Origin of the sequence: Undibacterium sp. JH2W (genome assembly GCF_049340425.1) — a bacterium.
GTDB lineage: Bacteria > Pseudomonadota > Gammaproteobacteria > Burkholderiales > Burkholderiaceae_D > Undibacterium.
Genome location: NZ_JBMPOT010000026.1, coordinates 1 through 57,671, shown reverse-complemented (window position 1 = coordinate 57,671; position 57,671 = coordinate 1). Strand labels below are relative to the sequence as shown.

The 57,671-nt window shown below is 51.3% G+C and carries 52 protein-coding genes and 1 riboswitch (1 of these 53 running past the window's edge); of the genes, 27 read left to right on the top strand and 25 right to left on the bottom strand.

Annotated elements, in window-relative coordinates; genetic code table 11:
• From ACO0LC_RS26715 to ACO0LC_RS26680, 8 genes are all read right to left on the bottom strand, one after another.
• A protein-coding gene (locus ACO0LC_RS26715) for an enoyl-CoA hydratase/isomerase family protein (RefSeq protein WP_423008917.1) crosses the window boundary here: on the bottom strand, positions 1-730 show its 5' portion. It extends 365 nt beyond the left edge of the window; the window shows 730 of its 1,095 coding nt (coding positions 1-730); its start codon is at positions 728-730; its stop codon lies beyond the left edge, outside the window.
• A gap of 645 nt (positions 731-1,375) precedes the next feature.
• Positions 1,376-1,723 (bottom strand): ribosome hibernation-promoting factor, HPF/YfiA family, encoded by a 348-nt coding sequence (gene hpf / locus ACO0LC_RS26710; RefSeq protein WP_422948895.1) that lies wholly within the window; start codon positions 1,721-1,723, stop codon positions 1,376-1,378.
• Positions 1,724-1,830: 107 nt separating this feature from the next.
• Positions 1,831-3,321: an RNA polymerase factor sigma-54 gene (locus ACO0LC_RS26705; RefSeq protein ID WP_423008905.1), complete on the bottom strand. Its 1,491-nt coding sequence runs from the start codon at positions 3,319-3,321 to the stop codon at positions 1,831-1,833.
• 11 nt (positions 3,322-3,332) lie between these two features.
• The gene (gene lptB / locus ACO0LC_RS26700; protein ID WP_423008903.1) at positions 3,333-4,088 is read right to left on the bottom strand and encodes an LPS export ABC transporter ATP-binding protein; all 756 of its coding nucleotides are present in this window, start codon (positions 4,086-4,088) and stop codon (positions 3,333-3,335) included.
• A gap of 1 nt (position 4,089) precedes the next feature.
• Positions 4,090-4,653, bottom strand: coding sequence for a lipopolysaccharide transport periplasmic protein LptA (gene lptA / locus ACO0LC_RS26695; protein ID WP_423008901.1), 564 nt, complete (start codon positions 4,651-4,653; stop codon positions 4,090-4,092).
• Positions 4,654-4,673: 20 nt separating this feature from the next.
• The gene (gene lptC / locus ACO0LC_RS26690; RefSeq protein ID WP_423008899.1) at positions 4,674-5,318 is read right to left on the bottom strand and encodes an LPS export ABC transporter periplasmic protein LptC; all 645 of its coding nucleotides are present in this window, start codon (positions 5,316-5,318) and stop codon (positions 4,674-4,676) included.
• Positions 5,315-5,845, bottom strand: a complete 531-nt coding sequence (locus ACO0LC_RS26685; protein ID WP_423008897.1) for a KdsC family phosphatase — start codon at positions 5,843-5,845, stop codon at positions 5,315-5,317. The genes lptC and ACO0LC_RS26685 overlap by 4 nt, the downstream gene beginning before the upstream one ends.
• Positions 5,845-6,885: a KpsF/GutQ family sugar-phosphate isomerase gene (locus tag ACO0LC_RS26680; protein ID WP_423008895.1), complete on the bottom strand. Its 1,041-nt coding sequence runs from the start codon at positions 6,883-6,885 to the stop codon at positions 5,845-5,847. The genes ACO0LC_RS26685 and ACO0LC_RS26680 overlap by 1 nt, the downstream gene beginning before the upstream one ends.
• 113 nt (positions 6,886-6,998) lie before the next feature.
• On the opposite strand from ACO0LC_RS26680, the gene ACO0LC_RS26675 reads away from it, so the two are divergent.
• The 7 genes from ACO0LC_RS26675 to ACO0LC_RS26645 all read left to right on the top strand — a co-directional run bounded on the left by ACO0LC_RS26675 (position 6,999) and on the right by ACO0LC_RS26645 (position 13,451).
• Complete coding sequence (locus ACO0LC_RS26675) at positions 6,999-8,981, top strand: monovalent cation:proton antiporter-2 (CPA2) family protein (protein ID WP_423008893.1); 1,983 nt, start codon at positions 6,999-7,001, stop codon at positions 8,979-8,981.
• A 33-nt stretch (positions 8,982-9,014) separates the two neighbouring features.
• Complete coding sequence (locus ACO0LC_RS26670) at positions 9,015-9,557, top strand: adenine phosphoribosyltransferase (protein ID WP_423008891.1); 543 nt, start codon at positions 9,015-9,017, stop codon at positions 9,555-9,557.
• A 23-nt stretch (positions 9,558-9,580) separates the two neighbouring features.
• Complete coding sequence (locus ACO0LC_RS26665) at positions 9,581-10,051, top strand: GNAT family N-acetyltransferase (RefSeq protein WP_423008889.1); 471 nt, start codon at positions 9,581-9,583, stop codon at positions 10,049-10,051.
• Positions 10,052-10,134: 83 nt separating this feature from the next.
• Positions 10,135-10,209, top strand: a riboswitch (S-adenosyl-L-homocysteine riboswitch).
• Positions 10,210-10,234: 25 nt separating this feature from the next.
• Positions 10,235-11,659 carry an adenosylhomocysteinase gene (gene ahcY / locus ACO0LC_RS26660; RefSeq protein ID WP_423008887.1) on the top strand — a complete coding sequence of 475 codons (1,425 nt, stop codon included), beginning with the start codon at positions 10,235-10,237 and terminating at the stop codon, positions 11,657-11,659.
• Between the two features lie 112 nt (positions 11,660-11,771).
• Positions 11,772-12,131, top strand: coding sequence for a phage holin family protein (locus tag ACO0LC_RS26655; RefSeq protein ID WP_423008885.1), 360 nt, complete (start codon positions 11,772-11,774; stop codon positions 12,129-12,131).
• Positions 12,118-12,945: a methylenetetrahydrofolate reductase [NAD(P)H] gene (gene metF / locus ACO0LC_RS26650; protein ID WP_423008883.1), complete on the top strand. Its 828-nt coding sequence runs from the start codon at positions 12,118-12,120 to the stop codon at positions 12,943-12,945. Before ACO0LC_RS26655 ends, metF begins: the two co-directional genes overlap by 14 nt.
• A gap of 47 nt (positions 12,946-12,992) precedes the next feature.
• Positions 12,993-13,451, top strand: a complete 459-nt coding sequence (locus ACO0LC_RS26645) for a DUF3592 domain-containing protein (RefSeq protein WP_423008881.1) — start codon at positions 12,993-12,995, stop codon at positions 13,449-13,451.
• Positions 13,452-13,457: 6 nt separating this feature from the next.
• Here the strand turns inward: ACO0LC_RS26645 and ACO0LC_RS26640 are convergent, their stop codons facing one another.
• Positions 13,458-14,360: an AEC family transporter gene (locus tag ACO0LC_RS26640; RefSeq protein ID WP_423008915.1), complete on the bottom strand. Its 903-nt coding sequence runs from the start codon at positions 14,358-14,360 to the stop codon at positions 13,458-13,460.
• A gap of 213 nt (positions 14,361-14,573) precedes the next feature.
• Between ACO0LC_RS26640 and ACO0LC_RS26635 the strand changes: the two genes are divergently transcribed.
• The gene (locus tag ACO0LC_RS26635) at positions 14,574-15,356 is read left to right on the top strand and encodes an MBL fold metallo-hydrolase (protein WP_423008879.1); all 783 of its coding nucleotides are present in this window, start codon (positions 14,574-14,576) and stop codon (positions 15,354-15,356) included.
• A gap of 97 nt (positions 15,357-15,453) precedes the next feature.
• Here ACO0LC_RS26635 and ACO0LC_RS26630 read toward each other — a convergent pair whose 3' ends face one another.
• Entirely contained in the window at positions 15,454-15,933 is a 480-nt protein-coding gene (locus ACO0LC_RS26630) for an Lrp/AsnC family transcriptional regulator (RefSeq protein ID WP_423008877.1), read from the bottom strand.
• A gap of 176 nt (positions 15,934-16,109) precedes the next feature.
• Between ACO0LC_RS26630 and metC the strand changes: the two genes are divergently transcribed.
• A complete protein-coding gene (gene metC / locus ACO0LC_RS26625) occupies positions 16,110-17,336 on the top strand; it encodes a cystathionine beta-lyase (protein ID WP_423008875.1) in 1,227 nt (408 codons plus the stop codon).
• A 26-nt stretch (positions 17,337-17,362) separates the two neighbouring features.
• Here metC and ACO0LC_RS26620 read toward each other — a convergent pair whose 3' ends face one another.
• The 4 genes from ACO0LC_RS26620 to ACO0LC_RS26605 form a co-directional block, all read right to left on the bottom strand.
• Positions 17,363-17,866, bottom strand: a complete 504-nt coding sequence (locus ACO0LC_RS26620) for a GIY-YIG nuclease family protein (RefSeq protein ID WP_423008873.1) — start codon at positions 17,864-17,866, stop codon at positions 17,363-17,365.
• 382 nt (positions 17,867-18,248) lie between these two features.
• Positions 18,249-20,534, bottom strand: coding sequence for a penicillin-binding protein 1A (locus ACO0LC_RS26615; protein ID WP_423008871.1), 2,286 nt, complete (start codon positions 20,532-20,534; stop codon positions 18,249-18,251).
• 8 nt (positions 20,535-20,542) lie between these two features.
• On the bottom strand, positions 20,543-22,351 hold the full coding sequence (locus ACO0LC_RS26610) for an ABC transporter ATP-binding protein (RefSeq protein WP_423008913.1): 1,809 nt from the start codon (positions 22,349-22,351) through the stop codon (positions 20,543-20,545).
• Entirely contained in the window at positions 22,299-24,050 is a 1,752-nt protein-coding gene (locus ACO0LC_RS26605; RefSeq protein ID WP_423008869.1) for an ABC transporter ATP-binding protein, read from the bottom strand. Before ACO0LC_RS26605 ends, ACO0LC_RS26610 begins: the two co-directional genes overlap by 53 nt.
• A gap of 209 nt (positions 24,051-24,259) precedes the next feature.
• On the opposite strand from ACO0LC_RS26605, the gene ACO0LC_RS26600 reads away from it, so the two are divergent.
• The 3 genes from ACO0LC_RS26600 (at position 24,260) to ACO0LC_RS26590 (ending at position 26,354) form a co-directional block, all read left to right on the top strand.
• The gene (locus ACO0LC_RS26600) at positions 24,260-24,721 is read left to right on the top strand and encodes an ATP-binding protein (protein WP_423008867.1); all 462 of its coding nucleotides are present in this window, start codon (positions 24,260-24,262) and stop codon (positions 24,719-24,721) included.
• A 34-nt stretch (positions 24,722-24,755) separates the two neighbouring features.
• Entirely contained in the window at positions 24,756-25,124 is a 369-nt protein-coding gene (locus ACO0LC_RS26595) for an STAS domain-containing protein (RefSeq protein WP_423008865.1), read from the top strand.
• Positions 25,125-25,466: 342 nt separating this feature from the next.
• Positions 25,467-26,354, top strand: a complete 888-nt coding sequence (locus tag ACO0LC_RS26590) for an amino acid ABC transporter substrate-binding protein (RefSeq protein ID WP_423008863.1) — start codon at positions 25,467-25,469, stop codon at positions 26,352-26,354.
• A gap of 101 nt (positions 26,355-26,455) precedes the next feature.
• Here ACO0LC_RS26590 and ACO0LC_RS26585 read toward each other — a convergent pair whose 3' ends face one another.
• From ACO0LC_RS26585 to ACO0LC_RS26575, 3 genes are all read right to left on the bottom strand, one after another.
• The gene (locus ACO0LC_RS26585; RefSeq protein ID WP_423008861.1) at positions 26,456-28,573 is read right to left on the bottom strand and encodes a prolyl oligopeptidase family serine peptidase; all 2,118 of its coding nucleotides are present in this window, start codon (positions 28,571-28,573) and stop codon (positions 26,456-26,458) included.
• Between the two features lie 262 nt (positions 28,574-28,835).
• On the bottom strand, positions 28,836-29,600 hold the full coding sequence (locus ACO0LC_RS26580; RefSeq protein WP_423008859.1) for an anti-sigma factor family protein: 765 nt from the start codon (positions 29,598-29,600) through the stop codon (positions 28,836-28,838).
• Positions 29,590-30,183, bottom strand: coding sequence for a sigma-70 family RNA polymerase sigma factor (locus tag ACO0LC_RS26575; RefSeq protein ID WP_423008858.1), 594 nt, complete (start codon positions 30,181-30,183; stop codon positions 29,590-29,592). Before ACO0LC_RS26575 ends, ACO0LC_RS26580 begins: the two co-directional genes overlap by 11 nt.
• Positions 30,184-30,369: 186 nt before the next feature.
• Here ACO0LC_RS26575 and ACO0LC_RS26570 point away from each other — a divergent pair, with 186 nt between their 5' ends.
• The 3 genes from ACO0LC_RS26570 to ACO0LC_RS26560 are packed head-to-tail and all read left to right on the top strand — an operon-like array spanning position 30,370 to position 32,024.
• On the top strand, positions 30,370-30,711 hold the full coding sequence (locus ACO0LC_RS26570; RefSeq protein WP_423008856.1) for a c-type cytochrome: 342 nt from the start codon (positions 30,370-30,372) through the stop codon (positions 30,709-30,711).
• 54 nt (positions 30,712-30,765) lie between these two features.
• Positions 30,766-31,638 (top strand): metallophosphoesterase family protein, encoded by an 873-nt coding sequence (locus ACO0LC_RS26565; RefSeq protein WP_423008854.1) that lies wholly within the window; start codon positions 30,766-30,768, stop codon positions 31,636-31,638.
• Between the two features lie 2 nt (positions 31,639-31,640).
• Positions 31,641-32,024: a cupredoxin domain-containing protein gene (locus tag ACO0LC_RS26560; protein ID WP_423008852.1), complete on the top strand. Its 384-nt coding sequence runs from the start codon at positions 31,641-31,643 to the stop codon at positions 32,022-32,024.
• 8 nt (positions 32,025-32,032) lie between these two features.
• On the opposite strand, the gene ACO0LC_RS26555 is transcribed toward ACO0LC_RS26560, so the two are convergent.
• A complete protein-coding gene (locus tag ACO0LC_RS26555) occupies positions 32,033-34,102 on the bottom strand; it encodes a sensor histidine kinase (protein ID WP_423008850.1) in 2,070 nt (689 codons plus the stop codon).
• A 1-nt stretch (position 34,103) separates the two neighbouring features.
• Positions 34,104-34,841, bottom strand: a complete 738-nt coding sequence (locus ACO0LC_RS26550) for a response regulator transcription factor (protein ID WP_423008911.1) — start codon at positions 34,839-34,841, stop codon at positions 34,104-34,106.
• Positions 34,842-35,101: 260 nt separating this feature from the next.
• Between ACO0LC_RS26550 and ACO0LC_RS26545 the strand changes: the two genes are divergently transcribed.
• From ACO0LC_RS26545 to ACO0LC_RS26510, 8 genes are all read left to right on the top strand, one after another.
• Positions 35,102-36,406 carry an SPFH domain-containing protein gene (locus ACO0LC_RS26545; protein WP_423008848.1) on the top strand — a complete coding sequence of 435 codons (1,305 nt, stop codon included), beginning with the start codon at positions 35,102-35,104 and terminating at the stop codon, positions 36,404-36,406.
• A gap of 2 nt (positions 36,407-36,408) precedes the next feature.
• Positions 36,409-37,821, top strand: a complete 1,413-nt coding sequence (locus tag ACO0LC_RS26540; protein ID WP_423008846.1) for a hypothetical protein — start codon at positions 36,409-36,411, stop codon at positions 37,819-37,821.
• 144 nt (positions 37,822-37,965) lie between these two features.
• Positions 37,966-38,460, top strand: a complete 495-nt coding sequence (locus tag ACO0LC_RS26535) for a hypothetical protein (RefSeq protein WP_423008844.1) — start codon at positions 37,966-37,968, stop codon at positions 38,458-38,460.
• Positions 38,461-38,818: 358 nt separating this feature from the next.
• The gene (locus ACO0LC_RS26530) at positions 38,819-40,123 is read left to right on the top strand and encodes an HlyD family secretion protein (protein WP_423008842.1); all 1,305 of its coding nucleotides are present in this window, start codon (positions 38,819-38,821) and stop codon (positions 40,121-40,123) included.
• Between the two features lie 171 nt (positions 40,124-40,294).
• A complete protein-coding gene (locus tag ACO0LC_RS26525) occupies positions 40,295-40,465 on the top strand; it encodes a hypothetical protein (protein WP_423008840.1) in 171 nt (56 codons plus the stop codon).
• 80 nt (positions 40,466-40,545) lie between these two features.
• Positions 40,546-41,907 (top strand): M16 family metallopeptidase, encoded by a 1,362-nt coding sequence (locus ACO0LC_RS26520; protein ID WP_423008838.1) that lies wholly within the window; start codon positions 40,546-40,548, stop codon positions 41,905-41,907.
• A 290-nt stretch (positions 41,908-42,197) separates the two neighbouring features.
• Positions 42,198-44,315: a peptidase domain-containing ABC transporter gene (locus ACO0LC_RS26515; protein WP_423008836.1), complete on the top strand. Its 2,118-nt coding sequence runs from the start codon at positions 42,198-42,200 to the stop codon at positions 44,313-44,315.
• Between the two features lie 89 nt (positions 44,316-44,404).
• On the top strand, positions 44,405-45,136 hold the full coding sequence (locus ACO0LC_RS26510) for a lysostaphin resistance A-like protein (protein ID WP_423008909.1): 732 nt from the start codon (positions 44,405-44,407) through the stop codon (positions 45,134-45,136).
• Positions 45,137-45,147: 11 nt separating this feature from the next.
• Here the strand turns inward: ACO0LC_RS26510 and ACO0LC_RS26505 are convergent, their stop codons facing one another.
• Both ACO0LC_RS26505 and metK read right to left on the bottom strand, forming a co-directional pair.
• Entirely contained in the window at positions 45,148-46,020 is an 873-nt protein-coding gene (locus ACO0LC_RS26505; protein WP_423008834.1) for a M14 family zinc carboxypeptidase, read from the bottom strand.
• 155 nt (positions 46,021-46,175) lie between these two features.
• Entirely contained in the window at positions 46,176-47,357 is a 1,182-nt protein-coding gene (gene metK, locus ACO0LC_RS26500; protein WP_423008832.1) for a methionine adenosyltransferase, read from the bottom strand.
• A 218-nt stretch (positions 47,358-47,575) separates the two neighbouring features.
• Between metK and ACO0LC_RS26495 the strand changes: the two genes are divergently transcribed.
• Together ACO0LC_RS26495 and ACO0LC_RS26490 are read left to right on the top strand one after the other, a co-directional pair.
• Complete coding sequence (locus ACO0LC_RS26495) at positions 47,576-48,436, top strand: lysophospholipid acyltransferase family protein (RefSeq protein ID WP_423008830.1); 861 nt, start codon at positions 47,576-47,578, stop codon at positions 48,434-48,436.
• Positions 48,433-49,296 carry a lipid A biosynthesis acyltransferase gene (locus ACO0LC_RS26490; protein ID WP_423008828.1) on the top strand — a complete coding sequence of 288 codons (864 nt, stop codon included), beginning with the start codon at positions 48,433-48,435 and terminating at the stop codon, positions 49,294-49,296. Before ACO0LC_RS26495 ends, ACO0LC_RS26490 begins: the two co-directional genes overlap by 4 nt.
• On the opposite strand, the gene ACO0LC_RS26485 is transcribed toward ACO0LC_RS26490, so the two are convergent.
• Positions 49,290-50,186, bottom strand: a complete 897-nt coding sequence (locus ACO0LC_RS26485) for a LysR substrate-binding domain-containing protein (protein ID WP_423008826.1) — start codon at positions 50,184-50,186, stop codon at positions 49,290-49,292. The two genes, ACO0LC_RS26490 and ACO0LC_RS26485, sit on opposite strands and share 7 nt — an antisense overlap.
• A gap of 124 nt (positions 50,187-50,310) precedes the next feature.
• On the opposite strand from ACO0LC_RS26485, the gene ACO0LC_RS26480 reads away from it, so the two are divergent.
• Complete coding sequence (locus ACO0LC_RS26480; RefSeq protein WP_423008824.1) at positions 50,311-50,928, top strand: LysE family translocator; 618 nt, start codon at positions 50,311-50,313, stop codon at positions 50,926-50,928.
• 4 nt (positions 50,929-50,932) lie between these two features.
• Here the strand turns inward: ACO0LC_RS26480 and ACO0LC_RS26475 are convergent, their stop codons facing one another.
• From ACO0LC_RS26475 to ACO0LC_RS26465, 3 genes are read right to left on the bottom strand one after another with little or no spacing between them, the layout of a single operon-like run.
• Positions 50,933-52,273, bottom strand: coding sequence for a diguanylate cyclase domain-containing protein (locus ACO0LC_RS26475; protein WP_423008822.1), 1,341 nt, complete (start codon positions 52,271-52,273; stop codon positions 50,933-50,935).
• On the bottom strand, positions 52,266-54,635 hold the full coding sequence (locus tag ACO0LC_RS26470) for a response regulator (protein ID WP_423008820.1): 2,370 nt from the start codon (positions 54,633-54,635) through the stop codon (positions 52,266-52,268). The genes ACO0LC_RS26475 and ACO0LC_RS26470 overlap by 8 nt, the downstream gene beginning before the upstream one ends.
• 26 nt (positions 54,636-54,661) lie before the next feature.
• The gene (locus tag ACO0LC_RS26465; protein WP_423008818.1) at positions 54,662-56,008 is read right to left on the bottom strand and encodes a response regulator; all 1,347 of its coding nucleotides are present in this window, start codon (positions 56,006-56,008) and stop codon (positions 54,662-54,664) included.
• Positions 56,009-56,357: 349 nt separating this feature from the next.
• Between ACO0LC_RS26465 and ACO0LC_RS26460 the strand changes: the two genes are divergently transcribed.
• Positions 56,358-57,179, top strand: coding sequence for a DUF2087 domain-containing protein (locus ACO0LC_RS26460; protein ID WP_423008816.1), 822 nt, complete (start codon positions 56,358-56,360; stop codon positions 57,177-57,179).
• The last annotated feature ends 492 nt before the right edge of the window (positions 57,180-57,671 follow it).

Sequence of the window (57,671 nt, the reverse complement as noted above, 5' to 3'; positions counted from 1 at the left end):
AGATGTCATCAATGGCCGCATGTTGCGTTGCCAGTTTGCTGGTATCCGGTTTTGCCCGGTCTGCAAAAGTTGCCGCGAAATCACGTATTGCCACGCGCAGGTCCGTGGCTGTGCTTTCACTGAGCAAATTCATCAATGCTGGTATTTCAGTGGTGGGGATGCAGACATCTGCCAGCCCGGCATAGATGGCATCAGCGGCGGTAATGATCTCGCCAGTCAGTCCCAGGTAAGTACCAATTTCACCCTCAGTGCGCGACAGGAAATAGCCGCCGCCTACATCAGGGAAAAGGCCGATATTCACTTCCGGCATGGCCATCTTGGTACGCTCAGTGACGATGCGCAAACGGCAATCTGACCCTGCCTGGGCGATACCCATGCCACCGCCCATGACCACGCCATTCATCAGGGCGATATAGGGTTTTGGGTAGAAATGGATTAAATGATTTAAGGCATATTCTTCCGTGAAAAAATCTTCCAGCAAGGCCGAGTCACCTTTTGGGGTGGCAGTGCCCACATCGTAGAAAAAACGAATATCACCACCAGCACAAAATGCTTTCTCACTGCTGCTGTGAATGAACACTGCACGCACGCTTTGATCATCCTGCCAGGTCAGCAAGGTTGTCGTCAGTGCTCTTACCATATCGAGAGACAGCGAGTTCAAGGCTTTGGGTCTGTCGAGGGTGATGTAGCCTATATTGTTTTTGACGGAGGTGAGGACAAATTCGCTCATGATGTTGACTATGCAGGTAAGGGATGAAGCTGCTATTTTAACTTTGTCAGGCTTGGGCGTCACGGGGTGTATATGTTTATGAGGAAATAGAGTAAGGGCGACACGCTCGTTGCCGTTGCCGTTGCCGTTGCCGTTGCCGTTGCCGTTGCCGTTGCCGTTGCCGTTGAGTTTGACTTTGGGGTTGTAGTTGTTTTTGACGTTCGCAGTTCCCATTTTTTGTACCGAATAAACGGGAACCCCGCAGGGGCGGCTACGCCTGGGTCGCCTTTCTTTGAATACTTACTTTGGCGACGCTAAGAAAGTATTTCGGCTGCCGGGCCGAGACCCGGCTTGTATCCACGAAGGGCAAAAGTTTTAGTCAAAGTACGCCTGTAACGAGCGACATGGCATACAACAAACGCCGCTGGAGCGCCAGCCCGGTGGATTCCAGCCAAACCCACGCTGGAATGACGTTAATACAAATGCCGTGAATCAACTAACTCGCAGCTTGTTGAGCGACGTATGTGACAAACAGCAATAAAAGTAAATAATTTATTTGAAATGTCAGAAACGAGACCTACAAGAAACCACTCACCCAACAAAAAGGACGCCTTTAGCGTCCTTGTTTTGGATGTCCACAACCCTGTTAGGGCAAGGACTGGGGTCTTATGAAGCCGATGCCGGGTCAGGTATGTGCTTGATGGCGTCGTGCTGATGGTCTTGCATTTTATCTTTGTGCTTGATGACCTGACGATCCAGTTTATCTACCAGGGCATCAATTGCTGCATATAGATCATGTGCCAGGCTTTCAACGTGAATATCTTTACCGCTGATATGCAAATTAATGTCGGCTTTGTGTCGTTTTTCCTTTTCCCGGAGCTTGTCCACCGTCAGGATGACGGCGATATCAATGACCTGGTCGAAATGTCGCCTGATACGTTCTAGTTTGGTATGTACATATTCACGAATTGCAGGAGTTACTTCGACGTGGTGTCCACTGATGGTGAGATTCATACTGTGCTCCTATAGTGATGTTGCTTGCTGTAACGATACACTCTTGGCATTTATTTGCCTTGAGCTAAATCATATATAGCAATTCAAACCGTGATTACAAGGACTACTTACAAAGATTTACGCAAACTGACTGGGGGGATTTTCAGGGCTTCACGGTATTTGGCAACTGTCCGTCGGGCAATTACCATGCCCTGTTCACCCAGCATGTCTGCAATTTTGCTATCAGAGAGTGGGCTTTTCTGGTCTTCTGCTCCTATCAACTGCTTGATGAGTGCACGTATCGCGGTGGAAGATGCTTCACCCCCTGTTTCCGTCGCGACATGGCTGCCGAAAAAGTACTTCAACTCAAACATGCCATGTGGGGTCAACATGTATTTTTGGGTTGTCACACGTGAGATAGTGCTCTCGTGTAATCCTAGTGTATCAGCAATTTCGCGCAAAACAAGGGGGCGCATGGCAACAGCACCATGGGTGAAAAAATTGCGTTGCCTTTCAACTATCGCTTGTGCAACGCGCAAAATAGTATCAAAGCGCTGCCGCATATTTTTGATGAGCCAGCGAGCTTCCTGCAATTGCGCACCAAGGCCAGCTTCACCGCGGTTTTGCTTCATGATGTTGGCATACACGCTGCTCACTCGCAGCCTGGGCATGACATCCTGATTCAGCATGACTTGCCAGCCATTGCCAGATTTTCTGACGATCACATCTGGCACGACATAATCTGATTCATCGGCGGCAAAGGCAATGCCAGGCCGTGGCTGGCACAGGCGTATGATGGTTTGTGCATCGCGCAAATCTTCATCATCGCAATCGAGGATTTTCTTGAGTTTGGTGAAATCTCTCTGTGCAAATAAAGCCAGTTGTGTTTCAACAATTTGCAACGCCAGCCTGCGCGTGACAAAAGCCACTTTGGGCATGCGCCTGATTTGCAGGGCCAGGCATTCTGAAGGGCTGCGCGCACCAACACCTGCCGGGTCAAAGCTTTGCAGCATATTCAGGGCAAAGGCTAGTTCTTCTGCCTCTACACAGAGTTCCAATGGCAAACTGGCATGTATTTCATCCAGGGTTTCGGTCAGGTAACCGTTATTGTCGAGCGCATCTATCATCAGCTCGACTAAGGCACGGTCACGCGGCTCACGCAGGTTCAGGCGCATTTGCTCAAGCAGATGTTCACGCAGGGTGATGTGGGCGGCACCCAGTTGCGGGCGGCCATCTTCATCATCACCAGACTTGCTGCCATGCTGTACATCATCAAAGCCCCAGTCTTCTTCGCTGGAAGTGGTGCTGTCATTGCTGATGACAGTTTCGGCATCGGCGGCGGCTGGCTCGGTGGATTTATCGCTTTCTTCTCTTTGTGCAGGCACTTCCATGCCTGCATCAGCCGAGGTACTCGTTGTATTGATGGCGCCATCGGCCAGCAGGCGCACGGCATGGTCGAGTGGATCATCGACGCGTTCCAGCATGGGATTATCGGTCAGCAGCGTCTCCAGCTCCTGATGCAATTCCAAAGTCGATAACTGCAATAATCGTATTGATTGCTGCAATTGCGGCGTTAAGGCCAGATGTTGTGAAGTACGTAGTTGCAGGCTTTGTTTCATGATGATTCCCGTCACATCCGGAAGTGTTCTCCGAGATAAACGCGACGTACAGATTCATTTTGTATGATGTCGTCAGGCTTGCCACTGGCAAGTACCGCGCCTTGATTGATGATGTAAGCGTGATCGCAGATACCCAGGGTTTCGCGGACGTTATGATCGGTGATCAGTACGCCTATGCCACGCTCCTTGAGGAAGCGGACGATGCGCTGGATTTCGATGACCGCGATAGGATCAACACCGGCAAAGGGTTCATCCAGCAAGACAAAGCGTGGATTGGTTGCCAGTGCACGGGCAATCTCGACGCGGCGGCGTTCACCACCTGAGAGTGACAAAGCCTGGCTCTCACGTATTTTTTCTATTTGCAAATCTGCCAGTAAGGCATTCAGCCTTTGCTCGATTTTCTTGCTGCCGAGGAATTTACCATCGCTGTCTTTTTGCAATTCCAGTACTGCGCGGATATTGTCTTCTACTGTCAGCTTGCGGAACACCGAAGCTTCCTGCGGCAGGTAAGACAGGCCGAGCACGGCGCGCTCATGGATAGGCAATTGCGAGATATTGACATCATCGATAATGATATCGCCAGCGTCGGAAGGCACCAGGCCGACGATCATGTAGAAAGACGTGGTTTTGCCTGCGCCATTCGGCCCCAGCAAACCCACCACTTCACCACTTTTCAATAGCAGGGAAACATCACGCACGACCTGGCGTGCACCATAACGTTTTTGCAAACCCTTGACCAGCAAGGTGCTGCCTGACTGTGCTGTCATCTTAATTAGCCTGTTTTTCTGGTTTTGGTTGCAAGATGATTTTCAGGCTGCCCGAGCCTTCTACAAACTGACCACTGGTGGAGTTGGTGCCTACAAACACTTCGTTCTTGCTGTCATAAGACAGGTATTCGCCAGCCTGTTCCTGGGTGACTTTACTGCCTTCCAGATAGCGTACCTTGGCCTTGGAAAAGAATTTGACGATTTCCGTGCTTTGATTGTATTCCGCACGTTCAGCTTCGCCATCTACCCACAGATCAGGCCCGCCATCGCGCTTTTGGCGAAATGTAACCTTGCGGTTGCTGCCACCAGTCAGTACTACAAATTGATCGCCATTTGGCGCCTCAGTGACGACGGCATTTTCTGCCTTGACATTCAGGGTGCCACGCACCAGGGCGACACCCTTGGATAATCTGCGCACACTGGTCTTGCCATCGCTCTCGCCATAACCAGCTTCGATGACGGTTTCCTTGTTGCTGTCGGCTTTTTCTGCATATGCAGTTGCACTGACCAGGCCCAGGCAGGCGAGGCTGAATAAATGGGTAATGCCGAATTTAGTAAGTGTCATATAAATGATCGCTTTCTCAATTATTTGGTTTTAACTGCATTCACCGCTTCACGCTTCTTGAGCGCGATGCGGACTTTGCTTAACAGGGCCAGGTGTTGGGTAGAGTTATTGGCCAGCATGCCGGTTGCGGTCGATGTCGATTTACCGGTGGTGATGGTGATGGGTTTATCGGTCTTGACGATATCATCATCTGGCAACAGCAATAGATACTCCGATTCCACATGGACGAATTGTGAACTCAGGCCTTCGGGCCTTTCCATGCTGACATTGTCATATAAATGCACTTCATCATGCTCACGCTTGGGTGTGATGACATTGGATTTTTGCGATACCACGGCCAGGTCGGCACGCAGGTGCAAGGGGGGACGGTCCTGATCAAAGCTGTTGATCTGCGGATGTTTGATTTCTATATTGTCGTTACGTGGCAGGTGTACCAGGCTGTCACCAGTAATATGGTAATTGGCCTTGCCATTATTCGACAAACGGATGAAATTGAATTTCTCTACATAGTAATCCGGTGCTGATCTGGCTGAGCTGCGGTTTTGTTCATCGTCGCCATTACGACGTATGACTTCCATGACCCAGATGGTGCCCAGGGTCAGTATGCCCAGCAGTATCACGGCCAGCCAGATGCGGAAGCGGTCTATGGTCAAATGGGATTTCATGTCAGATATGCTTGTAGAGCCTGTTCATATTTGCCCTGGGCTCGCAGGATGAAATCGCAAACTTCGCGTGCTGCGCCCTGGCCGCCGCTGGCCCTGGTGATGTAGAGCACGCGCTGTTGCACTTCTGCATGCGCATTTGGCACGCTGGCAGCAAAACCCACACGCGTCAGTATGGGCAAGTCGATGACATCATCACCGATAAAACCACAGGCTTCTGCAGGGATATCCAGTTTTGCCAGCAAATCCAGGAAGGCAGTTTTCTTGTCATGAATGCCCTGGCAGACATGGCTGATACCCAGATCCGCGGCACGCTTGCTGACGATGGCTGATTGCCTCGCACTGATGATGGCCGTGATGATGCCAGCCTGTTGCAAGAGCTTGATGCCCTGACCATCCAGCACATTAAAGCACTTCATCATTTCACCTTCGGGCCCAAAATACAGGCTGCCGTCGGTCAGTATGCCATCCACATCAAAGATCATTAATCTGACCTGGCTGGCCCTTGTTGTTGCTATCGCTATATCCATCAAATCACCTTGGCCCTGGTCAAGTCATGTATATGTAAGGCACCTACCAGCTTGCCCTGGTCGTCGGCGACCAGTAACTGGTTGATGCGGTAAGTTTCCATGACTTCGACGGCTTCTACCGCCAATTGTTCCGGACGTATGCGACGCGGGCTATGGTTCATGACATCGGCAATGCGTAATTGGGTAAAGTCGCGGGTGCCATCCATCAGGCGGCGCAAGTCGCCGTCGGTGAATATACCAAGCACCTGCTGCTGTTCATCCACCACGGCGGTCATCGCCATGCCTTTTTTGGTAATTTCCAGCAGCGCAGTCTTCAGGCTGGTTTCCGGGCCGACTTGCGGTATGGCTTCATCAACCCGCATGACATCCCTGACATGCGTCAGCAGGCGGCGGCCAAGTGAGCCGCCAGGGTGGGAGCGGGCAAAGTCTTCTTCGCGAAAGCCACGTGCATCCAGCACGGCCACAGCGAGGGCATCACCCAGCGCCAGGGTGACCGTTGTGCTGGCCGTTGGTGCCAGGTTCAGCGGGCAGGCTTCTTTATCGACATGCAGGTTCAGATGAATATCCGCCAGTTTGCCCAGGCTGGATTCAGGGTTGCCCGTCATAGCGATCAGTTTCACACCCAGGCGTTTGATGATGGGCAGGATGGACATCAGTTCCGCCGCCTCGCCGGAATAGGAAATCGCAATAAATACATCCTGCGAAGTCACCATGCCGAGGTCGCCATGCGCAGCTTCTGCCGGATGGACAAAAAACGAGGGCGTGCCAGTCGAGGCAAAGGTCGCAGCTATTTTGCGGGCAATGTGACCAGACTTGCCTATGCCAGATACCACGACCCTACCGTGGCATGCCAACAACATGCTGACTGCCTGGGAAAAACCGGCAGCATCACCATTGCCCAGGCGCTTTTGCAGTGCCAGCAAGGCATCGGCCTCGATTTGCAGGGTTTCACATGCCAGTTTCAGGGCGCGTTGCGCAGCGAGGGCCGTGCTGGCCTTGGCTTGTTGTTCAAAAGTTAAAGGTGCATTCAGTTCATTCATGCCGGAAGTATAAACGAAATCCTCAAAGCAAAAACTTTGCCAGTTGTAACGTAATGAATAATGTTTGCCCAAAAGCAGGATGGCAGGTCTATAAATCGGCAATAATAGGCAGCATGACAGGTCTAGACACTACACTATTATTGTTGGCCGCTGCCGTATTGGGCGTGGTCGCATTCCGCATGTTGCAGCTACCGCCCATGCTGGGTTATCTGGTGGTAGGTATTTTCATCGGGCCGCATGGTTTTGGCGTGGCCGAGGATGGTGCAGTCACCCATGAACTGGCCGAATTCGGCGTGGTTTTCCTGATGTTTTCGATAGGGCTGGAGTTCTCGCTTTCCAAACTCATGGCCATGCGCAAGGCAGTGTTTGGTCTTGGCATGGCGCAAGTGCTGGTCACCATCTTTACCAGCATGGTATTTGGCTGGGCTGCCAGCCGCTGGTTGCCGCAATTGTTCCAGATCAGCTGGGAAGCCTCATTTGCTCTCGGTGGCGCGCTGGCCATGTCCTCCACCGCCATCGTCTCCAAAATGCTCACAGAGAGACTGGAATTGGAAAGCCTGCATGGGCGGCAAATCATCAGTGTGCTGTTGTTCCAGGATCTGGCTGTGGTGCCGCTGCTGATCCTGGTGCCAGCCCTGGCTTCAAAATCGCCAGACTTGATGCAAACCCTGGCCTGGGCCAGTGGCAAGGCTGTGCTGGTGCTGGTGTTATTGCTGGTGGTCGGGCAAAAGCTCATGCGCGCCTGGTTTCATATCGTTGTCAAGCGGCGCTCGCAAGAGTTGTTCATGCTGAACCTCTTGTTCATTACCCTGGGCGCTGCCTGGCTGACCGAGAAGGCTGGCCTGTCCATGGCGCTGGGGGCATTCGTCGCAGGCATGCTGATTTCTGAAACTGAATACCGGCATCAGGTGGAAGAGGATATCAAGCCCTTTCGCGATGTCTTGCTGGGCTTGTTCTTTATTACCGTGGGCATGCTGCTCAATGTGCATCTGGTATTTGAACATTTTTGGCTGGTATTGCTGTTGCTGACCGGACCGGTCTTGTTGAAGTTTGTTCTTATTGCCGCATTGGCCAAGGTTTTTGGTAATTCCACCAGTGTTGCCCTGCGCACAGGTTTGGGACTGGCGCAGGCGGGTGAATTTGGTTTCGTTTTATTGAATCAGGCGGGTGGTCTGCAACTGGTTGATCCCTTGCTGGTGCAATTGATACTCGCATCCATGGTGATTTCCATGCTGATCTCACCTTTCATCCTGGCCAAGTCAGATGCCATTGTCATGAAATTCTCTGCCAATGAATGGATGATGCAATCGCTGGCACTGACACAGATCGCCGCACGCACCATGACGACCAAGAAGCATGTCATCATCGCTGGTTTTGGTCGTAGCGGCCAAAGCCTGGCACGTATCCTGGCTGAAGAAAATATAGATTATCACGCCCTGGATCTGGACCCCGACCGCGTGCGGGAAGCGCAAACTGCCGGTGCCAATGTCTCATATGGCGATGCCGCCAGGCGAGAAAGCCTGCTGGCTGCCGGTGTTAACCGCGCTTCGGCGCTGGTGGTGACGTATACCAGTACTGCATCTGCCCTCAAGGTTTTGCATTTCGTCAATGAAATGAACCCCAGCCTGCCTGTCATCGTTCGCAGCCATGATGACGTGGACCTGGATAAACTCCGGGCGGCCGGTGCGACGGAAGTCGTGCCCGAACTCATGGAAGGCAGCCTGATGCTGGCATCCCATGCCCTGGTCATGCTGGGCGTGCCTTTGCGCCGCGTGGTGCACAGGGTGCAGGCAGCCAGGGATGCGCGCTATGAATCCTTGCGGGGTTTCTTCCATGGTGCCAGCGATGCAACCGATAGTCCAGAAAACATGCAGATACGCCTGCATACCGTGGTGTTGACCGAGCGAGCCAACGCACTGGGATTGCATTTGGCAGATCTGAAGTTGCAAGAATTTGAAGTCGATATTCATGCCGTCCGGCGTGGCAAAGTCAGGCTGGATCATCTGGATGACATTGTTTTACAGAATGGTGATGTGGTCGTTGTCAGGGGAACTTCCGAAGCAGTCGCTAGAGCAGAGCAGCGGCTGTTAAAATAGCGGGTTATTTTTAAAAATTGAAGGACATGCTCGATGTTGAATCCGGCCGAATACATTAAACAACATATACGCACGGTGGAAAACTGGCCACAAGCAGGCGTGATGTTCCGCGACATTACCCCCTTGTTGCAAAATCCTAAAGTATTCCGCGTACTGATCGATATGTTCGTGCACCGCTACATGGATGAAAAGCTCGACGTCGTGGCTGGCCTGGACGCACGTGGCTTCATCATCGGTTCTGTGGTGGCCTATGAGCTGAACCTGGGTTTTGTGCCTATTCGCAAGAAAGGCAAACTGCCTTTCCATACCGTGTCCGAACAGTATGAGCTGGAATACGGCAGCGCCACAGTAGAACTGCATTCCGACGCCTGCAAAAAAGGCGACCGCGTCGTCCTCATCGATGACCTGATTGCCACTGGCGGTACCATGATGGCAGGCAAGAAATTGCTCGAGCGTCTGGGCGCAACCGTAGTAGAGGGTGCCGTCATTGTAGATTTGCCTGAACTGGGCGGTTCAAAAATCATCCAGGACAGCGGCTTGCTCCTGTTTACCGTCTGTAATTTCGACGGGCATTGACAGGCTGGCAGGTGCTCACTCGCATGTATGAGTTTTATATCGCCGCAGCAGACCCAGGCTTGCCTGAGGCTGCGGTTTTGTTGGATGAACTGTCTGTCCGCCTGGCTGCCATCACTGGTAGCTGCGGGCGTTCATCCTTTGATGCAGAGGATGTGCGTGTGCCTGGTGCGCTATTCGTGCTGGCACGTAATACGGAAGGCAAGGCGATAGGCTGCGGCGCTTTCCGCCCCATGGGCGAAGGCGTGGCAGAAGTCAAGCGTATGTATGCCCAGGTCGCAGGCGTGGGTCTTGCCGTATTGACACATCTGGAAAATGCCGCCAAAGAATATGGTTACCACAAGCTGCGTCTGGAAACCCGCCTGGTCAACCAGCGCGCTGTTGCGTTTTATGAAAAACACGGTTATCACCGTATTCCCAATTTTGGCAAATATGTAGGCAAGGCAGAGGCCGTCTGCTTTGAAAAGCAACTGAGTCATCCGCAAAACCAGCCCTGACAGCGATTTTGCTGATTTCTTTGCTTATTTATTTGATAATGCAAGAAATCAGCAAAAATGCCTGAGCTGCGCTATACTTCAAATCTTCCAAGGAGCGTTGCGACGAAAACTACGAGTTTTTGCCAGGCTTGGGATATCCATAACCGCGCTCACGTTACTTTTTTCATCAGAAAGGAGGGCGTGATGAACGCCGTCGTAACAAACACATCCAATACTTCCCAAGATTTTTTCGTTGCTGACCTGAGTCTGGCTGACTGGGGCCGCAAGGAAATCCGCATTGCAGAAACAGAAATGCCAGGCCTGATGGCGATCCGTGAAGAATTCGCGGCTACCCAGCCTCTGAAGGGTGCGCGTATCACCGGTTCCCTGCACATGACTATCCAGACTGCTGTGCTCATCGAAACACTGCTGGCCCTGGGTGCAGAAGTGCGCTGGGCATCTTGCAATATCTACTCCACACAAGATCACGCAGCCGCGGCGATTGCTGCTGGCGGCACACCAGTGTTTGCTTTCAAAGGCGAAAACCTGGATGAATACTGGGATTTCACCCACCGCATTTTCGAATGGAAAGACGGCGGCTATTCCAACATGATCCTTGACGATGGCGGCGATGCCACCTTGTTGCTGCATCTGGGTACACGTGCTGAAACAGATATTTCTGTATTGGCCAATCCAGGTTCAGAAGAAGAAATCTGCCTGTTCAATGCGATCAAAAAACACCTGGCGATTGATGGTACCTGGTACTCCAAACGTCTGGCAGAAATCAAGGGCGTGACAGAAGAAACAACGACAGGTGTACATCGTCTGTACCAGATGCACAAAGATGGCAAACTGGCTTTCCCGGCTATCAACGTCAATGATTCCGTCACCAAGTCCAAGTTCGACAACCTGTATGGTTGCCGCGAATCCCTGGTCGATGGCATCAAGCGTGCAACTGACGTCATGATCGCTGGCAAGGTCGCCGTTATCGCCGGTTACGGTGATGTAGGCAAGGGTTCTGCGCAAGCCATGCGTGCTTTGTCTGCACAAGTATGGGTAACTGAAATCGATCCTATCTGCGCATTGCAGGCAGCGATGGAAGGCTACCGCGTCGTGACCATGGAATACGCTGCTGAACATGGCGACATTTTCGTGACGACAACAGGTAACTACCATGTCATCAGCCATGCACACATGCTGAAGATGAAAGACCAGGCCATCGTTTGCAACATCGGTCACTTCGATAATGAAATCGACGTCGCCGCATTGAAGCAATACACCTGGGAAAACATCAAGCCACAAGTTGACCACGTGATTTTCCCTGACGGCAAACGCATCATCCTGCTGGCAGAAGGCCGTCTGGTCAACCTGGGTTGCGGTACTGGTCACCCATCCTATGTCATGAGTTCTTCTTTCGCCAACCAGACTATTGCGCAAATCGAATTGTTTGCCAATACAGCGAAATATCCAGTCGGCGTCTACACTCTGCCTAAACACCTGGATGAAAAAGTCGCGCGTCTGCAATTGAAAAAACTCAATGCACAATTGAGCGTGCTGACAGACGAACAGGCTGCCTATATAGGTGTGAATCAAAACGGCCCTTACAAGCCAGATCACTACCGTTATTAATCCACTATAGCGCCTGTCCGGGTTTGCAGTTTGAAGCTTGGAGACTTGGACAGGTGTGCAATGAAGCTGTATCTTGTGGCTACAGCTTCATCCCTCTACAACAGGAGCATGTATGCGTTTACTGGCAACCTGGTTGGTCAATGCGCTGGCTTTGCTGGCTATCCCTTATTTGATTTCCTCAGTACAAATCGATAGCTTCGGCACCGCACTGGTCGTGGCTGTAGTGCTGGGCCTGGTCAACACCATCATCCGCCCCATCGTCTTGATACTGACTTTGCCTGCAACAGTATTGAGCCTGGGCTTGTTCATCTTCATCATTAATGGTCTGATGTTCTGGGCAGTGGCCAATATGGTGGATGGTTTCCATGTCACTGGTTTCTGGGCTGCAGTTGGTGGCGCTTTGTTGTACAGCGTGATCTCCTGGGCACTCTCGACCTTATTATTGCAGCAGAAAAAAGATGAAAATGCCTGATTTCAGCATAGAATTTTTCCCGCCAAAAACGGCGGAAGGCACGGAAAAGCTGCGTGCAACAAGAGCCAAACTGGCCGAACTCAAACCCAAATATTTCTCTGTCACTTTTGGTGCTGGTGGCACTACCCAGCAGGGTACGCTCGATACCGTGACCGAGATACGCCGCGAAGGCCACGATGCCGCGCCGCATCTGTCATGCGTGGGTGGTACTCGCGCATCCATACGAGCTATCCTGAATGATTTCAAGGCTAATGATATCCGCCGCCTGGTCGCTTTGCGTGGTGACTTACCCAGCGGTTATGGCATGGGCGGTGAATTCCGTTATGCCAATGAGCTGGTGGAATTCATCCGTGCCGAAACCGGTGACTGGTTCCATATCGAAGTGGCGGCCTATCCTGAAATGCATCCCCAGGCACGTTCACCGCAAGATGATTTGAACAGCTTCGTGCGCAAGATGAATGCCGGTGCCAATGCTGCCATCACCCAGTATTTTTATAATGCCGATGCCTACTTCCGCTTTACTGAAGAAGCGCGCAAGGCAGGCGTGACAGCACCTATCGTGGCAGGCATCATGCCTATCACCAATAGCACACAGCTACAGCGTTTCTCTGAAATGTGCGGCGCAGAAATCCCGCGCTGGATACGCCTCAAGCTGGCCAGTTATGGCGACGATACTGCCTCCATCAAAGCCTTTGGCCTGGATGTGGTGACGGCCATGTGCGAACGCCTGTTGGCTGGTGGTGCGCCTGGCCTGCATTTCTATTCCCTGAACCAGGCGGCAGCAACGACAGCAATCTGGCAAAGACTGGTTTAATATAGCCTCAGTCTTAGCCTCCTCTAAGGGTATCCACTAGTGCATGTATGAATTTTGATTCTTTCCCTCAAGTTGCCTGCCTGCTGTTGACGTTGTTTGGTTTGCTTGCTTTGGCCCTGGGCGCGCGCGACCTGTGGGGAGCATGGCGCAGCAGCTCATGGCCTGCGACTGAGGGGGAAATAGTGGATGCCAGGGTGCAGCGTTTTTCACGGCTGAGTGGATATAAGGAGGGGCCCAACTGGACGTGGCGGATTCAATACGTATATACCCTGAACGGAGCCAGGTATGAAGGGATGCGGGCATATTACGGTGGCGAACCATCGCTAGGTGTTGCCCGCAATATCGTTGCCAGGTTTTCCGCCGGGGCTGCAGTGAAAGTGTATTATCATCCAGAGCGGCCGGGTACCAGCGTGCTGATCCCCGGGTTTAATCGTTTTACCTATGGCGGCCTCATCCTGGCATTGCTATTCTTTTCACTGACTGCTTGGTTGTGGCAATATAGGTAGCCATAGCTAGCGCAAACCCAGCCACAAACCCAGCGGCACGAATAGCACAGCGGCGGCATTGCCGAGCAAGACTATCGAAGCCACCTTGTCTGGTTCCTGTTTGTATTGCTCCGCCACCATGAAGCAAAATACTGCTGGTGGCAGTGCTGCAAACAGATACATCTGGCCGCGTTGTGTGGCTGTCAGCGGCAAGATAAATTCCAGTATCCCAGCCACCAGCAAACCAGCGAGAGGGCAAACGATGGCACCCGCCATGCCTATGCGCCAGCTGGCGAAATTGATGTCCAGCATACGCACGCCCAGCGCAAACAACATGATGGGTATGCAGGCATCGCCCGTCATTTTCAAAGCCAGGAATAAGGTGGGCTGCAGAGGAATATGCAGAATGGCAAACAGCATGCCTGCCGCCATCGCCAGCATCATCGGACTCAGCAAAAAACGCCATGGATTATCCTTATGATCAGGATGCCCATGCTGGATGATGCGTATACCGACCGTGAAATACACCAGGTTGCAAGCCATGAATAAGGCCACCGCAGCCGACAGGCCGCTGGTACCAAAGGCCAGTGCCGCCAGTGGCAGGCCCATATTGCCGCAATTGTTATACATCATCGGTGGCACGAAGCTGCGCGCATCATAGCCCAGCAGGCGCGCCACTGGCCATGCCAGCAAACCCGAACCCAGGGCGATGAGAATCCCTGCCAGTATCAGCCACAGGTTGCGGGTCACGTCAAAATCCTTGCCCGCCAGTGCGGTAAAAATCAGCAAGGGGCAGAGCACATCCATGCTGATGCGGTTGACTGAAACCATGTCCGCAGCAGCCGCAGGTCCCTTGCGCCTGGCATAGGCGTAACCCAGTCCTATGATAATGAACACAGGAAGGATGATGGATAGTATGCGTTCTATCATGCGTGCACTTGCCAGAAAAATGGGGATAGGTTTACTTCTGCTCACAAGAGTCTAGTCGCTTTGTAGTCTTTGGGCTATAGCAGAAAACACGGATGACAAGATTTCATGTGAAGGGAATTAGCCAGCAGCTTTAGCTATTCTTGATCCATGTCAAGAGCGGCTTTGCCAGTTTTTCTACAATATCATTTCACATTCATGGTAAGCGGGGCTCAATTGGCGATAGAACTTTTTAATGACGGCAAACACATCTGCGTGATGTTCAATGATCTGCTCGATGACACTGCAGACCATGCCGTCCAGGCCAACCAGTTCCTTGTCGTTTCTGACGGTGAGGGCGCTTTGATAGACCCTTCTGGCAATCTGACCTATAACGCGCTGCTGGTGAGCCTGCACAAATATTTGCCCAAGAAAGACCTCAAATATCTGTTCGCATCGCACCAGGACCCGGACATCATAGGTGCACTCGACAAATGGTTGATGGGTACCAATTGCGATCTGTATGTCTCCAAATTATGGTCACGCTTTGTCCCCCATTTTTGTAATCTGAATCGTGCCGAAGGTCGCATCGTCGGCATCCCCGATGAAGGCATGCCTGTGCGTTTGCGCGATACCATCATCCACGCCGTGCCTGCGCATTTCCTGCATGCAGAAGGCAATTTCCAGTTCTACGACAGTAAATCAAAAATCCTGTTTTCTGGCGATGTGGGGGCATCCATGGTTGATGCCCATGACATAGAAACAGCCATCACCACCAGGGCACAATTCCTCGATCATGTGCATACCATGAGCGGTTTTCACAAGCGCTATATGGTGTCCAATAAAGTCTGCCGCCTGTGGGCGAACATGGTCAGGAAGATGGATGTGGATATGCTGGTGCCGCAACATGGCCGCTACTTCCAGGGGCGTGAAGCAATCACAGCCTTTCTCGACTGGATAGAAAACCTGCAATGCGGCATAGACTTGTTTACGCAGGAACACTACCGTTTCCGTGGATAAGCAAACGGCTTGTCTTTTGTAGGAGCGGCTTCAGCCGCGAATGCATGATACGGCAAGAATGTTCGCGGCTGAAGCCGCTCCTACGAGAAAATGCACTCTAGGCTCTACCACTTTTCAACACCGCATAATTGAGCGGCAGGGCCGTGGTGTTCTTGATGACTTCCATCACAAAGCTGGAACTGACATCCTGCAGGTCAGCTACTTTCACCAGCTTTTTATACACCTGGTCAAAGCCTGCCATGTCTGGCACATAGACTTTCAACAGATAGTCGATCTCGCCACTCATGCGCAAGATTTCGACGATTTCAGGAATCGCGCTGACACCGGCAATAAAGCGCTGCATCCACTTCTCATTATGCTGGGCTGCCTTGAGTGCCACCATGACTGTCAGGCCCAGGTTGAGCTTGACCGGGTCACACAGCGTGACTTGCTGTTTGATGACCCCGTCTTCTTGCAGTTTTTGCACGCGCCGCCAGCAGGGGGTGACTGATAAATGCACGGCCTGGGCCAGGTCAGCCAGTGCAATTGAGGCATCTTTCTGCAAAATATTCAGAATTTCTAGATCAATTTTGTCCATATTTTTAAATTGGTAGGATATTTTTCTAAAAATAGCATAAATTTCTAAATAATTTGGTAAAAAATTCTTTCCAGCTGTTGTTAGCATCTGCCTTGTACTACCCCTGCTGCAATCAAGGTCTTTCACGGATGGGCTATGCCGGGGTAAAAATCAGCAAACACAGAAACGGATGCTTTATGAACTTAGTCGAAACCCCATTGCAAATTGCCACCCGCCTGACCCATGCCGGTCGCAAGGGCAAGGATCATGCGGCCTTTGTCAATCCATCCGTGGTACGTGCATCGACCATGTTGTTCCCTGATGTGGCTTCCCTGAAAAATGCCTGTGGTACGCGCCGCGTGTATGGCCGCCACGGCAATGAAACCACACAGGCGCTGGAACAGGCCCTGTGCGCCGCTGAAGGCGCTGCCGCCTGCATGCTGACACCCTCTGGTCTGTCTGCCATCACCACCACCTTGCTGGCCTTGCTGCAACCAGGTGACCACTTGCTGATGGTTGATACTGTATATGACCCTACTCGCCTGTTCTGCGAAGGCTTACTCAAGAAAATTGGTGTCACGACTACTTATTATGATCCGCTGGTGGGCCGTGGCATTGCAGAATTCATGCAATTTAATACCAAGGTGGTGTTTGTGGAATCACCAGGTTCCTTGACGTTTGAAATACAAGACATTCCTGGCATTGCCGCTGCTGCCCATGCGCGTGGCGCTGTCGTCGTGTCTGATTCCACCTGGGCGACACCGATAGGCTGGGATTCATTTGATCTGGGCATTGATGTCTCCATCCATGCAGCCACCAAATACATCGTCGGCCATTCCGATGCACTGATGGGCGCTATCCTGACCACAGCAGCCCTGGAAGAGCGCATCCGCGACACTTATCGCCAACTGGGCATGACCATAGGTGCAGATGATGCCGCATTGGCCCTGCGTGGTTTGCGTACCCTGGCCGCCCGTCTGGCAGCGCACAGGGAAAGTGCCCATGTGGTAGCACGCTGGTTGCAGGAACAGCCAGAAGTGGCGGAAGTCTTGTACCCACCCATGCCAGGTAGCCCTGGCCATGAGTTGTGGAAACGCGATTTCAAGCCTGAATATGCCTGTGGCCTGATGGGAGCAGTTTTCCGTGCAGATATCACAGAGCAGCAAGTCGCCGCCTTGATAGACCGCACCCGTTTGTTCGGCATAGGTTTTAGCTGGGGTGGCTTCGAGAGCCTGATCTTGCCGACCAGTCCGGCATCGTATCGCACAATCAATGCGGATAAATGGCAGTCACCGATGTTGCGCCTGCATGTGGGCCTGGAAGCAGTGCAGGACTTATTGGCTGATCTTGAGCAAGGCTTTGTGGCCTTGCGCAAGAATCAGGAAGCAGTGCGTGAACGTAGTTATCTGAAAGCCGTCATTTAAGCTAGTCATCTGAGCTAAACAGGTTCTCAGCCATTCACCCACTCTATCGCCTTCCTGAAAATACCGGCAGGCGGTGGGCTGAAGGCTTCAGCATTGCTGGTAGTAGGTTCATCCGGTTCCAGGTGACGCATCATGGAGAGGGTCTGTTGCTGGCGTATCAAACCCTGGCGATTGATGGTGGCGATGGTATTAGCGATTTTTTCTGCGGCAGCATCAAGGTCGAATTCATAGAATTCATCGCCACGTTTGCCGCGGCGCTGTTGCTGGAATAGTTTCAGGATTTCATCCATGGCATGACCACAGTCCTTGGTATGCAGTTCGAATACGCATTCATAGACGCCAGGGATCAGTTGCTGCTGGTCACGGTTGAGTTCCATGGCCTTGGAAACGCCAGAACGGCGGGTAGCACCGATCTTGTATAAGCCCTGGCGCAAGCCATCGTTTTGCAAAATGTAGATAGTACCAGGCGTGCCATGCATGAATTGTGGTTCACGCGGCAAGGTCCTCTGGGGGCGGTAGGAAGTAGTCATCTCTTAACCTGACATTTTGTAAAGGGATGAAGAACAGTCTACAAAACATGTACCTGGTTTCAGGCGCGGAATAAGAGGGTGCTTTGTGCTCTGTTTATTGCTTAGATATTGCTTAAAAATTCGGACTAGAAGCTCGGATTAGAAATTCGAAACAGCAATTCGCAATAAAAGTTTGTTAAGCCTGATGTCTTACTGAATTACCACCATCCTGTTCTTGTTCCCGGTCAGGATTTCAAGCCCGCTAGCTGAAGCTAGCGGGCTTTTTTTTAATGCCTGTCATGAGTATGTCATTTGCAGCCACTACCATGCGCCAGTCCTGAAAAGTTTTACCTCCAAAGGTCAGGATACTTGCCCGCAGAGCGATCTGCGGGCTTTTTACATACTACTGTGTCGATGTATTAGCCGGGGCTGTCGTGGTTGTCGAGCTGGTTGCTGGCGTCGCCTGCGGGATATCTCCCATATCCAGGGTGCGTACACCACCACCATTCAAGAACTCATTAAACATCCAGTCACCCTCGGCATTGCTGATGCCTTCGGGCACGGCGCGCGCCACCTCCGGCTTGCCAGCCAGTGCCACGCGCATGCTGTCTATCCAGATAGGCAGGGCCAGGGTGGCACCAAATTCGCGCCCACCCAGGGATTTGGGGTCGTCATAACCCATCCAGGCCACGGCCACTACATTGCCTGCATAACCGGCAAACCAGCCATCGACAGCATCGCTGGTGGTCCCGGTCTTGCCTGCCAGGTCGTGGCGGCCGAGTTTAACGCTGGCGCTGGCACCAGTGCCGCTGCGCACCACTTCACGCAACATGACATCGGTGATATAGGCATTGCGGGCATCGATGACGCGTGCTTCTTCCATGGCTTTGGCGGCGGGTTTGTTTTCAAATAATACCGTGCCCTTGCCATCTACCACTTTGCTGATCAGCCACGGGCTGACCGAGTAACCGCCATTGGCAAATACCGCATAGGCGGAAGTCAGTTGCAGAGGCGTCACCGAGCCCGTACCCAGGGCCATGGTCAGGTTGGCCTGGTGCTTGTCCTTGTCAAAACCAAAGCGTGGCAACCAGGTCTTGGCATGGTCAACACCGATGGCCTTCAATATCCTGACCGATACCACATTCTTGGATTGCGCCAAAGCCCTGCGCATGCTGATGGGGCCGTCATATTTGCCATCATCATTGCGCGGGTCCCAGCGCAGGTCATTGTCCGAGGTTTCCGAGAGTTGTACGTCATTGATCAGGGTGCCGGGATAAAAGCCTTTTTCCAGTGCAGCAGAATAGATAAAGGGCTTGATACTGGAGCCAGGCTGACGCCAGGCGCTGGTGACATGATTGAATTTCTTGCGGTTGTAGTCAAAACCGCCCACCAAGGCATGGAAAGCGCCATCTTCTGCATTCATGGCGACAAAAGCACCCTCGACTTCAGGCATCTGGGTAATGCCCCAGTGTTTTTTATTATCCTGTATCACGCGTATCACGGCTCCCGGGCGTATCTTCATGCCGACCTTGGCCTTGTCTGACAATGCCGCAGCAGCGAAGCGCAAGCCTTCGCCAGAAATCTCTATGCCCTCGCCAGATTGCAGTTCAGCCTTGATAAGCTTGCCACTGGCCTGGATGACGACGGCAGATTGCAGCCTGTCATTGTCAGGGTGTTTGCGCAAAATCTCATCAATCGCATCGTCGCGTTCATCTTCATCCGCAGGCAGCTCTATAAAGGCTTCCGGCCCGCGATAACCATGTCGCTGGTCATAGGCCATGACATTGCGGCGTACGGCCTCATAGGCAGCTTCTTGCTCAGCCTTGTTGATGGTGGTGTAGACCTTGATGCCCTTGGTATAGGTGTCTTCCTTATATTGCGCAAAAATACTTTGGCGTACCATCTCGGCGACATAGTCAGCATGGGCATCGAATTGCTGACCTTTGACGACCTTGATTTCTTCCTTGGCAGCGACTTCCATTTGTGCTTCGGTGATGAAACCATTCCTGACCATGCTCTTCAAGACCAGCAATTGTCTTTGCTTGGTTTTTTCAAAATTCACGGCGGGGTTATGTCGCACCGGGTTTTGTGGTACACCTGCCAGCATGGCTGCTTCTGCCAGGGACAGTTGATCAAGCGATTTGCCAAAGTAAGTCTTGGCAGCACTGGAGAAACCATGACTGCGCTGACCCAGGAAAATCTGGTTCATATACAGTTCCAGTATCTGGTCCTTGCTGAGTGCATCTTCTATACGGTAAGTCAGCAGGATCTCTTTCAATTTGCGCGGCAATGATTTTTCATTTGAGAGGAAAAAATTGCGTGCGACCTGCATGGTGATGGTTGATGCACCTTGATGAAAACCACCGCGCAAGTCAGCCAGAATGGCGCGGCCTGCACCTATGAATGAAATACCGCCATGTTCGTAAAAGCGTGCATCTTCTATCGACAGCAGGGCGTTTTTCATGACTGCCGGGATTTGCTTGATAGGCACAAAGTCACGGTGCTCTTCACCAAATTCACCGATCAGGGCATTGTCTGCGGTATAGATGCGCAGCGGGATTTTGGGACGGTAATCCGTCACAGCTTCCAGGGTAGGCAGACCCGGTGCCACCACCAAATACACAAAGGCCAGGCCTGCCAAAAACAGGGTGAGACTGACACTGATGCCAAATGCTATCCACTTCTTCATGCTAATCCTTACTCTTCCAGGGTTTGCAATAGATACAGGCGTTGATAAATACCCTGATCTATTTGCATTAATTCTTGATGATTGCCTTGCTCTGCCAGCTTGCCGTGGTTCAGCACGATGATGCTGTCTGCGTCGCGTATGGTAGAAAGCCTGTGGGCAATCGCGATGATGCTGACCTTGCCGCGCAATTCTGTCAGCGCGGTTTGCACTACCTGTTCGGTTTCACTGTCGATATGGGAGGTTGCCTCATCCAGGAACAGGATGCGCGGTTTGCCAGCCAGCGCGCGGGCAATTGCCAGCAATTGTTTTTGTCCCGTAGACAGGCGTGCGCCGCCTTCACCCAGTGGCGTATCGTAGCCATTTTCCAGTTGCAAAATAAAATCATGGACATGTGCCGCCTTGGCCGCAGCGATGATATCCGCCTCGCTGATGTCACGCCCCATGGCGATATTCTCGCGGGCATTGGCGGCCAGCAAAAATGGTTCTTGCGGCACCAACCCCACCTTCTCGCGGAAGTGCGCATCCGTGATGCTGGCCAGCGGCTGAGCATCGACTTCCATGCGGCCAGACCGTGGTGTATAAAAACGTAGTAAGAGACTCAGCAGGGTGGATTTGCCACTACCGGTATGACCGACGATGCCATAAAAACTACCCGCCGGGATATCCAGGCTAAAGTCATGCAAGACTGGCCGCGCAGGGTCATAACCAAAATTGACTTTGTCCAGCGTCAGATGGCCATCAGTAATACGCGCATCGCTACTGGCCTGTACATGCTGGTGTTCATTGAGCAGCGTGTTGACACGCGCAGCAGAAACCACGGCTTGCTGTATCTGGCCAAACTGCAGGGTGATCTGTATCAAAGGCTCGACCACACGGGCGATGTAGCTGACAAAGGCATACAGCACACCTATCTCCACACCAGAAAAACTGCGCTGGCTGAAAGTGAAGATGACGACTACCAGCAACAGCGAATTCATCAGGTCCAGCGCCGGCCGCAGCAGCCAGGCATTGGCACGCAATTCATCCAGCCTTGCTGCATAGTGCAATTGGTTGGTTTTGGCAAAGCGTTCACCAAAGCGGCGCTCGGCATTGCTGGCTTGCAGCGTGCTCATGCCATTGATGCTCTCTGCCACCTGGGCATTGATTTCACTGCGCAACTGGCGCGCCTTGCTGACGGCGGGAGCACTCCAGCGCTGGTAAAACCAGACGATGATGATGACCGCTGGTATCAGCATGAGGACGATCAGCATCAAGCGCCATTCCAGCAAGGCCATCGCAGTCAGGGCACCGAGAACAACGATGGAACTGTCGAGCATGACGAATAGCACCTGCACATACAGGTTCTTGACCGACTCAGTGTCATTCGTCACCCGGCTCACCAGTTGCCCGGTAATCGCCTTGTCAAAGAAAGCCATGGGCAGGCGCAGTACATGTCCATACACCTGCTCACGCAAGCGCCGCACTGAGCGCATGGCCACACCAGCCAGCCGCGTCAGTTGCAGGTAGCGCAACCAGGTTGCACCCCAGCCCGTCAGCACATAAGCGGCCAGGAGACCTATGACCATGCTCATGTCCATCTGGTGCGGCAACAGGTAACGGTCTATGAAAGCCTTGCCCAGAAAGGGGCCAACAGCTTCCAGGGCGGCGGCGATCATTAAAAAGAAGATGCCCAGCCAGACATGGCGTTTTTCATCACGGGCTGCGTGCAGCAGTAAATGCACTGCCTGTTTTTTTTCCGACGTGGCAGCGGGTAATTGTTTCGTATCAGGCTGCATCCAGGCTTGCTTCCAATTGTTGATAACGCCATTGCGTTGCATACCAGCCATTCAAGTCCAGCAAGGCCTGGTGATTGCCTTGTTCTATGATTTTGCCTTCGCGCAAAACCAGGATGTGATTGGCTTCCAGCACTGCACTCAGGCGGTGGCTGACAATGACAGCACTGCGTTCAGGATGTTCTTGTCGCAGCTCTGCCAGATGTTGCAGGATATGCGTTTCGGTTTGCGTATCGACTGCCGACAGGGCATCGTCGAGTAGTAATAAGGGGCTGGCCGTCAGCAGGGCGCGGGCGATGGCTACGCGCTGTTTCTGGCCGCCAGACAGGGTGACGCCACGCTCACCCACCAGCGTGTCATAGCCATGCGGGAAGCGCTGGATATCATCATCCACCGATGCCAGTTGTGCAGCCTTAATCACCTCGGCACGGCTCGCGGCCGGATTGCTGAGTGAGATATTGTCAGCGATCGATGCCGAGAATAAAAACGGTTCCTGCGCCACCCAGTTGATCGCCAGGCGCAGGGCTTGCAATTTATAGTTTGCCAGCGCATGTCCACCCCATTGCACCAGGCCTTGCTCCGCCTCGATCTGGCGCAGCAGCAGGCGCACCGCGCTGGATTTGCCTGAGCCGGTAGGGCCGACTATGCCCAGGGTTTGTCCGGGTGCGATACGCAGGCTGATGTCCTGCAGGGCTGGCCTTGTCTGTCCAGGGTAAGCAAAGCTGACATTCTCCACGACCAGATCACCGGCAGGTGGCATGTCCAGCCTGCCCTCATCATTGACGCTGAGTTCCTGCGTCAATACCGGTTCCAGCCGCGCCCAGGCTGCCTTGCCGCGTTCCAGCAGGGACAAGACCCAGCCCGCAGCAAACATGGGCCAGATCAACTGACCCAGGTACATGGAAAAGCTGGTCAAGGCACCTATGCTCATTTCACCATGCCAGACCAGGTAACCACCGACACCCAGTGTCAGCGCGCCCGCTGCAGTCAGACTTAAGCCCACTGCGGGTTCATAAGCTGCTTCCCAGCGTTGCGCATTCAGGCTGGCCGCGGCAGCATTTTCTGCCAGCGCGGCAAACTGTGCGGCGCTGCGCTGTTCCAGGCCCAGGGCGCGCAGGGTACGCACACCGGATAAAGTCTCTTGCACCTGGTCATTGAGTTTGCTGAAACGGTCGAGAGAATCGCGTGAGGCATCCTGGATATGATGGGTAATATGCTTGAAGGCCCAGGCCATGAAAGGGAAGGGTAGCAAGGCCGCCAGTGCCAGCCGCCAGTCCACGCCCAGCAGCATCATGCCTATCACCAGGGCAAAGGTCATGCTGCCATCAAAACCAGCGAGAGCGGCTTCGCCTGCGGCCAGTTCTATGGCATCTGCATCATTGGTGCCCAGCGCCATCAGGTCGCCAGTTCTTTGCTGCTGGAAAAAACTGCTTCCCTGCACACTCAGGCGTTCATACAAACGGGTACGTAATTGCATGCCGAGTTGATAAGAAGCCGTAAACAATTGTGTGCGCCAGCCTACCCGCAAGAAGTAAATCGCCAGACCCATGCCCAGTAGCCAGGACAATTCCCACATCAGGGCTGTGTTGTCAAAACGTCCTGCTACCATGCCATCGATAATCATACCGACACGGCGTGGTATCAAGACCGTCATGACGGCAACGGCAAACAGCATCAGGCCAGCACTGATGTACTGGCGCCAGTGCTGGCGAATAAATTGTGCTAAAAGCTGGTACAGACTCATGAAGGGTTCAGACCAGTGAGACAGAAAATGGTTGCATGCATCAAATGCAAGTCCTTGAATGATGGCAAAGCGAGAAATGATACAGTATCCTCACCCTGGCTTTATTTATTGAGATTTTGATTGTTTGAGTAGCAACTATTTGCTTCGCTTTGATTTTCGCTGTAATTTAAGGACTACAATGAAACCATCATTGTACTTTACCGATAAGCATGCAATTTCAGCCCGAAGAGCAAGCACGAAAAACAGTTTGCGCCGGCTGGCAAATCAGTTTTAACGGCCAGCGCATGCTGTACGAACAAGTCAGACCCTGTCTTGCGGGTTTATTGCGTGCGCAACATGTGGCGGAAGATATCGTCGATGACTTGCAATTGATCGCAGAAGAAGTATTGGTGAATGTCTTGAAACATGGCGTGTCGGAGCAAGACCCGGCATTAATCAAACTGGATGTGCATTTGCGAGAGCGCGAGATCGTGCTGGATATGGTGGATAATTCCCATGCCTACAATCCACTGAATGGCATCAGCCAGCCGGATATGGAGATGGATTTTGCCGACCGCCCCCTAGGTGGCCTGGGCTTGTATCTGGTGAGTGCGCTGGCTGATCATATTGACTACAACTATGCACAAGGCCAGAATAATCTGCATATACGTAAATTTCTTGTCAAAGCTTGATATCAACGATTAGACAACAAACAGAGGCCAGCCAGTGTTAGAAATTTCCATAGACGAAACCCAATTGCCCACCGCAAGAATAGACCTGGCAGGCAGCCTTGATACCAGTACTGCCGCCGATCTGGAAGCGTTCTTTGCCAGCAGCGTCAGCGAAGAAGTCAAGATACTGGTCATGAGCATGAAGGCACTGACTTTTATCTCCAGTGAGGGTTTGCGCGTTTTGGCCAAAATACGCAAGACCATGCGCAATCATGGTGGCACGACTTATTTCGTCAACCTCAGCCGTCAAGTGCAAAAAGTATTTGAAATCGTGCGTGCCGCGCCTTTGAATGAAATTTTTACCAGCACGGCAGAGCTCGATGCCTATCTGGCTGATATGCAGCGCAAGGCTGTTGAAGATTAATTTAGACAAAATACAAAAACGCTGATGCTGGTATCAGCGTTTTGTTTTTATGAAAAGCAAAAACGGAAATTTTTTGTAATTTTAGAATTGAATTCATAGCAGATCTCGAAACCTAGAGGTTTACTTCTCCCGCAGTTGCCTCATAGCACTATATAATTCGCACCCTCATTATTGTAGTCTCCATGCGTGTTGCAAAATAATACTGGCCTGATTGCGTCGGCCCCTGGTATTACCTATACTCAGGCAATGTCTGCGCGCTTCATCAGCGCGACACTTGACCATCTTTTGCAACAGCCTCCAAACAAATGCTTCTTACATGCTAAAAAAGCATAAGGAAATCATATGAAATTGCGCTGTATTCTCCAGGTTGGCGTTTTTGCGTCGACAGCTGTTCTTGCACAGGTGTCAGTGGCTGACACCTTTGATCGTATCAAAAAAAGTCAGACCATCAATATCGCTTATCGCGAAGCAGCCTTGCCGTTTTCTTACTTGTCTGAAAATAAGGCACCTATCGGGTACACCATCGATATCTGCACAAAAATGGTGGAGGCGCTCAAGAAGGAATTGAAGCTGCCACAATTGAAAATCAATTTTATCCCTGTGACTGCAGACAACCGCATACAGTTCATGACATCCGGCAAGACGGATATGGAATGCGGTTCTACCAGTAATACGGCAGAACGCCGCAAAGAGGTGGATTTCACCATACCGCATTTCTTTTCCACCTTGCGCATGATGGTCAGTACCAGTTCGGGTATCAAGAACTGGACCGACTTGAAAGGCAAGAAAGTCGTCTTCACCAAGGGCACTTCTACCGATAAATTCATACTCGAACGCGACAAGGTACGTGCCCTGAACATGAAGCTGGTAGAAGGCAAGGATCATAGCGATTCTTTCAGCATGCTGGAAGCAAACCAGGTAGATGCGTTTGCCCAGGATGAAGCGATTTTATTTGGTTTGAAAGCCAAGGCAAAAGACCCAGCCAAGCTGACGATCGTTGGTGATCCACTGGCATCTGAAGCCTATGCCATCATGCTGCCTAAAGGTGATGCTGCCTTTAAAAAATCCATAGATGCAGAAATGGGACGCATGATGGCCGATGGAGAAATCACCAAGTTGTATGAAAAATGGTTTACCAAACCCATACAACCAAAAAACATGAATCTGGCCTGGCCCATGGGTTCCTTGTTGAAGGAAACCATACGCTTCCCTTCCGACAAAGTGAATTAAAGCCTAGCCTGCAATCATGAAAAAAGCCCGGGATGTCATCCCGGGCTTTTTCTCATTTTGCAGCAAATACTAAAAAGCTTTACTGGTTTTATCGACGGGTCCTATTTGGCCGAAACCTGGAACATCTCATTGTCACGCTTGAGCATATTCCACAAGAAGGTATAAGTGATCGCACTCATGTCGGCGCGTTGCGCATTATTTGCTGCACCACCATGGCCACCTTCGGTGTTTTCGTAATACCAGACATTCTTGTGTCCCTGCTCCATCATCTTGGCAGCCATCTTGCGGGCATGGCCAGGGTGGACCCGGTCATCACGGGTAGAAGTGATGAACAAGACATTTGGATATTTCACTTCAGACTTGACGTTCTGGTAAGGCGAATATTTGGAAATGTAATCCCATTCTGCAGGCACATCAGGATTACCATATTCACCCATCCAGGAAGCACCCGCCAGCAACTGGTTGAAGCGGCGCATATCCAGCAAAGGCACCTGGCTGACCACCGCATTGAACAAGTCTGGGCGCTGAGTCAAAGCGACACCGGCCAGCAGGCCGCCATTACTGCCACCCATGGCACCCAGGTGTTTGGGGCTGGTGATCTTGCTGGCAATCAGGTCTTCTGCTACAGCAGCAAAGTCATCATAGGCGCGTTGACGGTTTTCCTTCAATGCCAGTTGATGCCAGCGTGGACCAAACTCGCCACCACCACGGATATTGGCAACCACATAGACACCGCCTTTTTCCAGCCAGCTCTTGCCCAGGCCACCCGAGTAAGAAGGTGTCAGGGAAATCTGGAAACCACCATAGCCATATAACAGGGTAGGATTATTGCTGTCGTACTTCACGTCCTTGCGGCTTACGACAAAATAAGGGACCTTGGTGCCATCCTTGGAAGTGGCAAACTTTTGTACAGTTTCATAAGCAGAAGCGTCAAAGAAGCTGGGGGCAGACTTCAGCAATTCACGCTTGTCATTGCCTGCATGGGCCAGCATGTAAACACTGGGTGTCAGGTAATCAGAATAGCTGAGCAGGTAATCATCTGATTTTTCTGCATCCATGCCACTTACACCAACAGCACCCAAGGTAGGCAGGCTGACTTGGCGTGCAGACCATTTACCGCCACTGAATTTCCATTCTTTCAGATTGCTCTTGACGTTGTCCAGGGTTTGCAGCAACAGATAATTTTTTGTGATGGTGGCACCAGTGTAAGACGTGGTATCACTAGGTTCAAACAGCACGGTGAACTCACGCTTGCCTTTCATGAAGGCATCAAAGTCGATTGCCAGTACACTGCCTGACTCGTAGGTTTTGCCGCCGACTGTCCATGCTTCACGCGGAGTGATGACAGCTTGTTTATCAAAGAAATACAGATTACTCTTGGCCGGGATATCCAGTTTGGTCAGCTTGTCGCCTTCCTTCAGATATTGCTCTGAAGTGTAGAACGTGATCTGGCGGCTCACCAGTTCCCGGTGTACACCTTTATGGTCGCTGGAATTGGCACTCACGGCCATATCGGTTTTCTGCCCTTCAAACAGGGTCTTGGCGGCAGACAATTCTGTGCCACGTTTCCATTCCTTGACAACGCGTGCATAGCCAGAGTCGGTCAGTGTGCCGGCACCAAAATCAGTGGCAACAAACAGCGTATCTTTATTAACCCAGTCCAGGTTCATTTTTGCTTCAGGCATGCTGAAACCATCTTTGACGAAAGACTTGCTGGCCAGGTCAAATTCGCGGGTAACAACGGCATCGGCCCCACCGCGTGACAACTCGATCAGGCAGCGATCATACACTGGTTCACGGCATACGCTATTCTTGAATACCCAGTTTTCATTTTCTGCCTTGGCCAGTGCATCAACATCGAGCACGACTTCCCATTTAGGCTGGGCTTTCTTGTATTCTTCCAGGCTGGTTTTGCGCCAGACACCACGCTGGTGTTCGGCATCCATCCAGTAATTGTAGACAGCATCGCCCATTTTGCGTATGCCAGGGATGCGGTCTTTGGAGTCGAGCACGACTTGCAAATCTGCCTTCAGCTTGTTAAAGCCAGTATCTGCATCGAGTTTGCTGCGCGTGACCTTGTTCTGATCCTTGACCCAGCTCAGGGCCTTGTCACCAGTGACATCTTCCAGCCACTGGTGTTTGTCTTCTGCCTGGGCCAGTGCCAGACCTGCTGCGCTTAGCATGCACAGTGCAGCAATCAGTTTCAATTGTGGTTTCATTGCTTTCCTTATTGTTGGACAGGCTGTCCCAGCCTGGTATTTTTCTCAGGATTACGGCCGACTATTTTCATAGCCCGGTGAGGGATCCTGTGAGCAGGCGTTTTTCTGCACGCCAGTCAAGGATTCTAAAGCTATGTAATCCAATAGTGCGCTGTGATTTATATGATGATACAAAACTAAGTTTTGCTTTTTGCAGGAAAACTGCTGTCAGCGTCAGATTGATATTATTTTAATAATTTTATGAGGGGCCTGCTTACCAAGCTTATTCGGCAGATGCTTTGATTTGCCTGGAAAATTGCGCCAGCTCTTCGCCATTCATGTCTGAGACGGCGACATAATGCATGCCAGCCGCACTCCATTGCATCAACTGGTAACCACGGCTTGACACCGTTGTTGGCAGGGATGAAGTTTTACCATTTTCAGGATACACATACAAACTCACAATATGCTTGCGGTGCTGGTACACCAGCGCTGCCACCTGGCGGCCTGCCAGATAATCGAGCCTGCCCCCCAGCAAGGGGTAACCTTGTGCCGCCAGGTCACGTACCGGCGGTGAAAAATCCAGTTTGCCCGCATACCAGGGTTTTACCGTATGCTGGTCTGAAGACAGCACGTCAACCATATGCCCCGGTGCCAGTGAGCGGAAATGGCTGCTGAGCACATCCTCATTAAAAATGTCAGTGGCGGAAGGCTGCGACAGATAGAGTACCAGTATGCCTGCAAAGGCAGCAGTACTCATGCCCGCCAGGCCCAGGTTGATCCAGGCCCATGGCCAGGCACGGAAGCGCGAAGGGAGGGACGGGCGTTGCTGCGCCAGGTCTGCCATGATTTTCTTGCGCAATCCGGCGGGTGCAGTATGGTAATGCGCATGTTGTTTCACGCCTGCCTTCACTGCCTGCATTTGTGACAAGGCAGTGCTGCAATCCTGGCAGCCTGCTATATGCATATCCACTTGCGATGCCTGCCTTGCATCGAGCTCCTGATCTAGGTAAGCAGACATCAATGGTCTGATTTGCTTACATTCCATGTTCATCTCCTGATGGTCCAGCTTGCAAGAATCCCAGCAATAATTTTCTTGCCCTTGCCAGCCGTGACATGACTGTACCTATAGGGATACCTGATACTTCTGCGATTTCCTTATAGGAAAAATCATCTATTTCTTTCAATACCAGTACCTCCCTGAAAACCTGTGGCAGTTTTTCCAGCGCGAGATTGACGGTTTTTCCCACATCGTGCATTTCCCATGCATGGGCCGGGTCTTTGTCAAAGGCATAGCTGGAGTCTTCATTGCTGCCTGCGGCGTCACCATGCATAGCCTCATCAAAAGCAATGTCTGCGGCCTTGTTCTTGTTATCACGCAGGCCCGTGTAGTAAGTGTTGCGCACTATCGTCATCAGCCAGACGCGCATATCCCCACCGTGATAACTGTCGCGGAAACGGAAAGCACGAAGATAGGCATTCTGCACCAGGTCTTCAGCGTCATGGTCATTGCGCGTCAACCAGCGTGCAAGGTTATAGGCGGCATCCAGATGCGCCAGGGCGAGATTTTCAAATTCTTTGGCAGCACGGTCATCTTTCAAAAAAACACCCATTTTATTGATCCTTGCCATGAAGACTCAATATTGCACAGATTTATTCCCGTCCAGACCAAAAAAATAAAACAAAATTTTGAGGAATGGCGGGAATAAATTTTTGCCATTCCGGGTATTTGCATTCGTAAGGATTTCAACATCAAGCATAAGGCTAAAAAGATGAATAGTCGACCATATTTAACGGCAATGCTTTGCAGCCTTGCCATGACGGCAAAAGCGCATGCAGCAGGTGATGCCAGTCTTGGACAAGTGCTTTACCAGGCCAGGTGTGCGGCCTGCCACTCGGTTCAGTATAACGGTGTTGGCCCCGCACATCAGGGCGTGTTTGGTCGCAAGGCGGGCAGCGTTGAAGGCTATGTCTATTCCTCCGCACTGAGCAAGGCCGATCTGGTCTGGAATGAAAAACTGCTGGATGCCTGGCTGCGTGATCCCGAGAAATTATTGCCGGGTCAAAAAATGGGTATCTCCGTAGCTTCTGCACGCGAGCGCGCAGACCTGATTGCCTATCTGAAGACTTTGAAAGCAGCACAGCCGCAGCACCCTTGACTTACCTCGTCATTTTTATTAAAGCGCAAGACCATCTTCTATAAAGGACGCATCATGTTAGACCGCAGAAATTTCCTGAAACTTGGCGCCGTAGGCGGCGGTGCCGTGTTCATGTCTGGCCTGTACCGCTCGGTGCTGGCACATACTGAATCCGATTTTTATTTTGTCCAGTTGTCGGATACTCACTGGGGTTATAGCGGTGACGCTAACCCTGAGGCAAAGAACACCCTGAGGAAGGCGATAGAAAGTGTCAATGCCTTGCCGCATCAGCCTGATTTCATCATCTTCACCGGCGACCTGACTCATACCACCGATGACCCGGTGGAACGCCGCAGGCGCATGGCAGAATTCAAAGACATCACTGGTGGCTTAAAGGTCAGGAATATCCGCTACATCCCTGGTGAGCATGATGCTTCACTCGACGCTGGCGCCGCCTTCAAAGAGCATTTTGGCGCGACCAACTATAGCTTCGACCATAAAGGCGTGCATTTCATTGCACTCGATAATGTGTCTGACGCAGGCGCACGCATAGGTGATAAACAACTGGCCTGGCTGGAGGCTGATCTAAGCAAACAGGCAAAGGATGCGCCTATTGTTCTGTTCACGCACAGACCCTTATTTGATCTTGCTCCCAAATGGGACTGGGCTACCCGCGATGGCGCACAGGCGATTGCCTTGTTGATGCCATATACTAATATCAGTGTGTTTTACGGCCACATCCATCAGGAGCATCATCACATGACGGGGCATATCCCGCATCATGCTGCCAAATCCCTGATCTTCCCTTTACCGGCCCCAGGTTCCCAGGACAAACGCACACCCTTGCCGTGGAAGCCAGATGCGCCGTTCTCGGGCCTTGGTTTCCGCGAAATTGATGTGGACGGTAAAGTAAGCAGTGTCAGCGAATTCCCCGTGGTAAAGGCATGAACATGAAAGTATCCAGACGCCTGTTTTTTACGAGTGCGGCAATGGCGCTGCTGGGCGTAGCATCCGTCATGACTGACAGCCAGCTTGCCCATGCGCAGGTTAAATCCAGAAAGCGCGTTATCCCCATTAAAGCGCAAAAATTTTCATTCCTGCCAAATAGCATAGAAGCCAAAGTGGGCGAAACCATAGTGCTGGCTTTCACTGCACTGGATTTCACCCACGGTTTCAACCTGCCCGATTTTAATTTACGTATGGATCTTGTGCCAGGCAAAGTCATCAATGTGGAACTGAAGCCGGACAAGCCAGGCATCTATGAATTTTTATGCGATAACTTTTGTGGTGACGGGCATGAAGGCATGAGCGGTAAGCTGCTGGTAAAAGCCTGAAGCCGCTCCTACGAACTACCCCTTTGCAGACTGAGCGTAAAACTGACCCCATCGGCGACATTCTGCGCGCTGATGGTGCCCCCCATTTTTGCCATATAGGTTTTTGCGACAAACAATCCCTGGCCGCGATTACCATGTGCACCTGAATCGAGTTGGTCGGAAACGCCATATTCAAAAATCTTGTCTATCAAGTCGTCCGCAATATGCGGCCCGCGATTGTGTATCGTGATCGTTGCTGCTGTCTCGCTATTTTCCAGCTTGATACTGATGGCCGTGTCTGGCTGCCGATAACGTTCTGCATTACGTAAAACATGGGTCACCACATCTTCCAGCGAATACTCGTCGGCCTTGACCATGACCACCTCATCCACGCCTTCATAGGTGACATTGGGTATGCCTACCAGCGGCGCATTGCTGGCAACATTCTTCAGGAACAGGGTGATATCAATTTCACTGACTTGCAAGACTGTCGATTGAAAGGCCTCGCTGGGTGAAGCGCTGCCATACAGCACACGTATGGCTTGCTGCATGCGGCTGATATAACGGTTGCTCTGGTCTTCGGCATTGCCGTGCAGAGCCATCAAAGACTGCAGTGGGGACATGATTTCATGGCCAACTGCATGCCACATTTCTTTTTCTTGTTCTGTACGTATGGTTTCGCGTTCCACGTCTTCTTTGACGCGTCTTAATAAATCATGCAGGCAACTGGCCAGTACACCCAGCTCATCAGGGCTGCGCAAATCGCTGACATCGAATTGTTCCAGCTCACCCGCACCCTTCATGGTCTTGGACAGGGATACGGCGCGCCTGGTCAGCAAAGTGATCCGTCGGATGATGCTGACTTCGATCAGCAACCAGGCCAGCGTCAACGCCAGCAACATGGCACCGACAAACCAGGACACCCGGCTGGCCACCACGCTCAGGCTCTTGCTGACACTGCGCACATCGCCTTTCAACAAGACTTCATAATTGGCCAGAGGGGTGTTGATGGTTTCGTGGCTCTCCAGAGGGATATCATATTCATCCACAGGAAGGCGGCGTATCAGGCGGGTGATGATATTCCAGGATTCATCGCTTTGCTCAAAGGCCCCGGTCAGGTTGACCAGGTCATCCTTGCTATCTTGGGTATCGCGCTTGCGTATGATCAGGGTTTCGCCAGGCAAGAGATTGTTCTGCAAATCCTTGAGGGAAAACGGCGTGGCTGTCGGTGCGTTCTTGCTGTCGAGCAGGGCGGTTTCAGAATCCGGCGGCAGTACAGACAGGCTGACTTCCATCTGGTCCAGGTCTTGCGGGGGCCAGACCGGGCGCTTCTTTTCAAACAGGGCTTCCTGCAAGGCGGGGATGGGCAGGCGCAGCGAGAAAAAAGTATTTTTCTGGCAGTCAGCATCCTTGTCATCCTGGTCAGCCTGGTTACAGACTGCTTGCTGCCAGGCCCAGCCACGAAAGTCTTTGACCGGGCGCGCATTCGGTTTGTTGGCTTCGCTTTCATTGAAGCCGGTCAGGCGTCCGCGTACGCCCTGGTTTTGTCGGGCTGGGGCGATTTCTTCTTCAAACGGGGCTATCCAGCGATAAGTCTGGCCGCGCAGGCTGACACTGACTTTCAGCCTGTGTGCCTGCATCAGGCTCTCATTGCCGCGCTTGTGCGAGACCAGTTGCTTGCTGTTGAAATTGCCTGCAACATAGATGAAACCACCGGCCCAGGGGTTATTGCCTATACCGCTACAGAGTGCACCCTCATTACCATATTGCACCAGGCAGCCCGACATGGCGATGGCTTGCTGTACCTTGTTCTGGTCATCAAAATCAATCGCAGAATACGGCAGCAACAATGGCCGCAAGGAAGCACGCTTGCCATCAGATGGGGGATTCAACAAGGCCAGTTGTCCGGCAGGGTGGCGCAACGTGGCGGATATCTGCAAACGGGTTTTATTGAAATTGCTTTGGTAATTGTTATAGCTGAGCTGCTTTTCCTGCTGTAATACCGAGAGTGCCAGGCCTACTGTCGCCACGGCAAGCAGTAAAAAAACGCCGCGGAATAATATCCGCAGCCGGTAAGTTGCCAGCAAAAATTTATTCATCTCAGTCTTTGCTCTTGCCGTCATCCACCCATCTGAAACCGCGCATGGGGACGTTTTCTATGCATTCAAAATCCGCATCAATTTCGCGGAAGGCGTCGCGTATCGTCGATACATGTTTGCGTATATTGTCGCGGTTGCGTCCGCTCTTGACGACTTCATACAGGTCCTCATACGACACCACCTGGCCACGTCTGGCAAACAGGGCTGCCAGTATGCGCTGGGCGGTTAGCGGCAGATTGATGCGCTGGCCACGCCAGATCGGTGTGCGCTGGCGCAAGGGGTCCATGCTGAGCTGGTCGGCGGCAGGTGTTTTGGCGGCTTCGCGGTCGGCCGCATGCTGGCTGTCTTTGTGTTGCTTGCGATCTTTGACCGAGCGCAGGATTTCCAGAAAGGTTTCTATGAAATCGGCTTCTTCAAAGGTGGCTTTTTGCAGGTAATCCCAGGCATCCAGTGCCTTCATGATGCTGCGGTAGATGGTTGCTGGCATGGCCGACACCACCAGTACCGGTGTCGCATGCTGTTTGTTGATGGCATTGATGATGGCAACACCGGCATGGCGTTCACGCCCCAGTTCTATGTCCAGCACTACCAGATCATAGTTCTCACGTGCGATGGCGGCTTCGGCATCGTCACGGCTGAACCACTGGTCTATCTGTATGCCCGGCTTTGCTGCTTCTATCCAGTTCTTTAACTGATTGCTGGTGGGCAGATCGTCTTCGATGACAGCTACTTTGACCACGGTATTCTCCTGCAAGGTATTCAATAAGCGCAGTATCCACGCTTTCGCTGCAAATGTCATAAAGCTGCTGTGAGTTTTTCTTCACACGCGGCAAGGCTTATTCCTGGCACGGAATAAATAGCTTGCCACAGTGATATTTCTGCCCCCGTCTCAGCATTGTATGCTCCGGGGGGGGCGGCGCATGATGTGTGTCAGGGATGCAGGGAAAACGCCACTGCACCAACCCTAAGAACCTGTTACTACCTCATTGGAGAGCTATCATGTCTGACCGTATCAAATCCCTGGTACAAGCCGTAAGGTCTACCCTGTCTGCCGTTTTCAGCAAAAGCGCTTCGGGAGTCAAAGCCGGAGCCAGGGTTACGTCAGAATCCGGCCTCTTCAGTAAAACCACCTTCAATCGCCTTGTGGTACTAAGCCTGGTCGGTGGTGCTGTGTATGCCATCAGCACCCATCCGCCAATAAAGCGCATACCGCGCGGTGAAGTTGGTGTACGTATCAACCAGTTAACCGGTAATGCAGACCAGGTGCACGACGGTGCGGTCATCGTCGTGCCAGGCCTGCATGAACTTCGTCTGTTTAATTTGCAAGATCAGTTATATAAACCCACACGCAGCAGCCGCGCTGATGGCGAAGCGCCTTTCCAGTCAGTAGAAGGCTTGTCACTCGGTGTGGACCTGAGCATACGTTATGCAGTTGACCCCGCCAAGCTGACCAATATGTCCAAGAGCCTGCCAGAAAACATCAATAATGACATCGTCGAACCGGCAGTGCAGGGGGTGATCTACAAGGCTTTTACCTTGTATACAGTGCGCGAGATCTTCTCCAGCAAGCGGGCAGAAATCCAGAAGCAGATAGAAGCTGAATTAAAACCTCGGCTGGCCGCTGACGGCATCATCCTGCGCAGCGTCATGATGGGCAAGGTTGACCTGCCTGCCGACTATAAACGTGGCATGGAAAAATTGCTGGCAGAAGAACTGGAAAGCGAAAAAATGCGCTACACCCTGGAGCTCAAAGACAAGCAGGTCAAACAAACCGCGCTGGAAGCAGATGCTGACAAGATCAAACGCGAAAAAGCGGCTGAAGCTGCCGGTAATGAACAAATCATTGCCGCCAGAGCGGAAGAAGAAGCCATGAAGCACGTATTACCGTTCAAGCAAAAGCAGATAGAGCAACGCAAGCTTGAAGCCGAGGCAGAAAAAGTATCCCGTATCAAAACCTCGGAAGGCACAGCCCAGGCACGTGTCATCGAAGCCCAGGGTGAAGCTGATTCACGCCGCAAACTGGCCGATGCCGAAGCCTACAGGCAAGACCTGGTAGGCAAGGTCGCCAGCTCGCAAATGGAGCGTGATGGCGCCTTGCTGACCAAGCACCCCTTGCTGATACAAAAAACCATGGCTGATAAATTGTCAGACAAGATTTCCGTCATCATTGCGCCGCCGCCATCAGATGGCGGTTTCATAGGTGCTGCATTGCTGGGCGCGGGGAAAAACAATAAACCTGTTGCACAAAAAGTCAGTACCGAAGCTGAAACAGAAACCAGCAACGAAAACAAAGAGAGCCAATAATCATGTTTGCTACTTTAGCTGCTGTCGCCGTGCTCGCTGTTGTCACACAAGACCAGGCACAATTGCGCGCTGCCCCCAAGGACGGTGCCCAACAACAGGCTGTGCTGTGGCAGGGTGATAGCCTGGAAATCCGCGGTGAAAAACTCGACTACCTGCAAGTGTATGACCACAGGCGTGAACGTGCCGGTTATATCAAGGCTTCGCAAGTACGCCTGGTCTCCATGCAACCTGATGATGCACCAGACAGTTTTGCCGTAATCCGCTTCCTGCGCGACACCCCGGGTGCAGAATCCCTGGGTATCAGCTATACCGCAGCCTACCTGAAAGCTGCGTCAGCCAAAGCAATCACTGCAGAAGCTTTTGATGCACTTGGCAGCATGGCAGAACGTCTGGCCAAACGCGCCTCCAGCAAGCAAGCCAAGCAAAATGAGGCGACTATTGCCGCCCATCTGGAAGTAGTCGCCAATTACGGCATCAGCATCAAAGGCTATGAACGCGAAGGCCGCATGCAACTTTGTTATGACGGCGAAGCTTTCCGTCGTGTACTGGCCATGAACGCCACCCCAGACCAGAAGGCCCGCGCTGCCCTGGCACTGACCAGGCAGGATTGCATAGATCCCACCATGCGCCCGGGCGAACGCTATGCCCTAGACCAATGGCGTGCTGATGTGCTGGAGCGTGTCAACACCAGCAGCTTGCCTGAGTATCTGAAAAACCGCATGCACATGCGCAAGGCCAGCGTCTGGTCCAGCATCGCCTTCCAACGTGCCCGCAAAGGGGAGAAGTTTGACGATGCTGGCAACCGCGCTATGATGGAATTGGCAGCAGTCAATAAAGAAGAATTTGCCGATGAAGATACATATGCCTACGCTGATGCTGGCGTGCGAGTAGGCACAACGCGCTGGGCAGCAGAAGCTGCAGTTACCCCTAATCCTGGCCTGAACATCATCACTGCCCCAGTCCAGCCAGGCGAAACCTGTGTCATGCTGACCGATGCAAAACATGATGTGAAAACCCCGCTGGCAAAACGCTGCACCTATAGCGTGGTCTGGGCTGCATCTGCCCGCGTCAATGCACAAAACACGGCATTGAGCCTGGCTGTACAACCCATGGAAAACTGGCGCGAACTCTGGCTATTCCACCAGACCAGCCAGGGCTGGATCATCGACATCCTGCCACCGGCGAACAGCGACCCTGATCTTGGCTACGCAGAATTCGCAGGCTGGGTACCAGGTACCAACAAGATGCTGGTGGCACGTGAGGCCAAAGTCGAAGGCCGTTTCAAGAAGAGCTTTGAAGTCGTCAGCATGGATAGCCTGCAAGTTGAAAACGCTGCCGATAAACCTGGCTCCTTGAATGTGTTTTACAAGTGGCAAGACCCGGCATGGAAGAGGCAGACCATCAGTTTGAGGTGATTTGTAGTGACCGCAATGGCAGTATCAGTTGTAGAAATCAGTAGCGGTAATCAGTTGCATTAGTCAGTAGCAGTAGTCAGTAAGTAAGACAGGCTTTCATTCTATCAATTCATACATATTTTTATCTTTACCAGGAGTTTTGCCATGAATTTCAAATTAGCATCCGTCGCTCTGTTATTCGCCAACAGCATCGCTTTTGCACAGGATGTGACACCCAAGATGCAATTGCCTGACTGGGCAAACAAGCAGCTTGATGGCTTGTCCCAGCAAGAATCTATTGAGGTGAACAGCCGTATCAATCCCTTTGTCTGGCGTGGCAATTTTCTGGGCGCTGGCAAGGGCGACCTGGCGGTTTTGGTCAAGGACAGCAAGACTAAAAAAGAGGGTATCGTTTTTTTGTCACACGGCAAAACCAAGCCGGTTATCGTGGGCGCAGGACATGCCTTAGGTAATGGTGGTGATGACTTTTCATGGCTGGAACTCTGGTATGTCGAAGATAAAGGCTCACAGCCGCGCAGCTATCATGCCAAAGCTGTCAAATTGCACAGCGATGGCATCATCGTCGCAAAAGAAGGTTCCGCCAGCGCCTTGATTTATTTGAAGGCAGGCAAAGCGACCTGGCAGCAGCAAGGGGATTGATTTTCAAAAAACTGTGTTGGGGACAGATCGGGGAGCGGCTTTTTAAGGGATACAAGGCATCAGATCCCTGGAACTGGATGAGCGCTCATTCATGACCCGGTGATTGTATTTGAACAACGAGCGACCAGACCAGTCAATTTCCGATCCCCCCAAGAATCTGACGCGTGATTCTAGCAAATGTATGTTAATCAGTGTGATAATTGCCTAAAAAATATTTTTAACTTTTTTTGACATTTCTCGGAAACTTTCCTTTATGCTTTAAACAAGCGCACAGAGAACACGTGCATTTGGGACCGTTTCCGTAGATCAACGAAGATGCCACAAAAACAACAAGAGATTGACTTTACCAGGGCTGTAGATGAGTAATTCCAGCCCCTTGTTTCGTCCTGAAGTCACAGCAGCATTAGGCAGTCAATGGATGGGTTCCATCCGCCTGGCACAGCCGCTTTCCGCTAGTTTGATTGCCATCGTTGCGCTGATCATTGCTGCAGTCCTGATTGCTTACATCACTTTTGGCAGTATCACCAAAAAAGCCCGTGTCACTGGTATTACCGTCCCTGTTGGTGGTCAGCTCAGCGTGGCAGCACCTAATGCTGGTATTTTGCTGACTACTCATGTCAAGGAAGGCGAACAAGTCCAGGCCGGGCAAATCTTGTTTACCTTGAGTACAGAACGGCAAAACAGCCAGGGTGAAATCACCGCCTTGGTGGCCCAGCAACTGGCCAGCCGTGCCGATAGCATGGCCGCAGAACAAAGACTGCGCCAAAGCCAGTACCAGGAAAAAAAGCAGGCCTTGCAACAAAGATTAGCGAATCTGGCCCAGGAACATACCCAGCTGGAACAAGAACTGTTGCTGGCCCAGCGCCGTCAGCAACTGGCACAACAAAGCGTCGCCAAGTATGAAACCCTGCAAAGCAATGGCTATGTCTCTGCCGCCCAGACTCAGCAAAAGCAGGAAGACCTGCTCGACATCAGCACCCGCTTGAGTACCTTGCAACGTAACAAAACCCAGTTGCAGGCTAACCAGATCGCACTGCAATCAGAACTCGATAGCTTATTGAATACCTTGGCCACTGACTTGAGCCAAATAGAAAGAGCCAAGGCCAGCCTTAAACAAGAAGCGGCAGAAAATGCCAACCGCCAGGCTTTGCAAATTATCGCAACGCAAGCAGGCATCGTCAGCGCCCTGACCAACCAGCCGGGCCAAGCCATCAATGCAGGACAAGTGCTGGCCAGTCTGATTCCTGTTGACGCCAAAGCGGTCGACACTAATTCACTGGAGGCACATTTATATGCCCCCAGCCGCACAGCAGGCTTCATTCAGCCAGGGCAAGAAGTGTTGATACGCTACGCCGCCTTTCCTTATCAGAAGTTCGGTTTGCACAAGGCAACGGTAGTCGATGTCAGTCGTACCCCGTTTGCACCATCTGAGCTGCCGCAGAATCTGGCAACCACGATTCTGAGCAATGCCCAGCAAGCCATTAATGGCTTCAACAGTAATGAAGCTCTGTACCGTATCAAAGTCAGATTGCATGAGCAAAGCATCAATGCCTATGGGCAGCCACAAGCTCTCAAACCAGGTATGACGCTGGAAGCCGATGTACTGCAAGACAGTAGAAAAATCTGGGAATGGGTATTGGAGCCAGTGCTGGCAATGACTTGAAATGTTCTTTGTCAGCAGCAAGAAATTCTAGAATTCGATGCTGGATCTGTCAGGAAAACCCGACGGACCCAGCCCGAAAAAACCGTTCAAGGTGTACGAGACCTGGAACGGAGCAGTAAAACCATGCCATGAAGCATGATTCAACTTAACCACGTATAGGAATAACACAAAATGCGCTTGATTACAAATGAAGAATTATTGGTTGTGGCTGGTGGCGATCTTGAGCCAGATGAACCTATTCAGACAGTTGAGATTACAGAAAAAGGGATGACTGATGATGAAAAACACGACTATGACAAAAGAGAAATCTGGGCTGCCAATGGCTCAGGCGGCGGCGTCTAATTAAACCTAATTAGTTCAAGTCACGTAGCACCGCTTTTATAGTGGTGCTACTTTTTTATCCATCTCACGATAAGTAAAAAATGAATCAAGTCTCGCATGTTGTTACTGCCTTGTCTTTATTTTTTTTGCACAACACAGTAATTGGGGCTGAGCATGCAGCAATGCCAGATATTACATCGACATGTGCAACATTTATTACGGAGTCGGAGGGAATTCGTGAATACAAATTAAGTAATGGACTGCAAATATTAATTTTACCGAAATCTGATGCCGTGAATGCCACTGTTAACATGGTGTATCGGGTAGGTCTAAAGAACGAGACTGACAATAATATTGAAACAGCTCATACTTTGGAGCATTTATTGGTTGCACGATCTACAGCTTTGCATCCCGACTGGCCGGAAGAAATCAAGAAAAATAATTTACGCCGTGTTGGTAATACAGCTCAGGACTATACCTCTTATAAGACTTTAGTTTTATCTACAGAAGAAAAACTAAACTGGCTTTTTGCCATTGAAGCTGAACGCATGTCGTCTTTTACTTATTCAAATGACGATGTTTCTGGAGTTGTAGCAGAAGTTATTGATGAGCGTGATGCTACTGAGCGGAATGCACAGAAATTCCTCAGGCATAAAGCCTTAACTTTGGTTGCCGGAAAAACAGAGCAAACTCCTGGAAATTCTTTGACACACATCAGTTTGAATAAATTGCAAAAATTTTGGGAAGAGTTTTATCTACCTCAAAGGGCTACGCTAGTTGTTGGTAGTAAGCTTGAAGCACAACTGGTCATGGAGTTAGTACAAAAGAATTTTTGCAATATATCCAAAAGAGTTCCCTTAAAAAGCCTTGACGAACCAAAAATTTCTTCCACGAATTTTCCTTATAACCAAGAGATTGTAAAGAAACGCAGTAAGCCAATTTTGTTACTGGCATATCGCACGATGGGGCTAAGTGACCAGAATTTCGCGGCAGTCCCCTTACTTGCACACATACTTCAAAAAAGTAAGTTGATTCCTTTAAATGATCAGCCCGAGCAGAAAAAATCTGGGCAAACAAAAAATGTATATTTTACAGGCTTGCTATCAAATGGAATTTTGATGATAGAACCTGTGATGGAATATGGCGAACAAAAAAATTTGCCGGTTATTAAAACTTCGCTGCTCAATACGGTGGAAAAAATAAATGAAACTCCTGTCAATGAAAATGAGTTGACGCTGGCAAAAGAGAGTCTCAGCAGGGCATACAAAAAAATAAGTGCTGATAACGAAGAAACTGCTGTCAAATTGACCCCCTATATTGCTACTGGCAACTGGCAGTTATTTTTTAAAGTACGTGATGACATACAGAATTTTTCTATTTTGAAAACTCAAGAGAATGCAGTAAAAATACTGTCGCCAGCCAATAGAATATTTATGCAAGTCAGCGAAAAGATTGATGAGTAAAGTCATGGCAAAGTTGTATTCTGATGGCGGTATTTAGGGGCTGTTGAGAAATTAAGATAATCCAGTATTCCCGACTCTGTGTCGTTGATGCAGACAGTGTTTTGGATTTAGAGCCAGCTTATATTCGGGACGCGTAAGGTCAGGTTAATTTGCAACAGCTTCTGATATACGCGAGCGCATATAGCTTTGGAGGTAATCGCATACATTGGATGAATCACTGGCACTGTCGCTTGCATCTTAGCGTCAACAATGTTCGTTATTCTTATTGCTAAACGCTATTTCCAAGATTGATGAGACCTCTCCTCCAAACCGAATCCAGCGAATGTGGTCTGGCCTGCCTGGCCATGATCGCCAGCCATTTCGGCTATCACACTGATCTGGCCGATCTGCGCAGGCAATTTTCCATCAGCCTCAAAGGGGCAACCATGGCGCAGTTGATGCGTCATGCGTCTGCCATGCAATTGAACAGTCGCCCCTTGCGGCTGGAATTGGATGAATTGGATCAACTGGCTTTACCCTGCATACTGCACTGGAATTTGAATCACTTTGTCGTACTCAAAGCTGTACGCAAGGACTGGCGTGGCAAAGTCACTCTGGTATTGCTGGACCCTGCAGTCGGTGAAAGGCGTATGCCTGTAGAAGAAGCGTCCAGCCATTTCACTGGCGTAGCTTTGGAGCTGGCACCCAGCCCCTCATTTAAACCCAGGGATGAAAAAAAACAAGTCGCCCTGCGTGACCTGACTGGTCATATTGTTGGCCTGCGTTCAGCCATCGTCAAGGTGTTGGCATTGGCCCTGGCGCTGGAGATATTTGCGATATGCGCACCCTTGTTCAATCAGTTCGTCATTGATGAAGTCATCGTCAGTGGCGATAGAGAATTGCTAGTGGTATTGGTGTTTGGTTTTGCACTGTTGATGATTACCCAGAATGCCATAGGTCTGGCGCGTAGCTGGTTTTTGATGCGCTGGAGTATGGATATCAGCCTGCAATGGTCGGCCCGGGTGTTTGCCCATCTGGTGCGTTTGCCGGTTTCTTATTTTGAAAAGCGTCATCTCGGTGATGTGGTGTCACGCTTTGGTTCGATTGGTGCAATTCAAAGCACCCTGACCAGCATGTTTGTGGAGAGTGCACTGGATGGTTTGATGGCCGTTCTGTCCCTGGTCATGATGCTGGTGTATAGCCTGAAGTTGAGTATGCTGGTGTTGGCGGCAGTGGCCTTGTATGCGGGTTTGCGCTGGGCTTTTTACCAGCCATTCCGCGAAGCTTCACAAGAGCGCTTGATACTGTCTTCCAAAGAGAGTTCCCACTTCCTGGAAACCATGCGGGCTGTCACGCCCTTGAAGCTGTTTGGCCGCGAAACCGAGCGCCTGTCGCGCTGGCAAAACCTGAAGATCGATGTACAGAACCGCGATATCAAGACGCAAAAACTCTCCATCCTCTTCAAGCTCAGCAATACCCTGATCTTTGGCATACAGGGTTTGGCGCTGTTTTATATCGGTGCCGGGCAAGTCATGCAAAACAGTTTGACGGTAGGTATGCTGATGGCATTCTCCAGTTATTCAGGCACTTTCACTGGCCGCATTTCCAGCCTCATCGATGTCTTCATCAGTTACCGCATGCTGAGCGTGCATAGTGAAAGGCTGGCTGATATCGTTCTGGAAGAGGCAGAAGCAGAAACTGCTATCGAAACTGATATCTCGCGTATCGAGCCTGTCATTACGCTCAAGAATATCAAGTTCCGTTATGCCGAGGGTGAGCCCTGGGTGCTCAAGGATATCAATCTGACGATACCGGCAGGGCAGAGTATTGCCCTGGTTGGCCCCAGCGGTTGTGGTAAGACTACTTTGTGCAAAATCATCCTGGGTTTGTTGAAACCGACGGAAGGTGAAGTGCTGATTGACAATATCCCCATCACCCAGTTGGGCATCAAGACTTACCGTCAACTGGTGGGCACGGTCATGCAGGAAGATGTTTTATTGGCAGGCTCCATCATGGACAATATTGCTTTCTTCGACAGCCATTGCGATCCAGCCAGAGTTGAAGAATGTGCCAAGCTGGCTGCCATCCATGAAGAAATCAGCAAGATGCCCATGGGTTATCAAACCCTGGTAGGCGACATGGGCAGCAGCCTGTCTGGCGGGCAAAAGCAGCGTGTCTTGCTGGCGCGCGCCTTGTACAAGCAACCCAAGGTACTGGCGCTGGATGAAGCCACTAGCCATCTGGATGTGAATAATGAAAACAAGGTCAACCAGGCACTGGGGAACTTGCAACTGACACGTATCATGGTGGCGCACAGGCCGGAGACCATTAATGCAGCAGAGCGCGTAGTGTCCTTGCAGGATGGGGGCGTGATGGAATTGCGGGCGGCAGTAGCGAAGGAAGACGCGACGAGTCTGAAGCTCGCCTGAATATTTGAACTGAAGACAAAATGAAGATACTGATACGTCATTTCTGCAGCAATTTATTTCTATCTTTTTCCCTGTTAATCGTGCTGGGCATGATTGCAGCATTGTCTAAGTTGGATCAAGATTGGATGAATGCATTCGGCTTGGTAGCGCTCAGTTTTTCTTTTGTCAGCTACTATGTTGCTGGTGAAAAAAAACTCTATCTTGAGGCCAATGCTTATCCGGTTTTTAGAAATGCTGAGAAAGGTTTGCGCTGGCAAGAGTTGGTTTTCCCAGTACTATTGTTTGCAGCAATTGTCCTAGTGCTTTACTGGGACAATGCCATCTCTTTTCATGCGGAGATCTCTGACCTGCATTATCAATCCCTGCTCCTGACTTTTGGGGCTGCTGCTTTGGAAGAGGTTTTTTTTCGTGGTTATTTGCTGGCAGGCTTAAGGAGATATCTAAGGCTGGAAATTGCAGTCTTGATAGCTGCTGCGCTGTTTTCTCTCGCCCATTATTCAGCAGATAAACCAGCTTGGTTGTACGTGGGCTATTTCACGTTTGCGATAGCAATGGCAGCAGTGACGATCAAATATCGCTCTTTGCTATTTGCGATTATTTTCCATTTTATTTTCAATTACGCGGTGGGTGTGAGCGAGGATTATTTTGCAGATGCCTACAATGGCCAGGGGCTGTTCCAGTTCCACGACAGACCTGCATCAATACTGTATGCCCAGGTTTTCATTGCGCTTCATTTGGCAATCATTTTTTTGTGCGCCAGAGATTACTACGCCGCCAAGCTGCGTCATATAGACCAGAGTAGCAAAGAATTCAGTGCCTGAGGGGCTCAATATCAGTTACGCGCAGTCTTGAGCGGTGCCGCCACGTTTTGCCGTATCCATGTCTGCATGTCTTGCCAGATGCGCTGTACTTCAGCGTCCGGCGGCATTTGTGTGGCGTTGGGTAATTCTATGGTGACGACAGGGATATCTTTGTGTATGCCACTATAGTTGCCGAGTGAACCGGGATAAACGCCGACGCGATTATAGATCAGGCGGCCAAAGCGGTTAGGTGGCGTGGTCGGGCCATCAAAGTCGAGTACGCCAAAAGGGGCGTGGACAGAGATGATGACATCGGGCTTGTATTTTTCTATGGTTTCATACACCCAGCGGCTTTCCGGTTCTGAGATAGGTGCTTTGCCTGGATAGCGACGCGGGTCGCTCCGGGTCACCCGTGCCCAGTAACTGGGCGCTTCTTTTTGCCAGTTGGGTGTGGGGAAGTTGCGGTTCAGGTCTATGCCTCGGGCATTCATGCGGCGTGGCTTGGGTGCCAGCAAGCCATCTGGGTTCACTACCGGGGCGATGCGCCAATTGAATTCCAGCGGGCTTTTTTGCATGGCATCCATCCATTTGAAAACGATGGAGGAAGCGGTTTGCTCATCACCGTGTATGCCACCCAGCAGCAGTACACGTATGGCTTGCGGATGTTTGGCATCGGCCTTGATATCGCGGAACAATACCGGGAAACCATTGAGTGAATTGGCCCCAGTGGGGCTGAGCTTGCTGCTATTGCAGTCAGCCAGGCTGACTTTGGGCAGACGCGCAACCAGGGGTGTACACCAGTCGCTGATGGTTTTTGGTTTTACCGTTGGCTTGGCTGGAACAGGTGGCGCAGGTGATGCAGATGGGGATGCAGGCGGAGCAGACAGGCTGTTTGCAGATGGCATGGCTAACAGGCCAGCCACCGCAAACAAAGCACTGAGTTTTTTGCAGCGAGATGCACAGAACTTACTTCTAAAAATACTAACTGGCATTCTCGCTTCTACTCCCAGTGCTACAAATTGCTTGTTACAAGCATTATTACAAAAATCAAGACGACTAATTACAACCCGGCAGCGGCACGCAAAATTGCTGCCTTATCAGTACGTTCCCAGGTGAATTCTGGCTCTTCACGACCAAAGTGGCCGTAAGCGGCTGTTTTGGAATAGATAGGGCGCAGCAAGTCCAGCATCTGGATGATGCCTTTTGGACGCAGGTCAAAATGCTCGTTCACCAATGCGGCGATCTGGTCATCAGGGATGAGGCCTGTGCCTTCAGTGTAGACAGTCACGTTCATAGGGCGAGCTACGCCGATCGCGTAAGCAACCTGGATCTGGCACTGGCGGGCGATGCCGGCAGCGACGATATTCTTGGCGACATAACGGGCAGCATAGGCAGCAGAACGGTCAACCTTGGTAGGATCTTTACCGGAGAAAGCGCCACCGCCATGAGGGCAGGCACCACCGTAGGTATCGACAATGATCTTGCGACCAGTCAGGCCACAATCACCTTGCGGGCCGCCAATGACGAAACGGCCAGTCGGGTTGATCAGGAATTTGGTATCCAGCAACCATTCTTTAGGCAAGACTGGCTTGATGATTTCTTCAATGACAGCGTCAATGAAAGACTGTTTCATCTTGGTCGGGGTTTCGCTCTGGTCTGGGTGATGCTGGGTGGACAGCACGACAGTATCGATACTGTGCGGCTTGCCATCGACATAACGCATGGTGACCTGGCTCTTGGCATCAGGGCGCAGGAAAGGCAGGCGGCCATCCTTGCGCAATTGAGCCTGGCGTTCTACCAGACGGTGCGCATAGTAAATCGGCGCAGGCATGAGTTCTGGTGTTTCATCGCAGGCATAACCAAACATCAGGCCCTGGTCACCAGCACCGGTGTTGAGGTGATCGTCAGATGCCTGGTCTACGCCCTGGGCGATATCATTGGATTGCTTGTCATACGCAACCAGAACCGCGCAACCTTTATAATCAATACCATATTCAGTATTGTCGTAACCGATACGCTTGATAGTGTCGCGTGCTACCTGTATGTAATCAACATGGGCATTGGTGGTGATTTCACCAGCCAGTACCACCAGACCAGTATTGGTCAGGGTTTCAGCGGCAACACGGGAACGTGGATCCTGTTCAAAGATCGCATCGAGAATTGCATCGGAAATCTGATCGGCGACTTTGTCCGGGTGTCCTTCGGATACCGATTCAGAGGTGAAGAGAAAATCATTAGCCATCGCAGGCTCCTATATAAAAATGACCGTAAAAATTATGCCGCAGTCGGAAGAGTCCTGCGACGCTTTAGCGAGTTTTATTAACCGCCTCGCAAGTTGTCTGTTAACTCGGCGGTGACCAGCTTTATATAATCAAGCCAGCCAATGTGTGATATTTTACGCTCGTTCTGCATAGTCTGTCGAATATACCCTTATTATTATACTGATACTTGAGCGGCGTCATGCTTGTCACTTTGTTTCGTTTTCTTTCCATTTTTCCATTGTCGGTCTTGCATTTTTCTGGGGCCGCGCTGGGCTGGTTCGTCTATTTGTTGTCTGGATCTTACCGTCGCCGCCTGAAGCAGAATATCAGCCGTGCCGGTTTTCCTGGGCATTTGCATGAGGCTGTGCGCGAGGCTGGCAAGAATATCCTGGAGTTGCCCTTTATCTGGTGTGCCAAGCCAGAGCGGGTGTTAAAGACCGCAACCATAGAAAACTGGGAACTGGTGCAAACCGCACTGGATGCCAAAAAAGGCGTGATCTTTTTGACACCGCATCTGGGCTGTTTTGAAATTGTTGCCCAAAGCATAGCGGTACGTACCCGTCTGACTGTCCTGTACCGGCCACCACGCAAAGCTGCCTTGAAGCCCTTGATAGAAGGCGCCAGGGCGCGTGATAACCTCTTGCTGGCACCTGCCAACCTGTCTGGCGTGCGCATCATGGCCAAGGCTCTCAAAAAAGGCGAGGCCATAGGTTTGTTGCCCGACCAGGTGCCACAAGAAGGCGAGGGCGTCTGGGCCAAATTCTTTGGCAAGCGTGCCTATACCATGACTTTATCGGCCAAATTGCATGGCATGACTGATGCACCCATCATCCTGACCTATGCCGAGCGCCTGCCCGGCGGGCGTGGCTATGTGATCCGCTTCGTGCCTTTTGAAGAAGAATTGGGCACAGACCCGGTGGCGCAGGCCACGGCCATCAACCGTGGCATGGAAAAATTGATTGCCCGCTCACCTGCACAGTATTTCTGGAGTTATAACCGCTACAAGAAGCCGGATGGCGTCGATGCCCCTGAATCCCGTTTTGACCAGGGGCAGGCATGAGGGCAGTACTGGGGTTGATGTGGGTGTTGCACTGGCTGCCTTTGCCAGTGCTGGGTCGTCTGGGTGAGGGCGTGGGCAGCTTGCTTTTCATGTTGATCAAAAAGCGCAGGCATATCACGCTGACAAATTTATCATTATGTTTGCCGCAACTGAGCGAAGCTGAGCGCCTGGCCATGGCAAAACGGCATTTTCAGGTGTATGCGCGTAGCGTACTGGAGCGCGGCATACTCTGGTGGGCGTCAGAAGCGCGCCTCAAGCGTTTGATACAGATAGACCCTGCCGTGCCCATGGCGGCGATGGCAGATGGCCCTAGCATATTGATGTGCCCGCATTTCGTCAGCCTGGATGTGGCGGGTGTGGCAGTCATGCTGGAATCATCGCTGTGTTCCATTTATACCCAGCAACGCAGCAAAGTGTTTGATGCAGCCCTGCGCAAGGGACGTTCGCGTTTCAGGCCGGTAAAACTGTTTTCCCGTGCTGAAGGCGTCAAGCCCATTATTCGTGCCATGCGCGAAGGCTTGCCCTTCTTCATGTTGCCAGACATGGACTTTGGTGCCAAGGATGCCGAGTTCGTCTCTTTCTTTGGTATGCCGGCTGCGACAATAACGGCCGTGCCCAGAATAGCGGCGACTACCGGTGCTAAAGTCATTCCTGTTATCGCGACCATATTGCCTGACTATCAAGGCTGGAAAGTGAGCTTCCATGAGCCATGGAAAAATTATCCAGGTGAAGATATCGTAGCGGCAACACGCTTTATGAATGCTTTCATTGAGCAGGAAATTTTGAAAGCACCTGCTGAATATTTTTGGGCGCACAAACGTTTCAAAACACGTCCCTCTGGTGAACCCAGCGTTTACTGATTTGAGCCAGTGACGGCCTGCGCCGTCATTGCAAATTCCTGCTGTAACCATTGCAGAAAAGCCAGGCGGCGCTGATCTTCGTCAAAAGGCGAGACGGAAAGCAAGACATAGTCACTGCCGTCTGGCACGAAAGCATGCGGCGCCAGCAATTGCCCGCTACGAATTTCATCTTCCACCATATAGGCCGATGCCATGGCGACACCCAGGCCAGCGCAAGCTGCCTGCAGGCTCAGGTAAAAATGCTCATAGATCGCCCGGCTTTTACCGCGTGCAGTTTGCCCGTTGAGTTTTTGCCACTGTACCCAGGCATTTGGCCGCGTCGCAGTGTGCAGCAGGCATTGCTGGTTCAGGGCTGGCTTGCCTTGTTTGAATAAGCCAGGGGCACAGACCGGGGCGATCAATTCCTGAGCGACTTTAGCCACATGGTAGTTTGCATCCCAGGCAAAATCATTGCGGCGTAATGCCAGGTCTATATGCCCATGGCGCAAATCTACAGGCCCGCCAGCAGCAAATAAATGGATGTCCAGTTCTGGATGCAATTGCCTGAATTTGCCCAGGCGTGGGATCAGCCAGCGCATGGCGATGGTCGGTTCGCAAGAGACTACCAGAGGCTGTTCATCCATCTGCCTGAGTTGATTTAACCCAGCTTCCAGCTGTCGCATGATGTCGGTGCAAGTGCCTTGCAGGCTCAATCCGGCACGGGTTAAAAAAATGGCCCGGTTGCGACGCTCGAACAATTCTATGCCCAGGTTTTCTTCCAGCTGTTTGATCTGGCGGCTGACTGCACCGTGAGTGACATGCAGTTCCTCAGCCGCCTTGACCAGGCTCAAATGGCGTGCGGCCACTTCAAACACGCGTATGGCATTCAGGGATGGCAAGTGCTTGGACATGTGTGATATTTTCTCAATGATATGTTTGAGTATATATCGATTTTATTGATGAAGGTTTTGCTCCAGAATTTGTTTATGCGTGATAAATAATCATAAATTAATTTTTTTACATCCTGAGAAAAACATGACAGAACTCATTGCCGTCGCCATCATCACCATCCTGGCCGTCATCAGCCCCGGGGCGGACTTTGCCATGGTCACCAGGAACAGTTATCTGTATGGTCGCCGTGCTGGCCTACTTGCTGCAAGTGGCATTGCGTTGGGCGTGCAAGTGCATGTCATGTACACCATGCTGGGTGTGGGCTTGCTGATAGCAAAATCCCCCAGTCTTTATTTCGCCCTCAAGATCATAGGTGCGATTTACCTGATCTACATCGGTTATCAGACTTTTTTTGCCCGCGCAGTTGTCAGTGCAGAAGCTGGGGCCGCGCAGCCATTGAATAATCTGGCAGCCTTGCGTGCAGGTTTCATGACCAATGCCTTCAATCCTAAAACCACTTTGTTTGTGGTCAGTATTTATACTCAAGTGGTGCAAATCGATACCAGCTTGCTGGCACAAATCGGCTACGGCCTGTTCATGTCCTTTGCTCACTGGATATGGTTCAGTCTGGTCGCGCTGTTCTTTTCAGACAGCCGCCTGCGTGCTGGCATGCTCAGGCAGCAGGTGGTACTGAATCGCTTTATCGGTGTCGTGTTGATCGTCCTGGGGGTGTCACTGGCTGGTTTGCCAGCTTTGCACTAGCCCATCAGGCACTTTTCTCGGTAGGTGCAAATTCTGTACAGACCCGGTTGCGGCCGGATTCCTTGGCATGGTACATGGCCTGATCTGCGTTCAGGAACAAGAGTTCGCTAGACATGGCAGCATGCGGCTGCAAGCTACAGACACCTATGCTGACGGTGACCCAGGCTGAACAAGTTGATGCAGGATGGGGCAATTGCCGGGCTTCCATACCGGCTTGAATCCGGCATGCCAATGCATAGGCATCATCAAGACTGGTGTCGGGTAGCAGGACCACAAATTCTTCCCCGCCATAGCGGGCTACCAGGGCATCCTGTGGTGGCGCGACGGTCCGCAATACCTGGGCAACTTGCTGCAGGCAGCGATCACCAGCCTGGTGCCCCAGCGTGTCGTTATAATGTTTGAAGTGGTCGACATCCAGCAAAATCAGGGATAGTTCTTGCTCATTCTCGACCGCACTTTGCCAGGCATTTTCCAGGCAAGTATCAAAATGGCGGCGATTTGCCACGTTGGTCAGGGCGTCCATGCTGGCTTCCCTGCGCAGGGCGTGCTCAGATAATTTGTGGCGGGTAATATCATGCAGCAAGCCGACAAAGAGTGCTTGCCTGACAAACATGGGCATGATGGATAAGTCGACATTGAGCATGGTGCCACCATGGTGTCTGATCTGTACTTCGCGACTGCCATGCTGTTGTGTCTGCATGCCTGAACCATCACTGGCAATGAGCTTGAAATACTGGCGGTATTCCTGACTGGCGGCAGCATCGAGCAAATCAAAGATGGAATTTCCCTGCAATTGATCTGGCGCATAGCCAAACAGATAGTCTGCAGCAGGATTGCTGGATTGTATGCGGCCATCTGCTTCTATGATGAGCAAGCCTTCGGCCATATTATTGACGATGGCACGCATGCGTTCTGCCTGCTCTCTTTGCTCCAGGATGTAACTGCGTATTTGCAATTGCGTTTGTATGCGCGCTTGTGCTTCTTCCATACGTACCGGCTTATTAATATAGTCAGCTGCCCCCAGATTGAAACCTTCGACGATATCCTGGGTGTCGGTTTTTGCCGTGATGAAAATGATAGGGATTTCCCGGGTCTGGAGATTTGCTTTTAGCCTGCGGCAAGTTTCAAAACCATCCATGCCGGGCATCATGACATCCAGCAAGATCAAATCCAGCGACACTTGGGCAGCTATATTCAGTGCTCCCTGGCCAGAGGTGGCAACGAATAATTGATGCCCATGCGGTAATAGCATGCCACGCAATACACCGATATTGTCTGGCATATCGTCCACGATCAACAAGGCCATTTCGCGGCTCCTGGCTGGATTGCTGCCTAGCTTAAACATGTTGGGATCCTGTCATCAGTTCGCGTTCCAGACCATCCATATCATATTGCATCAGATAATGCGTTAAATGGCTGGCTATGGCTGCTTCTTCTGTGCCGCATTGCTTCAGCTCAGCCAGGGCAGATTCCAGTCCACTGACCCAGCCCGTCTTGGCTGCCGTTAATAAACGCTCGCGGAAATGTTCTGGTAACTTGCTCATGTCAGGTTTTGCTGGCAGTGCAGGCATGTCGTCAGTTTTGCTGGTAAAACGCAGGCCCAATTGTTTGCTGAGACAGGCATAAATGGTCTCAAATAAAAAAGGTTTCCCTATGAAATCGTCAAAACCTTCCAGCATGTAATGCTCGCGTTCATGTAACAGGGCTGATGCGGTCAGGGCTACGCACTTTGGTTGTGGTCGCGGCCATTCTGCCCGTATGTGGCGCATGGCTTCTATCCCATCCATGACTGGCATGCGGATATCCAGAAAAACAATATCGGCCGGGGCTGCCCGCAGGCTCTCCAGAGCTAGCGCACCATTCTCGGCCTGTCTGACCGTGGCTCCCAGGCTTTGCAGCATGCGTGCCAGCACATCGCGGTTTTCCTCTATGTCGTCGACAACCAGGATGTTCAATGCCTGTCCGGGCAAGAGGCTGAGTTTGCCGTTGACAGGTCGGCTGCTAGCTGGCACGGCGTTTTGCATGCGTAGCAATTCAAGTTCAAAATAAAACCGTGAACCGCGTTCCGGACTAGATACCAGTTGCAAACGACTACCCATTAATTCGACTTGACGATTGGAGATGGCCAAGCCCAGGCCAGTGCCACCACGCTTGCTATTGGGTTCGGCCTGGTGGAAGGGAGCAAACACCAGGGATTGCTGTTCCAGCGGTATGCCCAGGCCGGTATCCCTGACTTCGAAACTGAGTCGCGTATGATCAGGCTTGTCGCTGGCACTCTCTGTCACTGTCAAAACGACTTCACCACAATCGGTAAACTTGACAGCATTACTGAGTAAATTCAGCAAGACCTGGCGCAGTTTCTCACCATCGCCCAATAGATAGCTTTCTGGCGCAAAGTTGACCGCGCAATGCCAGTGTATGCCTTTTTGCGAGCAACGCATGGCAAAGATATCGCTGACTTCGGCGACCAGGCTTTCCAGGTCAATCTGCCCGAACTCCAGGGTCATGCGGCCCGCTTCTATTTTCGACAGGTCTAGTATGTCATTAATCAGATTGAGCAAATGCACGCCTGATTTCTCTATTGGTGCAACTATGCTCGTCAACTCTGCAGGCAGGCGTTCATCCTTGCTCAAGAGCTGGGCATAGCCAAAAATCGCGTTCAGTGGCGTACGTATTTCATGCGACATATTTGCCAGGAAGATGGACTTGGCATCATTGGCTTTTTCAGCTGCGAGCTTGGCCATTTCCAATTCATTGGTGCGACGTATGACTCTTTGCTCCAGGTCACGATTCAATTCCAGCACTTCTTGCTGGGCCAACTTGGCCTCTGTGACATCGGTGGCGACGACCACGTATTGCTGCGGCTGATTGTCATGATCCATGAAAGGGACGACACTGGTGTTCATCCAGTAAGGCTTGCACAGGTTAGACTTGCCGGCGATCGTGCCTTGCCAGATTTCGCCTTTATCCATTGCCGCCCTCATGTCGTTCAATGCACTGCTGGTGGTCGATTGCAGGCATAGCTGATCAAATGTCTTGCCCATTAATGCTATGCTGCTAAAGCCTGAGATACTACAAAATTTGTCATTGACGGCAATGATGTTGCCACTGCGGTCCAGTATCACATAGATAGCATGCTGGTTCAGGGCGGTTTCCAGGTTCTGGATTTTTTTCAGGGAATTTCCCAGGGCTTTTTGTGCCGCCATCATTTCGCACAAATTATCATAGGCGCGCAAGGCACAGACCACCATGGTGAATAATTTTCCACTACCCAGCTCAGTCTTGCTTTTGTAATCGTCGATATCAAAATCCATGACGATGCGGTGTTCGGGCACCAGCCCTGGCTGGCCAGTGCGCAAGACGATACGCACCAGGTGATTATTCAATTCATTGCGAATTCTTTTGACCAGTTGCAAACCTGCATCGGAAGTCTCCATGATGATATCGAGTATCACCAGGGCAATGTCAGGCGTATCGCGCAAGATCACGAATGCCTGCTCTGAACTATAGGCGCTGATGAATTCAAAGCGGCGCTGGCGGAAGCTTTGGTTTTCCAGCGAATAACAAGTGGCGGTATGGGTGGTGTGATCATCGTCAACGATGAGTATGCGCCAGGGAGGTGAGCGCTTGAGTATTTCCTCTTCTGCGGAAATGACAAGGGAGTCGTCCAGGTACTCTGCCGTGTTTTCCTGTTCCTCTAAGGGCATATTTTCTCCTCAGCCGTAAATATGGACTATGTGCTTGGTAATGACATTTCAATCGCGATGATGTGGTTTCTTTCCTGACTATGCCGGGTTTGCATGGCTGTGGACACGGTAGCCAGAAGTTGTTGACCAGACTGCTCAGGCTGCGGTATCTGGCTGGCATAGGCAATACTGATACCCGTTTCCTGGTCGTATCCTGTGCTTGCAGCGGGCATATTCTCCCTGAGCACGCGCATGAGTTCATCTCTGAGCGCGTGCGTCAAAAATGCACTTGCTTCCTTGTTTATTCCAGGTAAGAGCAAGGCAAAGTCATGCTCGGCAAGACGTGCGGCCAAACCATTGCGACGATTGGCTAGTGCCAGCAAGCTATGGGCAATTTTTTGTAATAGTTGATTGCCTGTCGATGGCGCTGGCTGCAGATCATCATTTTCAAATTGATCGATGCGTATGAGTAACAGTGAGACCGGCATGGCATTGGAGAGGCAGTATTGCCAGCGTTGTTCCAGTATTTCTTCAAAACTGCGCAGATTGGCCAGATTGGTCATGGGGTCGCAATCTGTTGCCCGCAAGCTAGCCTGGTGCTGTAATTCTGGCTGGCGGTCTCTCAGCAAGCCGACATAATGGCGTTCTTGTAAAAAGACCGAGGCCAGGGTCAGATCCATATTGATGGCCTTGCCACTGCGATGTTGAACACTGACTTCACTGGGGCCGCAATAAGGTGTACTGTTACTGCTATGCGCACTGCCAGCAGCAAAAAAATCCAGATGACTGGCAGGCTGGCACTCACTTAGTAGTGCAGTGATGGATTTTCCGAGAACTTCATTGCCGGTATAACCCAGACCAGTATGGCAGGCTGGATTGCTGAAAGTGATCTGCCCTTTGGCATCCAGCAAAACGACAGCTTCGGACATATTGTCGACGATGAGTTTGAGTTTTTCTGTCTGCTCTTGTTGTGCCATCAGGAAATGCTGCTTTTGTAAATGCATTTTCACCCTGATTAATAATTCTTCTACCCTCAGTGGTTTACTCAGATAATCGACGGCACCTGCCGCAAAACCTTTGGCGATATCTTCGGTGCTGTTGGCTGCTGTAATGAAAATGATGGGAATTTGCGTGGTGATAGACTCATTCTTGAGTCGCCTGCAAGTCTCAAAGCCATCCATGCCTGGCATCATGACATCCAGCAAGATCAGGTTGGGCCTTACTTCATGCGCGATCAGCAAGGCCTGGGCTCCAGAAGTCGCTGCATAAATCTGGTAACCCGCCTGCTGCAACGCGGCATACAACAAACCTATATTCGGTGGCGCATCGTCGACGATCAGTATGCGGTAGTCTGAAGCCTGGCCCTGCTCTACCTTAGAGGAATGATGACTCAAAGCTCCATCTCCTTCCACACTGGGGGGATTGCTTGAAAAGCAAATAATAATTTACTTATTATCAGGGTTTAGCAGAGAAGCAGCTTGGTTTCAAGCCATATTCATGAAGTTAAAGATGGTTGACGTTGTTTTTATAGTGGCCTACAATCGCGGCACAGGTGCTGTAAGGGGCGCCTGCCCGCACAAGAGGCTCTCACCCTGCAAATCCACATCCATATTAATGTGATAATTGCCATGTTTCGTTTGACGTCAGCGGGTCGTCGATAAGCGAACTGGAGTTCATCATGTTATCGTCGTACTACCCATCACTGCTCATCGCCCTGCAGTCCACCCTTAGTGGAGCGGCAGCATGAACGCACTGACTACTGAAATCAAAACCCGCGCACGTTTATTGCAAAAGCTGCTGGAGACGCGTAATACTGCAGCCAGTAAACGCGCCCTGATCTTAAGCCGCCAGCGCCAGTGGGAAATCCCAGAGAGCTGGCAACTCAAGCATTGCATGAACCTGGCCGCAGCCGATGCCGGTTTCCAGAATTGGGAACACGCCCGCATCGTGCTTGGTGGCGAAGCCAAACCTGGTGAAGATATGGGGGACTTTTGGCATGGTGCCGAAATGGCGGCTTTTTTCAATCACTGGTATGCCAGTTATGTCGAAGCCCAGGAGCAATTGGGCGTTAATGAAGCTGGCTATTTATTGCCTTATCGCAAGCAATACCTGGTCGTCACCAGCGACTATTTGCAGGCCCTGGGTGTCAGTGCCGCGCCTGAATTCTGGGATGTTATCGGGCGTGATCTGGTGCAGGGTTATGGCAGCACAAGCTGGCTGAACCTGGCGCAGCAGCGCTTACAAACCAGTCGGACCGAGCGTTTCAAGGCGAACTGGGATGCCTCTCAACTCATACTGGATTTGCAGTCGACTGAGGTCGAGGCTGAGCGGGTGATGAAGTCTTTCGTCAAGGACGGGCGTCTGGTGAGTATTCCTGAGCAGCGTAAAAAACGCCTGGTGATCTTGCGCTGGCTGGTGGAGCAATTACAGTTTGAGCGGCGTTATATAGAGGCTGATATCAATAGCTTCTTGCTGCAGTTTCATGCGGATTTTGCGACCTTGCGGCGGGAGTTTATTGTGAATGGTTTGATGGAGAGGGCGGAGGGGGAGTATTGGAGGGTGTGAGCTTTGTTTGCGATTTAATGAGAATCGAATTAGCTTTGCGGCTTTGTTCTACCGACCTGGTTGCTAAGCTCTAATTTTACGGCAATAAAATTAGCGTCATTCCTGCGTAGGCAGGAATCCAGTGGCGTTCGTGGTATGCCGTGTCGTTTGTTGAAGCTCGCACTTTGCCTAAAATGATTGCCCTTCGCGGATACAAGCCGGGTCTTGGCCCGTAGGTTGGGCCGGGCCTCGCTAGGCTACGCCTTTTTAGCCCGACACTCGGCCTCAAGAAATGATATTTTTAAGTTCTGCATGTGCTCATCTGCGAACGATATTTAAGATTGCCGGTCGGGGGTAGCCCGACAGCTACATACCTTTCTTGCGTCGCTGTATAGAACAGAGACATGGGTAACACCTGTATCAGGACATAGGTAACACCTTTAGGTGATCATAAAGATACCTAAAGGGAGTCGCCAACATGACTTGGAAAACAGTAAATATCATGGATCTACG

Bases quoted from the DNA above. Each gene is read 5' to 3' on its own strand.
- hpf (WP_422948895.1), bottom strand. From the start codon at position 1,723: ATGAATCTCACCATCAGTGGACACCACGTCGAAGTAACTCCTGCAATT.
- ACO0LC_RS26705 (WP_423008905.1), bottom strand. From the start codon at position 3,321: ATGAAACAAAGCCTGCAACTACGTACTTCACAACATCTGGCCTTAACG.
- lptB (WP_423008903.1), bottom strand. From the start codon at position 4,088: ATGACAGCACAGTCAGGCAGCACCTTGCTGGTCAAGGGTTTGCAAAAA.
- lptA (WP_423008901.1), bottom strand. From the start codon at position 4,653: ATGACACTTACTAAATTCGGCATTACCCATTTATTCAGCCTCGCCTGC.
- lptC (WP_423008899.1), bottom strand. From the start codon at position 5,318: ATGAAATCCCATTTGACCATAGACCGCTTCCGCATCTGGCTGGCCGTG.
- ACO0LC_RS26685 (WP_423008897.1), bottom strand. From the start codon at position 5,845: ATGGATATAGCGATAGCAACAACAAGGGCCAGCCAGGTCAGATTAATG.
- ACO0LC_RS26680 (WP_423008895.1), bottom strand. From the start codon at position 6,885: ATGAATGAACTGAATGCACCTTTAACTTTTGAACAACAAGCCAAGGCC.
- ACO0LC_RS26675 (WP_423008893.1), top strand. From the start codon at position 6,999: ATGACAGGTCTAGACACTACACTATTATTGTTGGCCGCTGCCGTATTG.
- ACO0LC_RS26670 (WP_423008891.1), top strand. From the start codon at position 9,015: ATGTTGAATCCGGCCGAATACATTAAACAACATATACGCACGGTGGAA.
- ACO0LC_RS26665 (WP_423008889.1), top strand. From the start codon at position 9,581: ATGTATGAGTTTTATATCGCCGCAGCAGACCCAGGCTTGCCTGAGGCT.
- ahcY (WP_423008887.1), top strand. From the start codon at position 10,235: ATGAACGCCGTCGTAACAAACACATCCAATACTTCCCAAGATTTTTTC.
- ACO0LC_RS26655 (WP_423008885.1), top strand. From the start codon at position 11,772: ATGCGTTTACTGGCAACCTGGTTGGTCAATGCGCTGGCTTTGCTGGCT.
- metF (WP_423008883.1), top strand. From the start codon at position 12,118: ATGAAAATGCCTGATTTCAGCATAGAATTTTTCCCGCCAAAAACGGCG.
- ACO0LC_RS26645 (WP_423008881.1), top strand. From the start codon at position 12,993: ATGAATTTTGATTCTTTCCCTCAAGTTGCCTGCCTGCTGTTGACGTTG.
- ACO0LC_RS26640 (WP_423008915.1), bottom strand. From the start codon at position 14,360: ATGATAGAACGCATACTATCCATCATCCTTCCTGTGTTCATTATCATA.
- ACO0LC_RS26630 (WP_423008877.1), bottom strand. From the start codon at position 15,933: ATGGACAAAATTGATCTAGAAATTCTGAATATTTTGCAGAAAGATGCC.
- metC (WP_423008875.1), top strand. From the start codon at position 16,110: ATGAACTTAGTCGAAACCCCATTGCAAATTGCCACCCGCCTGACCCAT.
- ACO0LC_RS26620 (WP_423008873.1), bottom strand. From the start codon at position 17,866: ATGACTACTTCCTACCGCCCCCAGAGGACCTTGCCGCGTGAACCACAA.
- ACO0LC_RS26615 (WP_423008871.1), bottom strand. From the start codon at position 20,534: ATGAAGAAGTGGATAGCATTTGGCATCAGTGTCAGTCTCACCCTGTTT.
- ACO0LC_RS26610 (WP_423008913.1), bottom strand. From the start codon at position 22,351: ATGCAACGCAATGGCGTTATCAACAATTGGAAGCAAGCCTGGATGCAG.
- ACO0LC_RS26605 (WP_423008869.1), bottom strand. From the start codon at position 24,050: ATGAGTCTGTACCAGCTTTTAGCACAATTTATTCGCCAGCACTGGCGC.
- ACO0LC_RS26600 (WP_423008867.1), top strand. From the start codon at position 24,260: ATGCAATTTCAGCCCGAAGAGCAAGCACGAAAAACAGTTTGCGCCGGC.
- ACO0LC_RS26590 (WP_423008863.1), top strand. From the start codon at position 25,467: ATGAAATTGCGCTGTATTCTCCAGGTTGGCGTTTTTGCGTCGACAGCT.
- ACO0LC_RS26585 (WP_423008861.1), bottom strand. From the start codon at position 28,573: ATGAAACCACAATTGAAACTGATTGCTGCACTGTGCATGCTAAGCGCA.
- ACO0LC_RS26580 (WP_423008859.1), bottom strand. From the start codon at position 29,600: ATGGAATGTAAGCAAATCAGACCATTGATGTCTGCTTACCTAGATCAG.
- ACO0LC_RS26575 (WP_423008858.1), bottom strand. From the start codon at position 30,183: ATGGCAAGGATCAATAAAATGGGTGTTTTTTTGAAAGATGACCGTGCT.
- ACO0LC_RS26570 (WP_423008856.1), top strand. From the start codon at position 30,370: ATGACGGCAAAAGCGCATGCAGCAGGTGATGCCAGTCTTGGACAAGTG.
- ACO0LC_RS26565 (WP_423008854.1), top strand. From the start codon at position 30,766: ATGTTAGACCGCAGAAATTTCCTGAAACTTGGCGCCGTAGGCGGCGGT.
- ACO0LC_RS26560 (WP_423008852.1), top strand. From the start codon at position 31,641: ATGAAAGTATCCAGACGCCTGTTTTTTACGAGTGCGGCAATGGCGCTG.
- ACO0LC_RS26555 (WP_423008850.1), bottom strand. From the start codon at position 34,102: ATGAATAAATTTTTGCTGGCAACTTACCGGCTGCGGATATTATTCCGC.
- ACO0LC_RS26545 (WP_423008848.1), top strand. From the start codon at position 35,102: ATGTCTGACCGTATCAAATCCCTGGTACAAGCCGTAAGGTCTACCCTG.
- ACO0LC_RS26540 (WP_423008846.1), top strand. From the start codon at position 36,409: ATGTTTGCTACTTTAGCTGCTGTCGCCGTGCTCGCTGTTGTCACACAA.
- ACO0LC_RS26535 (WP_423008844.1), top strand. From the start codon at position 37,966: ATGAATTTCAAATTAGCATCCGTCGCTCTGTTATTCGCCAACAGCATC.
- ACO0LC_RS26530 (WP_423008842.1), top strand. From the start codon at position 38,819: ATGAGTAATTCCAGCCCCTTGTTTCGTCCTGAAGTCACAGCAGCATTA.
- ACO0LC_RS26525 (WP_423008840.1), top strand. From the start codon at position 40,295: ATGCGCTTGATTACAAATGAAGAATTATTGGTTGTGGCTGGTGGCGAT.
- ACO0LC_RS26520 (WP_423008838.1), top strand. From the start codon at position 40,546: ATGAATCAAGTCTCGCATGTTGTTACTGCCTTGTCTTTATTTTTTTTG.
- ACO0LC_RS26515 (WP_423008836.1), top strand. From the start codon at position 42,198: ATGAGACCTCTCCTCCAAACCGAATCCAGCGAATGTGGTCTGGCCTGC.
- ACO0LC_RS26510 (WP_423008909.1), top strand. From the start codon at position 44,405: ATGATTGCAGCATTGTCTAAGTTGGATCAAGATTGGATGAATGCATTC.
- ACO0LC_RS26505 (WP_423008834.1), bottom strand. From the start codon at position 46,020: ATGCCATCTGCAAACAGCCTGTCTGCTCCGCCTGCATCCCCATCTGCA.
- metK (WP_423008832.1), bottom strand. From the start codon at position 47,357: ATGGCTAATGATTTTCTCTTCACCTCTGAATCGGTATCCGAAGGACAC.
- ACO0LC_RS26495 (WP_423008830.1), top strand. From the start codon at position 47,576: ATGCTTGTCACTTTGTTTCGTTTTCTTTCCATTTTTCCATTGTCGGTC.
- ACO0LC_RS26490 (WP_423008828.1), top strand. From the start codon at position 48,433: ATGAGGGCAGTACTGGGGTTGATGTGGGTGTTGCACTGGCTGCCTTTG.
- ACO0LC_RS26485 (WP_423008826.1), bottom strand. From the start codon at position 50,186: ATGTCCAAGCACTTGCCATCCCTGAATGCCATACGCGTGTTTGAAGTG.
- ACO0LC_RS26480 (WP_423008824.1), top strand. From the start codon at position 50,311: ATGACAGAACTCATTGCCGTCGCCATCATCACCATCCTGGCCGTCATC.
- ACO0LC_RS26475 (WP_423008822.1), bottom strand. From the start codon at position 52,273: ATGTTTAAGCTAGGCAGCAATCCAGCCAGGAGCCGCGAAATGGCCTTG.
- ACO0LC_RS26470 (WP_423008820.1), bottom strand. From the start codon at position 54,635: ATGCCCTTAGAGGAACAGGAAAACACGGCAGAGTACCTGGACGACTCC.
- ACO0LC_RS26460 (WP_423008816.1), top strand. From the start codon at position 56,358: ATGAACGCACTGACTACTGAAATCAAAACCCGCGCACGTTTATTGCAA.